General features: G+C 70.3%; 51 protein-coding genes and 1 other RNA gene (2 of these 52 only partly in view). 18 read left to right on the top strand and 34 right to left on the bottom strand.

Annotation, left to right across the window (positions count from 1 at the left end):
• A protein-coding gene (locus Acy02nite_RS10890; protein ID WP_203739827.1) for a Re/Si-specific NAD(P)(+) transhydrogenase subunit alpha crosses the window boundary here: on the bottom strand, positions 1-239 show its 5' end (the start). 1,288 nt of this gene lie to the left of the window's left edge; only the first 239 of its 1,527 coding nucleotides appear in the window; it begins with the start codon at positions 237-239; its stop codon lies off the left edge, out of view.
• Between the two features lie 427 nt (positions 240-666).
• Here Acy02nite_RS10890 and Acy02nite_RS10885 point away from each other — a divergent pair, with 427 nt between their 5' ends.
• The 3 genes from Acy02nite_RS10885 to Acy02nite_RS10875 all read left to right on the top strand — a co-directional run bounded on the left by Acy02nite_RS10885 (position 667) and on the right by Acy02nite_RS10875 (position 4,637).
• Entirely contained in the window at positions 667-879 is a 213-nt protein-coding gene (locus tag Acy02nite_RS10885; RefSeq protein WP_203739826.1) for a type II toxin-antitoxin system HicB family antitoxin, read from the top strand.
• A gap of 4 nt (positions 880-883) precedes the next feature.
• Complete coding sequence (locus Acy02nite_RS10880; protein ID WP_203739825.1) at positions 884-1,108, top strand: type II toxin-antitoxin system HicA family toxin; 225 nt, start codon at positions 884-886, stop codon at positions 1,106-1,108.
• A 679-nt stretch (positions 1,109-1,787) separates the two neighbouring features.
• Positions 1,788-4,637: a M36 family metallopeptidase gene (locus tag Acy02nite_RS10875; RefSeq protein WP_203739824.1), complete on the top strand. Its 2,850-nt coding sequence runs from the start codon at positions 1,788-1,790 to the stop codon at positions 4,635-4,637.
• 121 nt (positions 4,638-4,758) lie between these two features.
• Here Acy02nite_RS10875 and Acy02nite_RS10870 read toward each other — a convergent pair whose 3' ends face one another.
• The 9 genes from Acy02nite_RS10870 to Acy02nite_RS10830 form a co-directional block, all read right to left on the bottom strand.
• A complete protein-coding gene (locus tag Acy02nite_RS10870; protein ID WP_203739823.1) occupies positions 4,759-5,811 on the bottom strand; it encodes an NAD-dependent epimerase/dehydratase family protein in 1,053 nt (350 codons plus the stop codon).
• Between the two features lie 328 nt (positions 5,812-6,139).
• Positions 6,140-6,521: a transfer-messenger RNA gene (ssrA, locus tag Acy02nite_RS10865) on the bottom strand.
• A 30-nt stretch (positions 6,522-6,551) separates the two neighbouring features.
• Positions 6,552-7,241 carry a cellulose binding domain-containing protein gene (locus Acy02nite_RS10860; protein WP_203739822.1) on the bottom strand — a complete coding sequence of 230 codons (690 nt, stop codon included), beginning with the start codon at positions 7,239-7,241 and terminating at the stop codon, positions 6,552-6,554.
• Positions 7,242-7,338: 97 nt separating this feature from the next.
• A complete protein-coding gene (gene smpB / locus Acy02nite_RS10855) occupies positions 7,339-7,815 on the bottom strand; it encodes an SsrA-binding protein SmpB (RefSeq protein WP_203739821.1) in 477 nt (158 codons plus the stop codon).
• Positions 7,816-7,852: 37 nt separating this feature from the next.
• On the bottom strand, positions 7,853-9,100 hold the full coding sequence (locus Acy02nite_RS10850; protein ID WP_203739820.1) for a M23 family metallopeptidase: 1,248 nt from the start codon (positions 9,098-9,100) through the stop codon (positions 7,853-7,855).
• A gap of 102 nt (positions 9,101-9,202) precedes the next feature.
• Entirely contained in the window at positions 9,203-10,078 is an 876-nt protein-coding gene (gene ftsX, locus Acy02nite_RS10845; RefSeq protein WP_203739819.1) for a permease-like cell division protein FtsX, read from the bottom strand.
• Between the two features lie 66 nt (positions 10,079-10,144).
• Positions 10,145-10,825 carry a cell division ATP-binding protein FtsE gene (gene ftsE / locus Acy02nite_RS10840; protein WP_203739818.1) on the bottom strand — a complete coding sequence of 227 codons (681 nt, stop codon included), beginning with the start codon at positions 10,823-10,825 and terminating at the stop codon, positions 10,145-10,147.
• Positions 10,826-10,965: 140 nt separating this feature from the next.
• Positions 10,966-12,078: a peptide chain release factor 2 gene (gene prfB / locus Acy02nite_RS10835; protein WP_203739817.1), complete on the bottom strand. Its 1,113-nt coding sequence runs from the start codon at positions 12,076-12,078 to the stop codon at positions 10,966-10,968.
• A gap of 52 nt (positions 12,079-12,130) precedes the next feature.
• Positions 12,131-12,646 (bottom strand): PadR family transcriptional regulator, encoded by a 516-nt coding sequence (locus Acy02nite_RS10830; RefSeq protein ID WP_203739816.1) that lies wholly within the window; start codon positions 12,644-12,646, stop codon positions 12,131-12,133.
• A 310-nt stretch (positions 12,647-12,956) separates the two neighbouring features.
• Here Acy02nite_RS10830 and Acy02nite_RS10825 point away from each other — a divergent pair, with 310 nt between their 5' ends.
• On the top strand, positions 12,957-14,030 hold the full coding sequence (locus Acy02nite_RS10825) for a hypothetical protein (protein ID WP_203739815.1): 1,074 nt from the start codon (positions 12,957-12,959) through the stop codon (positions 14,028-14,030).
• Positions 14,031-14,206: 176 nt separating this feature from the next.
• On the opposite strand, the gene Acy02nite_RS10820 is transcribed toward Acy02nite_RS10825, so the two are convergent.
• Positions 14,207-14,737 (bottom strand): DUF6912 family protein, encoded by a 531-nt coding sequence (locus tag Acy02nite_RS10820; protein ID WP_203739814.1) that lies wholly within the window; start codon positions 14,735-14,737, stop codon positions 14,207-14,209.
• 138 nt (positions 14,738-14,875) lie between these two features.
• Here Acy02nite_RS10820 and Acy02nite_RS10815 point away from each other — a divergent pair, with 138 nt between their 5' ends.
• Positions 14,876-15,103, top strand: a complete 228-nt coding sequence (locus tag Acy02nite_RS10815; RefSeq protein ID WP_203739888.1) for a helix-turn-helix domain-containing protein — start codon at positions 14,876-14,878, stop codon at positions 15,101-15,103.
• Positions 15,104-15,786: 683 nt separating this feature from the next.
• Positions 15,787-16,167: an Rv3235 family protein gene (locus Acy02nite_RS47600; RefSeq protein ID WP_203739813.1), complete on the top strand. Its 381-nt coding sequence runs from the start codon at positions 15,787-15,789 to the stop codon at positions 16,165-16,167.
• A 374-nt stretch (positions 16,168-16,541) separates the two neighbouring features.
• Here Acy02nite_RS47600 and secA read toward each other — a convergent pair whose 3' ends face one another.
• Complete coding sequence (gene secA, locus Acy02nite_RS10805; protein WP_203739812.1) at positions 16,542-19,454, bottom strand: preprotein translocase subunit SecA; 2,913 nt, start codon at positions 19,452-19,454, stop codon at positions 16,542-16,544.
• Between the two features lie 184 nt (positions 19,455-19,638).
• On the opposite strand from secA, the gene Acy02nite_RS10800 reads away from it, so the two are divergent.
• Positions 19,639-20,730, top strand: a complete 1,092-nt coding sequence (locus Acy02nite_RS10800) for a GNAT family N-acetyltransferase (RefSeq protein ID WP_203739811.1) — start codon at positions 19,639-19,641, stop codon at positions 20,728-20,730.
• Here the strand turns inward: Acy02nite_RS10800 and hpf are convergent.
• The 13 genes from hpf to nfi all read right to left on the bottom strand — a co-directional run bounded on the left by hpf (position 20,714) and on the right by nfi (position 34,710).
• A complete protein-coding gene (gene hpf / locus Acy02nite_RS10795; protein ID WP_203739810.1) occupies positions 20,714-21,331 on the bottom strand; it encodes a ribosome hibernation-promoting factor, HPF/YfiA family in 618 nt (205 codons plus the stop codon). The genes Acy02nite_RS10800 and hpf overlap by 17 nt on opposite strands.
• A gap of 286 nt (positions 21,332-21,617) precedes the next feature.
• Positions 21,618-22,337, bottom strand: coding sequence for a ComF family protein (locus Acy02nite_RS10790; RefSeq protein WP_203739809.1), 720 nt, complete (start codon positions 22,335-22,337; stop codon positions 21,618-21,620).
• Entirely contained in the window at positions 22,334-24,169 is a 1,836-nt protein-coding gene (locus Acy02nite_RS10785) for an LpqB family beta-propeller domain-containing protein (RefSeq protein ID WP_203739808.1), read from the bottom strand. The genes Acy02nite_RS10790 and Acy02nite_RS10785 overlap by 4 nt, the downstream gene beginning before the upstream one ends.
• Positions 24,169-25,815 carry an MtrAB system histidine kinase MtrB gene (gene mtrB / locus Acy02nite_RS10780; RefSeq protein ID WP_203739807.1) on the bottom strand — a complete coding sequence of 549 codons (1,647 nt, stop codon included), beginning with the start codon at positions 25,813-25,815 and terminating at the stop codon, positions 24,169-24,171. The genes Acy02nite_RS10785 and mtrB overlap by 1 nt, the downstream gene beginning before the upstream one ends.
• A gap of 29 nt (positions 25,816-25,844) precedes the next feature.
• Positions 25,845-26,534, bottom strand: a complete 690-nt coding sequence (mtrA, locus tag Acy02nite_RS10775) for an MtrAB system response regulator MtrA (RefSeq protein WP_014688036.1) — start codon at positions 26,532-26,534, stop codon at positions 25,845-25,847.
• Between the two features lie 186 nt (positions 26,535-26,720).
• Positions 26,721-26,924 carry a DUF397 domain-containing protein gene (locus Acy02nite_RS10770; protein ID WP_203739806.1) on the bottom strand — a complete coding sequence of 68 codons (204 nt, stop codon included), beginning with the start codon at positions 26,922-26,924 and terminating at the stop codon, positions 26,721-26,723.
• A 53-nt stretch (positions 26,925-26,977) separates the two neighbouring features.
• Positions 26,978-27,826, bottom strand: a complete 849-nt coding sequence (locus Acy02nite_RS10765; protein ID WP_203739805.1) for a helix-turn-helix domain-containing protein — start codon at positions 27,824-27,826, stop codon at positions 26,978-26,980.
• Positions 27,827-28,912: 1,086 nt separating this feature from the next.
• Positions 28,913-30,097 carry a mannose-6-phosphate isomerase, class I gene (gene manA, locus Acy02nite_RS10760; protein WP_425548122.1) on the bottom strand — a complete coding sequence of 395 codons (1,185 nt, stop codon included), beginning with the start codon at positions 30,095-30,097 and terminating at the stop codon, positions 28,913-28,915.
• Between the two features lie 19 nt (positions 30,098-30,116).
• Positions 30,117-31,079: a cation diffusion facilitator family transporter gene (locus Acy02nite_RS10755; protein WP_203739804.1), complete on the bottom strand. Its 963-nt coding sequence runs from the start codon at positions 31,077-31,079 to the stop codon at positions 30,117-30,119.
• The gene (locus Acy02nite_RS10750) at positions 31,076-32,299 is read right to left on the bottom strand and encodes an SIS domain-containing protein (RefSeq protein ID WP_203739803.1); all 1,224 of its coding nucleotides are present in this window, start codon (positions 32,297-32,299) and stop codon (positions 31,076-31,078) included. The genes Acy02nite_RS10755 and Acy02nite_RS10750 overlap by 4 nt, the downstream gene beginning before the upstream one ends.
• Positions 32,299-32,496, bottom strand: a complete 198-nt coding sequence (locus Acy02nite_RS10745) for a Trm112 family protein (protein ID WP_203739802.1) — start codon at positions 32,494-32,496, stop codon at positions 32,299-32,301. Before Acy02nite_RS10745 ends, Acy02nite_RS10750 begins: the two co-directional genes overlap by 1 nt.
• A gap of 80 nt (positions 32,497-32,576) precedes the next feature.
• Positions 32,577-33,956 (bottom strand): phosphomannomutase/phosphoglucomutase, encoded by a 1,380-nt coding sequence (locus Acy02nite_RS10740; RefSeq protein ID WP_203739801.1) that lies wholly within the window; start codon positions 33,954-33,956, stop codon positions 32,577-32,579.
• An 88-nt stretch (positions 33,957-34,044) separates the two neighbouring features.
• Positions 34,045-34,710, bottom strand: a complete 666-nt coding sequence (nfi, locus tag Acy02nite_RS10735; protein WP_203739800.1) for a deoxyribonuclease V — start codon at positions 34,708-34,710, stop codon at positions 34,045-34,047.
• Positions 34,711-34,770: 60 nt separating this feature from the next.
• Between nfi and Acy02nite_RS10730 the strand changes: the two genes are divergently transcribed.
• The 4 genes from Acy02nite_RS10730 to Acy02nite_RS10715 all read left to right on the top strand — a co-directional run bounded on the left by Acy02nite_RS10730 (position 34,771) and on the right by Acy02nite_RS10715 (position 39,414).
• Positions 34,771-36,036 carry a GAF domain-containing protein gene (locus tag Acy02nite_RS10730; RefSeq protein WP_203739799.1) on the top strand — a complete coding sequence of 422 codons (1,266 nt, stop codon included), beginning with the start codon at positions 34,771-34,773 and terminating at the stop codon, positions 36,034-36,036.
• 32 nt (positions 36,037-36,068) lie between these two features.
• Positions 36,069-37,592, top strand: a complete 1,524-nt coding sequence (adh, locus tag Acy02nite_RS10725) for an aldehyde dehydrogenase (RefSeq protein ID WP_203739798.1) — start codon at positions 36,069-36,071, stop codon at positions 37,590-37,592.
• Positions 37,593-37,640: 48 nt separating this feature from the next.
• Positions 37,641-38,015, top strand: coding sequence for a DUF779 domain-containing protein (locus tag Acy02nite_RS10720; protein WP_203739797.1), 375 nt, complete (start codon positions 37,641-37,643; stop codon positions 38,013-38,015).
• A 535-nt stretch (positions 38,016-38,550) separates the two neighbouring features.
• Positions 38,551-39,414, top strand: a complete 864-nt coding sequence (locus Acy02nite_RS10715; protein ID WP_203739796.1) for a polysaccharide deacetylase family protein — start codon at positions 38,551-38,553, stop codon at positions 39,412-39,414.
• 212 nt (positions 39,415-39,626) lie between these two features.
• On the opposite strand, the gene Acy02nite_RS10710 is transcribed toward Acy02nite_RS10715, so the two are convergent.
• Complete coding sequence (locus Acy02nite_RS10710) at positions 39,627-39,992, bottom strand: DUF3499 domain-containing protein (protein ID WP_203739795.1); 366 nt, start codon at positions 39,990-39,992, stop codon at positions 39,627-39,629.
• A gap of 187 nt (positions 39,993-40,179) precedes the next feature.
• Here Acy02nite_RS10710 and Acy02nite_RS10705 point away from each other — a divergent pair, with 187 nt between their 5' ends.
• Positions 40,180-40,656 (top strand): metallopeptidase family protein, encoded by a 477-nt coding sequence (locus Acy02nite_RS10705; protein WP_425548121.1) that lies wholly within the window; start codon positions 40,180-40,182, stop codon positions 40,654-40,656.
• 332 nt (positions 40,657-40,988) lie between these two features.
• Here Acy02nite_RS10705 and Acy02nite_RS10700 read toward each other — a convergent pair whose 3' ends face one another.
• From Acy02nite_RS10700 to Acy02nite_RS10690, 3 genes are all read right to left on the bottom strand, one after another.
• Positions 40,989-41,246, bottom strand: a complete 258-nt coding sequence (locus Acy02nite_RS10700; protein ID WP_014688021.1) for a WhiB family transcriptional regulator — start codon at positions 41,244-41,246, stop codon at positions 40,989-40,991.
• Between the two features lie 884 nt (positions 41,247-42,130).
• Positions 42,131-44,629, bottom strand: a complete 2,499-nt coding sequence (locus Acy02nite_RS10695) for a bifunctional FO biosynthesis protein CofGH (RefSeq protein ID WP_203739794.1) — start codon at positions 44,627-44,629, stop codon at positions 42,131-42,133.
• Between the two features lie 99 nt (positions 44,630-44,728).
• Positions 44,729-45,826, bottom strand: a complete 1,098-nt coding sequence (locus Acy02nite_RS10690; RefSeq protein WP_203739793.1) for a hypothetical protein — start codon at positions 45,824-45,826, stop codon at positions 44,729-44,731.
• 93 nt (positions 45,827-45,919) lie between these two features.
• On the opposite strand from Acy02nite_RS10690, the gene cofD reads away from it, so the two are divergent.
• The 4 genes from cofD to Acy02nite_RS10670 all read left to right on the top strand — a co-directional run bounded on the left by cofD (position 45,920) and on the right by Acy02nite_RS10670 (position 49,189).
• Positions 45,920-46,870, top strand: a complete 951-nt coding sequence (gene cofD / locus Acy02nite_RS10685) for a 2-phospho-L-lactate transferase (RefSeq protein WP_203739792.1) — start codon at positions 45,920-45,922, stop codon at positions 46,868-46,870.
• On the top strand, positions 46,867-47,898 hold the full coding sequence (locus Acy02nite_RS10680; protein WP_203739791.1) for a coenzyme F420-0:L-glutamate ligase: 1,032 nt from the start codon (positions 46,867-46,869) through the stop codon (positions 47,896-47,898). The genes cofD and Acy02nite_RS10680 overlap by 4 nt, the downstream gene beginning before the upstream one ends.
• Positions 47,895-48,449, top strand: coding sequence for an NUDIX hydrolase (locus Acy02nite_RS10675; protein WP_203739790.1), 555 nt, complete (start codon positions 47,895-47,897; stop codon positions 48,447-48,449). Before Acy02nite_RS10680 ends, Acy02nite_RS10675 begins: the two co-directional genes overlap by 4 nt.
• 98 nt (positions 48,450-48,547) lie before the next feature.
• Positions 48,548-49,189, top strand: a complete 642-nt coding sequence (locus Acy02nite_RS10670; protein ID WP_203739789.1) for a DUF4232 domain-containing protein — start codon at positions 48,548-48,550, stop codon at positions 49,187-49,189.
• A 36-nt stretch (positions 49,190-49,225) separates the two neighbouring features.
• On the opposite strand, the gene Acy02nite_RS10665 is transcribed toward Acy02nite_RS10670, so the two are convergent.
• Positions 49,226-50,344, bottom strand: a complete 1,119-nt coding sequence (locus tag Acy02nite_RS10665) for a mannose-1-phosphate guanylyltransferase (RefSeq protein ID WP_203739788.1) — start codon at positions 50,342-50,344, stop codon at positions 49,226-49,228.
• 21 nt (positions 50,345-50,365) lie between these two features.
• Positions 50,366-51,511 (bottom strand): glycosyltransferase family 4 protein, encoded by a 1,146-nt coding sequence (locus Acy02nite_RS10660; RefSeq protein ID WP_203739787.1) that lies wholly within the window; start codon positions 51,509-51,511, stop codon positions 50,366-50,368.
• 203 nt (positions 51,512-51,714) lie between these two features.
• Here Acy02nite_RS10660 and Acy02nite_RS10655 point away from each other — a divergent pair, with 203 nt between their 5' ends.
• Positions 51,715-52,452 (top strand): TIGR03089 family protein, encoded by a 738-nt coding sequence (locus tag Acy02nite_RS10655; protein ID WP_203739786.1) that lies wholly within the window; start codon positions 51,715-51,717, stop codon positions 52,450-52,452.
• Here the strand turns inward: Acy02nite_RS10655 and Acy02nite_RS10650 are convergent.
• The gene (locus Acy02nite_RS10650) at positions 52,430-54,376 is read right to left on the bottom strand and encodes an acetoacetate--CoA ligase (protein ID WP_203739785.1); all 1,947 of its coding nucleotides are present in this window, start codon (positions 54,374-54,376) and stop codon (positions 52,430-52,432) included. The two genes, Acy02nite_RS10655 and Acy02nite_RS10650, sit on opposite strands and share 23 nt — an antisense overlap.
• 16 nt (positions 54,377-54,392) lie before the next feature.
• Positions 54,393-54,896: an acyl-CoA thioesterase gene (locus Acy02nite_RS10645; protein ID WP_203739784.1), complete on the bottom strand. Its 504-nt coding sequence runs from the start codon at positions 54,894-54,896 to the stop codon at positions 54,393-54,395.
• 126 nt (positions 54,897-55,022) lie between these two features.
• Between Acy02nite_RS10645 and Acy02nite_RS10640 the strand changes: the two genes are divergently transcribed.
• Positions 55,023-56,171, top strand: a complete 1,149-nt coding sequence (locus Acy02nite_RS10640) for a hypothetical protein (RefSeq protein ID WP_203739783.1) — start codon at positions 55,023-55,025, stop codon at positions 56,169-56,171.
• Between the two features lies 1 nt (position 56,172).
• Here the strand turns inward: Acy02nite_RS10640 and Acy02nite_RS10635 are convergent, their stop codons facing one another.
• Positions 56,173-57,527, bottom strand: the 3' portion of a protein-coding gene (locus tag Acy02nite_RS10635) for an aminotransferase-like domain-containing protein (protein WP_203739782.1). 136 nt of this gene lie beyond the right edge of the window; only the last 1,355 of its 1,491 coding nucleotides appear in the window; its start codon lies beyond the right edge, outside the window — the gene reads right to left on this strand; its stop codon occupies positions 56,173-56,175.

Raw genomic sequence — 57,527 nt, 5'->3', positions numbered from 1 at the left:
AGCCGGTCCAGCCGGGCCGGCTCGGGCGCGTTGATCGCAAAGACCACGTCCGCGCCGTACGGCTCACCGATCGTGGCCCCGGCCTCGGCGAACGCCTCGTCCGAGAACGACGCCTGCCGGCCCGCGCCCGGCTCGACCACCACCTCATATCCCAGCTTGAGCAACTGCCCGACGGTCGCGGGCGTCGCCGCCACGCGCCTCTCCCCCGGGCTGGACTCCCCAAGAACACCAATGATCATCAATCGACTCCCATGTAGTTCTAGCGACGTTGCCGGACCTACGGCGGAACGTGAAGGTGGGTGTCTTCACGGATGCCGACCATGAACGCGTTCAGGGCGTGAGCTTGTTACTCGCCGGTAGCCTAACGCCCTCCCATGACCGCTGTCACACTACAACTCATCACATCACTCTCAGTAACCCCAAACCCAATCGTGCACCCCAACGCCATCAACAATTGGGCGACATCGATGCGCACTGTTGTTCCGTCTGCGCATCGTTTCCGCACCCAACGCCTGGCAAGAACGCCCGGCAAGCCCGTGACGGAGTCATGGTCGCCCACTTGGACGAGCTGAGAACCCGCGGCGACTGCGGGACACGCTCGGAACGCTGGACGCCGTCGGCAGCCGCCTAGAATGAAGACCTGAGCGCACCCTGCGGGAGACCTTGATGACCCGAACGCTGACCGCCGCTGTTCACCAAGAAGAAGACTGGTTCGTTGCTCGCTGCCTGGAACTTGATGTGGCCAGCCAAGGCCAGTCACTGGACGAGGCGCTGGCAAATCTCCGTGAAGCGGTAGAGCTGTACCTGGAGCAGGTTGCTCAGCCCCAAATCGAGGCGACACCGTTCGTAACCGCGTTCCAGATCGCCTCGGCGGCATGAGTCCATGAGTCCGGCTCTGGCCGACCTCCCTCTCCGCAAGGTGCTGGACGCCCTCGACAGGGCAGGTTTCGCCCATGCTCGCACCAAGGGCAGCCACGCCGTCTATCGACATCCGAACGGCCGGGTCGTAGTCGTCCCCCTGCACCCGACAGTCAAGCGCGGAACTCTCGCGTCGATCCTCCGACAGGCCGGCCTCACCACAGCCGAATTCCAGCAGCTGTTGCGATAGCGGCTCGAAGGCCCAGCGGAGGCGCCGATCTCAAAGCCGAGGCGGGACAGCTCCGAAGCGCCTTGCCCGACTGAGGCCCGACGACCATTGGTCATCGCGCGCGATCAACTCCCCCGCGGATCAGTGGAAAACCTTGCCTTGACCGCTTGACGAAGCCATAGGGACACCCCTCCGGCGCCGGCGCGAGATGGTCGACTGCACATGGCCAGCGGCGAACGCCTGCTCGAACGTCCCCACCACCGCGTCGAACCCGCGAGCCGGTTCCGCGGCCGCTGCAACAACTTCGCCGCCTCAGGCCGCGGCAACCATGACGTACCGGCATCGAGATTCGACGACGGACGGTGCAGCTGAACAAGGCGCCGGCTCGGGGATCATCGGCGACGCGTGCGCACTGTCCGCAACGGATTACGACAGAAGCCCCGGTGAGCACACATAGATCGTGCTGACTTGAAAGGCGCGGCTGATCTGTCCGGTTTCCCCCGCGACGTGATCTCGAATTGGTAAAGATCCAAATCCAGCTCTAGTTATGTGCACCGATGGACAAAGAGCATCAGCCATCGACGGGCCACACAAGTGAGGTGCGGGCCGGCACCGGATCAACCCCGGAGTCGGTCGCAGCTTAGCCCGGTCGAGAGGGGCTGAATTGAGACCGTTATCCGTACCGTCCGCAACCCGGCGGGTGGGAGCGGCAGCCGCCGGTGTCTTTCTGCTCGCGGCGTTGCTGCCGCAGCAGGCACAGGCCGCGCCACTACCAGGCGCCGTGACGGCGGGCACCGACAGCAACTCCCAGCGGCGAGCCGACTACGACTCCCGTGAGAACCTGGTCGCCGCGGCCGAGGCACAAGCGCCGGCGGCCGCATCGAAGAGCGCCGCACTGAGCCGCGCCTTCGCCGCCGCGCCGTCGGCCTCGGCGGTGCAGGAGATGCGCAACCAGCTCGGTGTGCAGGGCATCGTCGACATCGATCGGGCTACCGGCACCCCACGCCGGGTAGCCAAGCTGGACGGCTTCCTGACCGGCCCGAGCCGCAAGAAGCCGGCCACGATCGCGCTCGATTACATCAAGGCCCATCCCGAGATCTTCGGTTTGGACGCGGCCGACCTCGCCACGCTCGAGCTGCGCCGCGACTATGTCGACGTCGCGGGCACCCACCACCTCAGCTGGGTGCAGGTGGCCGACGGCGTGCCGGTGTTCGGCAACGGCCTGAAGGCGCACGTCACCAAGGACGGCCGCCTCGTGCAGGTGGACGGGTCGCCGCTCACGTCGCTGCCCTCCGCGGCGGGCGCCGCCAGGATGACCGCTACGGACGCCCGTGCCGCGGCGGTCAAGGACGTCTTCGGCACGTCCCCCGCCAAGGTCACCAAGACCGCGGCCGGCACGACCACCTTCAGCGACAACGGCACGGCCAAGAAGGTCTGGTTCCAGACCGTCTCGGGCCCGCGCCTGGCCTGGCAGACGATCGTTGTCGACGAGGGCTACGTGCACGTGATCGACGCGGCCAACGGCGAGGTGCTCTACCGCCACAGCACGATCGCGAGCGACACCGCCGGGGTGTTCAAGAACTATCCGGGCGCGCCCAAGGGCGGCGTACAGCAGAAGGTCGACCTGACCGCCAAGGGCTGGCTGCCGGACAACGCGCGCCAGCTGTCCGGCAACGTCGCGCACGTCTACTCGGACGTGAACGACAACAACCTGGCCGACCCGGCCGAGGAGGTCGGCCCGTCCGGCGTGCGCCGGTGGGACTACCCGTTCGTCGACTTCAACGACGAGGTGGGCGGTCTCTGCTCGGACGCGTACCCCTGCTCGTGGGACCCGAAGACGGCGAACTCGTGGCAGGTCAACCGCAAGCAGAACGCGGTGCAGCTCTTCACGTTCCTCGGCACCTTCCACGACCACCTCAAGTCCTCGCCGATCGGCTTCACCCGGGCGGCGGGCAACTTCGAGGCGCAGGACGGCGACGCGGTGCAGGGCCAGGCCATGGACGGCGCCGACACCCTGAACGGTCTGCCCGACGGTGACCACACCGACAACGCCAACATGAACACCCCGCCGGACGGCATCCCGCCGGTCATGCAGATGTACCTGCTGAACCCGGCCCCGGACGCGGTCGCCGCGAACACCGGTGACGAGTCCGACGTCGTGTTCCACGAGTACACGCACGGCCTGTCGAACCGGCTCGTCGTCGACGCCGCCGGGAACTCCACCCTGAGCAACGTCCAGGGCGGCGCGATGGGCGAGGCCTGGAGCGACTGGTACGCCCAGGACTACCTGCACGCCGCGGGGCTGGAGAAGGACACCGCGAAGCCCGGTGACGTGCTGATCGGCAAGTACTGGACGGCCGGCGGCACCATCCGCACCGAGGGTCTCGACTGCACCGTCGGCATCGTCGCGGCGGCCTGTCCCGGCACCCCGGCGGCCGGCCCCGGCGGTTACACGTACGGCGACTTCGGCAAGATCTCGTCGCGTGGCGCCGAGGTGCACGCGGACGGCGAGATCTGGGCCCAGACTCTGTGGGACCTGCGCCGCGCGATCGGCAGCAAGAAGGCCGAGTCCATCGTCACCCGCGGCATGGAGCTGTCCCCGGACAACCCGTCCTACCTGGACATGCGGAACTCGATCCTCGCGGCCGACCTGGTGGTCGACCAGGGCAAGAACGCCAAGACCATCTGGAAGGTCTTCGCCGGGCGGGGCATGGGCTACTTCGCCGCCGCCATCGACGGCGACGACGCCCAGCCGGTCGAGGACTTCTCGATGCCGCCGGCCGCGAGCACCCCGCGGGGCACGCTCACCGGCAAGGTGACCGACCAGGACACCAAGGCCCCGGTGTCCGGCCTGACCATCGCCTTCGGCGGGCACGCCTCCGGCTTCGCCGGTGACTACCGCGCCACCACGGCGGCAGACGGCACCTACAAGATCTCGGGGATCATCCCGGGCACGTACGCCAAGGTGTACGCGCGGGGCGCCGGCTACGACCCGGTCGTCAAGACGGTGTCGATCAACTCGGGCACCAAGGCGGAGAACTGGGCGGTCCGCAAGGACTGGGCGGCCTCCTCCGGCGGCGCGGGCATCATCAGCGCCACCGGTCCCGACTACACGGGGTACGGCTGTGGCCCGGGTCAGCTGCTCGACCAGTCGCAGATCTCGGGCTGGGGTTCCGACGTGGCGACCGAGGGCCAGAACGCCGTGATCCGCCTGTCCGGCGCTGTCGACGTCGCGGAGCTGGTCGTCAACCCCTCGGCCACCTGTGGTGACGACGCCACGGCCTCGACCAGTGGTTACCGGATCGAGACGTCGAAGGACGGCACGACCTGGGTCGTCGCCGCGAGCGGCACGTTCCCGGCCGGCACTGTCACGCCCACCCCGGTCGCGCTGGCCGCGGGCACCGGCGACGCCATCGAGTACGTCCGGTACACGATGCTGACCACGCAGGCGCAGGATGCGGGACTCTGCGCGGCCGGCCAGCCCGGCACCGCGAACGGCTGCAGGTTCATGGACTCCACCGAGCTGGCGGTCTACGGACCAGCCGCCTGACCGGTGATGGTGCCGGTTGCCTCGTAGCGGGCAGCCGGCACCATTCCTTTCTGCCGGGAGACTGCGATTCGACCGGGTTCGTCGTCTGCCCCGACGCCGGGTAGTGGACAGGAACGGGTATCTAGATTCCCGACAGGTCTTCCAGGAGGACCGGGCGCTCGGGGTGCCAGCCGAACTCGGCTACTGCGCGGGATCCGTCGAGCCACACCGACCGGGCGAGTACCGCCAGTGCCGGAGCCGTTGCTGTCGCCTGTTCCAGGCTGACCGGAACGGCGACCGCGCCGGTCGTCGCAGCGATTGCCGCGGCCAGGTCACGCAGCCGGAAGGTGTCTGCGGCGGTGGCGTTGAAGATTCGACCCGGGCGCGGCTTCTCGACGGCGTGGACGAACAGTTCGGCGAGGTCGTCGACGTGGACCGCCGACCAGATCTGGTCCCCGTCGCCGACATAGGGAACCACTTGGCGGGCACGCCCCATCGCTGCCAGGCCTTGCAGCAGACCGGATCCGCCACGCCCGTGCACGAGCGACGCCCGCAGCACCAGTCCGTCGACGCCCGCGGCACCGAGCACGATCCGCTCGCCCGCGATCTTGTACGGCTGCGCGGCGGTGGCCTCGTCCACGGGCAGCTCCTCGGTGGCGGCGGCAGCCGTGTCGGGATACACGAGCCCCGTGCTGGTGTAGACGAACGGCTTGCCTCGCGCGCCGGCGAGCATCGCGGGAAGCCCGAGCGTTTCGAGGGCAGCCATGTCCGGGTTCTGGTAGTCGACGGCGGCGTGGACGACGGCGTCCGCCCGCTCCGCCGCGGCCCGCAGCACCTCGGTAGTCGCCAGGTCGCCGACGATCGCCGTGGCGCCCAGCGCGGTTACCCGCTCGGCCGCACGCTCGGAGCGTGCCAGCGCACGGACGTGATGACCGGCGGCGAGCAGGTGTTCGGTGATCACACCGCCGAGATAGCCACTGGCACCGGTGAGGAAGACGTCCATCTGTGCTCCCATCAGAAACGGATTACTTATCCGTTCACACGCTAGCACAATCGGATAGATCATCCGTTCCGGTGATGTCGGATCGTGCCTCCCAGTCCCCCAGCGATCCGACTCCCTGCGCCTCCGGTCGAACCTGCCAGCCGAGGCGAGCGGAACCTGCCAGCCGAGGCGAGCGCTGATGCTGCGCGACACCGGAGCGCTAACGCGCTCGACACCGACGACCGTGGCCCGGACGACCGGCCGTTCGGGAGATGACGGCTCGCCTGATGCTCTACCTCCTCGGCCTGCTCGCTGACCCGCGGGAGTTATACCGCCGGGCCGGGCAGCGCGGCCGGCGCGCACTCGACCGCGAAGATCTACTTCGACAGCGACAAGAACGGGCCGTATGTGGCCGCCGAGAAGATGTCGGACCTCGTGTTGCCGCTGGTCACCGAGGCCCGAAACGACAGCGGCGGCGCCATGGGCGCCGCCGCTGCGGGTGAACCGTCGCCCGCTCTCGCGGGGTCAAGTAAGCCTCCACTGGTGGAGGTGCCGGGAATCGAACCCGGGTCCTTCGTTGCTTTGTCAGGGCTTCTCCGAGCGCAGCTCACTACATCCCTACTCGGCCCTCCGGCTCACGTGAGCAAGTCCGGACGATGGGCCCAGTCGCAGATTGATCTCGCCGTGCGGTCCCCGCGACCGGGACCGGTTGGCCAGCCTCCTAGCTGATGCCGGCAGCTGGGACGGAGGCGCTCCCAGACCGACAGACCACGCTACTTGCCTCAGGCGGCGAGAGCGTACTGGTCAGCGTCAAACTTAGAGTTGGCGCTTATAAGTTTCCGACGACCGATTCTCGAGACGACGTCGGCTTCCTCGGCTCGCTTCCCCTGTCTCCACGTACGAAGTCGAAACCAGTCACCCCCTGGATATTGGTACAGCCCGACAATCGTAGCTCACCCTCCGACAACCGCCACCGAGCACCCGGACTGCTTCACGTTGTTGGTGCCTGAGCCCTGGAAACCGAACATGGTGCTGCTTCCAGCGGCCAGTGGCGCGTTGCCCTCGAAGCTCAGTGCGCCGCCGTTGCCGTTGGTCGTCCGGGCGTTGCTCCACGGGCCGGAGACAACCTTGGCGCTGGACGAGTACGAGACGGTCACCGTGAACCGGTGAGCCTGCGAGCCTTTGTTGGTGACCCTCACGGTGGTGATGAACCCGTTGTTCCAGGAGTTGGTGGAGCAGTTGGCGCTCAGCTCGTCCACGGGCGGTGGCGGCGGGGTGGTCTTCGTCACGGACGGCTTGGGGCTCGCGGACGACTTCGACGGTTTCGGGGAGACCGAACTCTTCGAGGGGCTGGCGGAGACCGACTTGGACGGCGAGGGCGACGCGGAAGCCGGGGCCGACGGTGAGACCGACGGGGCGGTGGTGCCCGGCGCGGACTCCGGCGGCAGCGGGACCGTGGTCGACTCGGCGGCCTGCAGGTCGGCCGAGGGCTGCACGATCGTCGGCGACTCGCCGGCCGACGCGGTGCCACCGGCACGCACGGCGATGAACACGACCAGGGCGACCAGGATCGCCCCGGCCAGGCCGAAGACTCCGCGAGCGATGAAGAACTGACGATCGCGGTGCTTGGAGTTGGCAGACAAGGGCCGGTCTCCTCGAGGAAGAGTCGAGCTGGGGCTCACCCCGCGGGGTCACCGCCGGGACAGAGTGATCAACAAGCCTGGCGGGGCAGGATAACCCCTAGGCCATGCCCTTGGCACGGCGGCCCAGGGCACGGTTGATCTCCTTCTTCGCGTCCCGGGCGGCCAGGTCCTGGCGCTTGTCGTAACTCTTCTTGCCCTTGGCGACGCCGAGCTCGACCTTCGCATACCCGTTCTGGAAGTAGACCGAGAGCGGGACCAGCGTGACGCCGTCGTCCCGCAGCTTGCCCATGATCTTGGCGATCTCGTCGCGCTTGAGCAGCAGCTTGCGGACCCGGCGGGGCTCGTGGTTGGTCCAGGTGCCCTGCGTGTACTCCGGGATGTGCATGCCGTGCAGGAAGATCTCGCCGTGGTTCTCGTGGCCGAACGCGTCGACGAGCGAGGAGCGGCCGGCGCGCAGCGACTTCACCTCGGTGCCGGTCAGGACCATGCCCGCCTCGTACGTGTCGAGGATCGCGTAGTCGTGGTACGCCTTGCGGTTGGAGGCGACGAGCTTGCGCCCCTGTTCGCGTGGCATACCTGGAACCCCCTGCTGATTGATCGGCTTGTGAACTCTAACAAAGGCAGGGCGGCAGATAATTCAGCGGATTCCGGGGCGCGCCACCGAAACGGGTCTCGAAGTGCAGGTGCGCGCCGGTGGAGGCACCGGTGCTGCCGACCAGTCCGATGATCTGGCCCTGCCGGACGTACTGCCCGACATGGACGTAGATCCGGGACTGGTGGCCGTAACAGGTGGAGAAGCTCGTCCCCATGACCCGCCCGTGGCTGACGCAGGTGTAGTTGCCGTACCCCCCGCGCCAGCCCGCCTGGATCACCCGGCCGGGCGCCGCGACCCGGATGGGCGTTCCCGAACCGGCCGCGAAGTCGGTTCCGGCGTGCAGTTGCCAGACGCGGTAGTACGGGTCGTAACGGTTGCCGTAATCGCTGCTCTTCCATCCGTGTACGGGCATCAGCAGCCGTCCGTGATACTGCCGCCGGTACCCGGAGCGGGTCTCCCAGCCGCGCATGCTGGATCGGGTCTTCCGCTCGGCCAGGACCGCCGCCCGGTACTGCACGAGCACTGTCGCGCGCTGGGCGTTCGCCGCGGCCAGCGCCGTCCGCCGGGCCAGCACGAGCTGGTAGACGTCGCGCCGGGCGCGGACCGCCTCGGCCTGCGCGGTCTGCGCGGCGTGCAGTTTCGCGGCCGCCTCGGCCTCGGCGAGCTCGGCGGCGCGTTTCGCCGCGCCGGCCCGGTCCTGTGCGGCACGTGCCTCGCGCCGCGCGCCGATCAGGCGGCGCACCTCGGCGTTCTCGTTGCGGACCAGCGTGTCGACCAGGCTCATCCGGTCCATCAGGTCGGCCGGGCCGGTGGCCGAGACGAGCAGGTTGAAGCGGGTGATCGAGCCGCTGCCCATGTAGCTTTCCCGGGCGATCTGCGTGACCCGGTCGCGCGCGCCGGCGACCCGCTCCTGGGCGGCCGTCCACTCCGCGGTGACCTGCTGGTAATCCTGCCGGGCGGCGTCCGCGCGGGTGCGGGCGGTGGCGGCCTGGACCCGGGTGGCGACGACGACGCCGCGGGCCGCTGCCACCCGGTGCTGGGCTGCCGGGAGCGCGGCGGAGGCGACGGCGAGGCGGCGGGCGGCTGCCCGGGCGGCGGCTCCGGCGTTCTCCAGAAGAGCTTCGGCGCGACGTACGGCCTGGGCCGCCTTGGAGGCGTCGTCGCGGTCGGCCATCGCGGGCACGGGCAGGGCCACGCTGGGTCCGACGGCGCTGATCAGGCAGAGGACGAGGGTCAGCAGGGGATTCGGACGGCGGTACCTCACCGGAGTCACCGTACTCCGACTAATCGCCCGGATGCCTCTAAACCGCCCGAAGGCCGCGACCCTGTCGGGTCGCGGCCTTCGGCACAGAAGTCCCTCTCGGGGTCAGACCTTGAGGTAGAACCGGAGCGTGATCCATGCGGTCGCGGCGCTCAGCAGCGCGCCGACACCCACCAGCAGCGGCAACATCAGCCAGACGTTGCCGTTCGGCACCGGGGTCAGGATCGCGGTGAGAGCCTGCAGCTTGTTGTCCAGCAGGACGACCTTGCCGATGAACAGCCCGACGAAGCCGAGGATCGCGCCGATCGCGCCGGCCACCACCGCCTCGAGGACGAACGGGGCCTGGACGAACCAGTTGGACGCGCCGACCAACTTCATGACCGCGACTTCTCGCCGTTTGCTGTACGCGGCGACCTGGATGGTGTTACCCACCAGGAGCACGGCGGCCGCGGCCATCACTATCGCGAACACCAGTGACATCAGCTGAACCGAGTTGAAGATGTTGAACACCTTCTCCAGCAGCTCTTTCTGATCGATGATGCGCTGGACTCCGGTGGCGCCCTTGAACTCCTCGTTGAACTTGTCGTAGTCCTCGGGGTTCTTCAGCTTCACCCGGAAGGACTGCGGCAGGCTGTCGGCGTTCACGGCGCTCACGAAGTCGGGCGTGTCGGCGTAGAGGACCTGGAAGCGCTTGAGCGCGTCTTCCTTGCTCTCGTAGGTGGCCGACTTGACCAGAGGGTTCGCGTCGATCTGCTGCTTGAGCGCCTGGACCTGTGCATCCTCGACGTTGTCCGCGAGGAAGACCGAGACCTCGATCTCGCCGTAGTAGAAGTCCTTCATACGGTCGACCTGCAAGTACATCAGCACGCTGGCGCCCAGCATGCCCAACGAGACCGTAATGGTGATGATCATGGCGATCGTCATGGTGACGTTACGCCACAGGCCCACCAGGACCTCGTTGAGGACGTATCTCACGCGCATCGGGGGGATCCTTCCAGGACTCCGCGTGTTACTGCTTCAGCATTGAACATGGGGGCGGAGCCGGTCTCAGCCGTAAACACCGCGGGCCTGGTCACGAACGATCCGTCCGCTCTCGATCTCGATGACCCGGCGACGCATCTGGTTGACGATGTTGGAGTCGTGCGTGACCATCACGACGGTCGTGCCGGTCCGGTTGATCCGGTCGAGCAGTCGCATGATCTCGATCGACGTGTCCGGGTCGAGGTTACCGGTGGGCTCGTCGGCGAGCAGGATCAGCGGCCGGTTCACGAAGGCCCGGGCCACCGCGACACGCTGCTGCTCACCACCGGAGAGCTCGTGGGGGTAGCGGTGCTCCTTACCGCCGAGACCGACCAGCTCGAGCACCTCGGGAACGACGCGCCGGGCGACGGCCTTGGTCTTGCCGATCACCTCGAGAGCGAACGCGACGTTCTCATACGCGGTGCGGTTGGGAAGCAGGCGGAAATCCTGGAAGACGCAACCGATCGAGCGGCGGAAGTGCGGGACCTTCCAGGAGCGTAGCGAAGTGACGTCCTTGGCGTTCACGACAACCTTGCCGCGCGTCGCCTGGACCTCCTTCAGCAACAGCTTGATGATCGTCGACTTACCGGAACCTGAAGGGCCGATGAAGAAGACGAACTCACCCTTCTCGATCCCGACGTTGACATTGTCCAACGACGGCCGAGACGCCTTCGGATACGTCTTCGTCACGTTCTCGAGCTGAATCACGGGAGTGGAGTCTACGCGGTGTAACGAATTCGCCAAGTCCGCCGGGGTCGGGAATCTTCGCCACCTGCGGCAACAACAAAACTGAGCCGACCTCACCTGACCGAGCGTTCAGATAAGGTCGCTCAACGTCACGGGAGCGCCTAGGCGGCGATCTCGTTCTGCTTGCGCCACCGGATACCCGCCTCGATGAAACCGTCCACGTCGCCGTCGAAGACCGACGAGGGGTTGCCGGTCTCGTACTCGGTGCGCAGATCCTTCACCATTTGGTACGGGTGCAGGACGTACGAACGCATCTGGTCGCCCCACGAACCGGTGGTGTCGTGCTTCAGATCGGCCATCTTGGCCCGCTCCTCCTGGCGGATGCGCTCCAGCAGACGGGCCTGGAGGACACGCAAAGCGGACGCCTTGTTCTGCAGCTGTGACTTCTCGTTCTGGCACGTGACGACGATGCCGGTCGGAATGTGCGTCAGCCGCACCGCCGAGTCGGTCGTGTTGACGCTCTGCCCGCCCGGACCGGACGACCGGTAGACGTCGACCTTCAGCTCGTTCTCCGGGATGTCGATGTGGTCGGTCTGCTCGACGACCGGCATCACCTCGACACCGGCGAAGCTGGTCTGCCGGCGGCCCTGGTTGTCGAACGGGCTGATCCGGACGAGCCGGTGGGTGCCCGACTCGACGCTCAGCGTCCCGTAGGCATAAGGAACCTTGACCGTGAAGGTGGCCGACTTGAGGCCGGCCTCCTCCGCGTACGACGTCTCGTAGACCTCGGTGGGGTAACCGTGCCGCTCCGCCCAGCGCAGGTACATCCGCATCAGCATCTCGGCGAAGTCGGCGGCGTCCACGCCTCCGGCCCCGGCACGGATGGCGACCAGTGCCTCGCGGGAGTCGTACTCCCCGGAGAGGAGGGTGCGGACCTCCATCTCGTCGATCGCCTTGGTCAGCGTGGCGATCTCGGCACCGACCTCCTCGACCGAGCCGGCGTCACTCTCCGCCTCGGCCATCTCCAGCAGCAGGCCGGCGTCGTCGAGACGACCGCGCAGCCGCTCCAGCTTGGAGATCTCCCCGGCGACGTACGACAGACGGCTGTTGACCTCCTGCGCCCGCGCCTGGTCGTCCCAGAGATCGGGCGCGGAAGCCTGCTCCTCGAGATCCGCCTTGTCACGGCGCAACTTGTCGACGTCCAGGACATTCTCGATGTTGCGGAGGGTGGCGTCGAGTGCTTTGAGTTGCTCGGGGAAGTCGGCAGCGGTCACGACACTCAAGTTTACGCCGCCCGGCCAGCTGACTGGCCGGGGCGTCCTCAACTCATTCGGACGGAACGGTCTTGAGCCAGGTGAGCGCTGCCTTGTGATAGGCGACGGCGAACTCCAGCGCGGCCGCGCCGTACGAGTCGTCGTTCTTCTTCGCCTCCTTGGCCTGCTCCTTCGCCATCGCCAACGCCTCGGAGTGGTACTGGTTGGCGGTGGTGTAAAGCGTCTGCAGCTGCTCGGTGCTGTGTTGCTGACCGAAAGCGACTCGCAGCGCGACCGGGTTGCGCAGCGCGTCCCGGCCGGGCGACTCGGTGAGCCAGCGCCCGAAGGCGCGCTTCCCGGAGGCGGTGATCGCATAGGGCTGACTGGAACGTGGACCCGGCTTGCCGAGGCGGACATACCCCATTTCGGCCAGTACGGGCAATTCGCGGTAAACCTGGCTCCGCGTCATCGACCAGTAGGGCCCGAGGCGGCGTTCGGCAGCCGCCATGAGCTGTCCGCCGGTCATCGGCCCCTCGTGAAGCAGGCCGAGCAAGGCGGCAGCCGTGGGATTGATCTGGAAGTCGGGCATGCCTTCTAAGCTGCCACTTTGTCGCTCCGGCGTCCAGGATTTCGCACGATCCGTCCAGTTTGCGCCTCCACAAACGACTGTCCCGCACAGACAGTCCGACAACGAGCGCCCAGACCGGGCGTTTCGCGCCCCATCACGTAGTTGACCAGCTAAAATGGAGCACCTATTCGGTCAGACAGGCAGGGCGAGGCAGGAAAGCCCTAAATCTGGGCGAGTCGCCATGCACATTCGGACATTCAACGCATGTGGGAGCAGTCGCTCCGGCGATGGCCGGTCAGGGGCCCGCAGGTTCGCCTATTACCCTGGCCCCATGACCCACCCCGAGCCTCAGTCCGCCCCGGAGACCCGCGAGGTCCCGCGCCTCACCGCGATCCTCCTGGCGGTTGCCGCGCTCGCCTGGGCCGCCGGGATGCTGATCTCGGCCCGCGCCAAGATCACCAGCTGGGCGGACGCGGCGATGGAGGTCACCTCGACGGCGTATGCACTGCCCGGCGCGGTCTCGGCGGCCATCGTGGCCGGCGCCGCCGTCGCCCTGCTCGTGATCACCCTGGTCAGCACGCGCCGCCGGCTCGGCGCCACCACCCGGTTCGCCGTCGGCACCGCCACCGGCCTGCTCGTCGGTGTGCTCTGCGCGCTGGTCCTCTTCACGATCAACACCGAGGGCACGATGTACGCCGCGGTCGGCGGGACGGTCGCCGCCGCCGCCACGATCGGCGGGGCCTTCGCCGGCCTGCGCATCCCGCCGGTGATCGCGGCCACCGGGTGGGGCGCGCTCGGCGTCTTCCTGGTCGGCCTGATCCTCAACGACAACTTCGTGCAGGGGCCGGTGCTGAACCTGCTCGGCAACGACTCCACCGAGGCCGCCGCCGATGCCAACCAGTACTTCTCGTACGGGCAGTCGGTGCTCAGCGGTCTCGCCGCCGGCCTGATCGCCTTCGTCGTGCTGCGGCGCGCCGGCCGCCGAGCCGGAGCCGACCTGCGCTGGCCGTTCTTCCTGGTCGCGGGCGGCGGCGCGGGCCTGCTCACGGTGATCTCCGAGGTCCTGACGCGGACGGCGGGCGCGCAGGTGCTCGACCTGGCCGGCAAGGTCAGCGAGCTGGAGACGTCGGTGCAGCAGATCCTCAGCACGAACAGGCTGAACAGCGCGCTGATCGTGCTCTTCGTCGGGGCGTTCACCGCCATGGTCGCTGTCGGACGGACGCTGTCGCCGGCCGGCGACGAGGACGAGGACGGCTTCGAGGAGGCGCCGGCGGTCAGCCGGGCTGCCGCCGGGGACGCTCCGATCGAGCCCAAGACCCCGGCCGAGCCGGCCGGTGAAGCACCGGCCGCGCCCAGGACCCCGGCGAAGACCGCTGCCTCCTCGGAGGACGCGGAGCAGGCCTGAGGGGTTTCCGGGGTAACCGCGCCCCGCCACGGACGTCGCCCTTGCGGGCTGAGCGTTCAGGGCGCGCCGGCGCCCTGCTCAGACCGGAAGGGTCCCCGCGGGAGCGACGGTCTGTACCCCGGCGGACCGGGGCAATGAAGACCTTGATCTTGGATTCGGGTCTTCCGGACCGCCGGTCAGAGCAGCTCGTCGAGTTCGGAGACGGCGTACCACTCCAGCTCGTGGTCCTCGGCGCCGTCGACGGTGAACTGCGCGTCGGGATCGCCGGCCAGCGCCTCGGTCACCACGTCCGCGGCGGCGGCGACTGCCTCGGCCGCCTCGGCGCCGTCCACGTGAATGCTCGCCACCTGCGCCAACTGGATCGGCTCGGGCAGCCGGACGGTGCTCGAGCCCAGCTCGACGTCCTCCCGGACCAGCGCCGCCGCCGGCACGTCAGCGGAGACGACCACGCGGCGGCGAGGAGCGGCGGCGTCGTGGCGGAGCAGCTCCAGGGCACCCTGCGCGGCTCGGGTGAAGGCCACGTACTCCAACTCCTCCTCGTCGCCCTCCGCATACCACTCGCGGAGCGCGGGGGTGACCGCGTGCGCCTCCGTCGCCCCGTCGCCGAGCCGGCCCTCCGCCCGCAGGGCCGCCAGCATCGGCACGGTGGCCGGCACGTAAACCCGGATCAGCTCGGTGATCGGCACGTTCTCCTCCAGCTTCGACATCCCGGTCAGTACACCGCCGCGGCGGGCCGGGAGAGGCCCATTCCACCAGGCGTCTCCGGATCGGGGTCACCCGGGATGATGTCGACGGTAAACGGTGGCAAACTGCAGCTGCCGTAACGAACGAGAGTGGGGGCCAGCGTGGAGGGCCGATTCCTGTTGTTGTCCGACGTGGCGGCCGAGCTGAACGTCTCGGACTCGCAGGTCTATCACATGGTGCGCAGCGGCGAGCTGCCCGCCATCAAGATCGGTGGCCGCGGTCAGTGGCGGGTCGAGCGGGCCAAGCTGGAGGAATACATCCAGGGGAAGTACGCGGAGACCGCCGTCTGGGTCCGGGAGAACCCGATGTCCGAGCGCGAGCCGGACTGATCCCGTAAGGCGGCTTTTGCGCCTCTTCCCGGATATCCGGCCCGGCGTTGACGGTCACTTGTGGACGCGAGCAGACTGAGGCAGTCACAAGCAAACGGAGGCAAACGCAAGGATCGGTGGTCTAAGTGCGGTCGTCGACCGACATCGCGCCTGCCGGGTCCCGCACGGCGATTCGCCTGCGCCCCGTCCCGCGGTATGAACCCCCGTTCGACGACGAGCTGGCGCCTCAGCTCTGGTCGTCGGCACAGCAGCTGGCCCTCGACTGGTCGCAGCCGCCACCTTCCGGTGAGGTGGGTGGTCGAGGCGGGTCTGATCCGGCCAGTGGGCTGGGTGCCGCCGGGTCGGCCGGGGCCCACGCCGGGCCGACCGGGCCGGCCGGGGCCCACGCCGGGCCGACTCGCCACGGCAAGCCGGACCCGCACGACGGGCTGGATTCCCGCGATAGCGGCGCTCGCCACGGTGGGTCGCCTTCCCGGAGCGGGGTTCTCGCCCGGGACGGATCCGCTCCGCCGGGCCGGCGTGCCGCAGGCGAAACTCGCGCGGCCGGGACCGGTGTGGGCCGGACCGGCGCGGGCGGGAGCGGCCCGGGCGGTAAAGCGTGCCGGGGAGGGCCGGGCTGCCGGAAGAGGAGCGACGGCGCGGCCTGTGAGGCATGCGGGAGCGGCCCGGGAACGGCGGCGCCGGTGGTGGTGGCCGGGGCTTCCGGGGACGCCCGGCTGGCCGTGAAGCGGTTCGTGCAGATCTGCGTCGAGGTGCTCAACGGGCATCGGCCGGCGACTCACCTGCGGCGGCTGTCGATGCCCGCGGAGGCCGCCGAGGTCGTCGCGCAGGGTCTCGCCGGCGCTCGGCGAGTCGCTGACATGCGACGTCCGCGCCGGCCCGGGGAGCGGCGTCATCAGCGTCCCGGGCCGGTGGCGGTGCTCCGGGTCCGTCTCTGCGAGCCACGGCCCGGTGCGGTCGAGGTCGCGGTCGCCCTGATCACCGGGGAGCGGACGTGGGCCATGGCCTTGCGACTCGAGCTGCACAACCAGGCGTGGGCCGCCACGACTCTCCGCCTTCTCTGATCCGGCGCGCGCTCCGCCGGCGACCAGCACCCGCCGGCTCCCCCGATCCCAAGCCACGCGCGGCTGCGGGACGGCACAGCAGGCGCCGCAGCGGCAGTTCGGGAGCGGGAGCGGCAGAGCAGGCGTGGTCCGGCAGCGACGAGCATGCGCCGGCTCAGCAGCGGCAGAGCACGCACGCTCCGGCAACGGCAGCGCACACGCGGCTGAACAGCGGCACAGCACGCACGGCTCAGCGGCGGCGGACGGAGGGGCAGGGCAGGCCCCGGGGCGCCCGGTGAGCGACACGGGCGGCGGGCGTTCCGGGTTCCATCACGGGAACGGCCCGGGCGCCGGCAAGAAGCCGGCACCCGGGCCGTGTCGTCGGACGCCTGGGATCAGGCGGCGCCGCCGGGGGCGCCGTGGCAGCGCTTGTACTTCTTGCCGGAGCCGCAGTAGCACGGCGCGTTGCGGGACGGCCCGTTCGACTCGGACTCCTTCGCCGCGTGACGGCCGGCGCTGGTGTGGGCCGGGTTGGCCGGGATCGGCGAGCTGCCCGGGACGAACGCGGACGGCACCTCCGGCTGCTGGTTGATCACCGGGCTGCCGGCGCCGGCCTCACCGTCGATCGCGGGCGCGGTGTACTGCAGGTTCTGCGGGCGGTTGCCGCCGCCGAGCCCCTTGGCGCGCACCTCGACGTGCTCGTGCGGTTCCCCGACCGGCTCGTCGTCCGGCACCTCGCCGACCTTGGGCAGCTCGAACGCCTGTGACGGGTCGAGCGTGAGAGCGGGCTGCTGCTCCTCGACCTGGACCTCCAGGTTGAAGACGAAGCCGACCGCCTCCTCCTTGATGCCCTCCATCATCGCGTTGAACATGTCGAAGCCCTCGCGCATGTACTCGACCACCGGGTCGCGCTGCGCGTACGCCCGCAGGCTGATGCCTTCCTGCAGGTAGTCCATCTCGTAGAGGTGCTCGCGCCACTTGCGGTCGATCACCGCGAGCAGCACCTGCCGCTCCAGCTCACGGACCGCCTCGGAGCCGAGCTCCTCCTCACGGGCCGCGTACGCCGCCTGGGCGTCCTGCTTGAGCTGCTCGATCAGGAACTCCTGGTCGATCGAGTTGCGCTCGCCGCCGGACTGCTCGATCACGTCCTCGATGGTGAGGGTGACCGGGAAGAGGCGGCGCAGGTTGGTCCAGAGCTGCTCGAGGTCCCAGTCCTCCGCGTAGCCGTCGGAGGTGGCAACCGTGACGACGTCCGTGATGACGTCGCCGATCATGTGAGTGACCTGGTCGTGCATGTCCTCGCCGTCGAGCACGCGCTTGCGCTCGGCGTAGACGACCTGGCGCTGCTTGTTCATGACCTCGTCGTACTTCAGCACGTTCTTGCGGATCTCGGCGTTCTGCGCCTCGATCTGGGTCTGCGCGCTGCGGATCTGCCGGGTCACCATCTTGGACTCGATCGGCACGTCCTCGGGGATGTTGAACCGCTCCATGACGGCCTCGACCGCGCCGGCCCGGAACCGCTTCATCAGGTCGTCCTGCAGCGACAGGTAGAACCGGGACTCGCCCGGGTCGCCCTGCCGGCCGGAGCGGCCGCGGAGCTGGTTGTCGATGCGCCGGGAGTCGTGCCGCTCGGTGCCCAGGACGTAGAGACCGCCGGCGGCCTGGACCTCGGCCTGCTCGGCGTCGCAGGCCTCCTTGACGATCGGGAGCACCTCCTCGAGGGCCTTCGCGTACTCCTCCGGGTTCTCCGCCGGGTCGAGCCCGCGCTGGGCCAGCTCCTGCGCGGCGAGGAAGTCCGGGTTGCCGCCGAGCAGGATGTCGGTGCCACGGCCGGCCATGTTGGTGGCGACCGTGACCGCGCCCTTGCGGCCGGCCTGCGCGATGATCGTGGCCTCCTGCGCGTGGAACTTCGCGTTCAGCACGCTGTGCGGGATGCCGCGGCGGCGCAGCAGGGTGGAGAGAATCTCCGAGTTCTCCACCGAGACGGTGCCGACCAGGACGGGCTGGCCGATGGCGTGCCGCTCGGCGATGTCCTCGATGACCGCGTTGAACTTGGCCTTCTCGGTCTTGTAGATGACGTCCGGCCGGTCGAGGCGGATCATCGGGCGGTGCGTCGGGATGGACACGACGCCGACCTTGTAGACGCTGTTGAACTCGCCGGCCTCGGTCTGCGCCGTACCGGTCATGCCGCCCAGCTTGTTGTAGAGCCGGAAGTAGTTCTGCAGGGTGACGGTCGCCAGGGTCTGGTTCTCCTGCTTGACCTCCACCCCCTCCTTCGCCTCGATGGCCTGGTGCATGCCCTCGTTGTAGCGGCGGCCGTGCAGGATGCGGCCGGTGAACTCGTCGACGATCAGGACCTCGCCCTCGGGGCTGACGATGTAGTCCTTGTCGCGCCGGTACAGCTCCTTGGCCTTGATGGCGTTGTTCAGGTACCCGACGAGCGGGGTGTTCACCGACTCGTACAGGTTGTCGATGCCGAGCCGGTCCTCGACCTTGGCGACGCCGCGCTCGGTGACCGCGACGGTGCGCTTGGCCTCGTCGACCTCGTAGTCGCCGGCGCCGTCCTTGCCCTTCTCCAGCCGCTTGACGATGGCGGCGAACTCCCCGTACCACCTCTGGGAGTGCTCGGCGGGGCCGGAGATGATCAGCGGGGTGCGCGCCTCGTCGATGAGGATCGAGTCCACCTCGTCGACGATCGCGAAGTTGTGACCGCGCTGCACCAGCTCGTCCTTCGACCACGCCATGTTGTCGCGCAGGTAGTCGAAGCCGAACTCGTTGTTCGTCCCGTAGGTGATGTCGCACTGGTAGGCGGCGCGGTGCTCGGCGGCCGGCCGGTTCGGCAGGATCACGCCGACGGTCAGGCCGAGGAAGACGTGCACCCGGCCGACCCACTCGGCGTCACGCTGGGCCAGGTAGTCGTTGACGGTGATGATGTGCACGCCCTCGCCGCTCAGGGCGTTGAGATAGGCGGGGAACACACCGGTCAGGGTCTTGCCCTCACCGGTCTTCATCTCCGGGATGTTGCCGAAGTGCAGCGCGGCGCCGCCCATCAGCTGAACGTCGTACGCCCGCTGGCCGAGCACCCGCTTGGCGCCCTCACGGGCCACGGCGAACGCCTCCGGCAGCAGCGAGTCGAGCGACTCGCCGTCCTGATACCGCTGCTTGAACTGCTCGGTGCACTCCCGCAGCTCGTCATCGGTGAGGTCGACGTAGTCATCCTCGATCGAGTTGACCGCGTCCGCGATCGCCTTGAGCCGGCGTACCATGCGGCCTTCGCCGGCACGGAGGATCTTTTCCAATATCGACACGGGTCAGCGCTCCCCTAGACAGTCTGCCGAACCATCGTAGGCACCTTCTCCGGAAGCCTGTGACCCGAGCCTCCCAGCAACCTCACAAAAAGGAGTAAACGGGGCAGGAAGTTCGCTGACAGCGCAGTTGACGACCGTTTGCAACCTGTTTGGCGGCCGGGCGAGTCTGAGACAGGATGGCCCGGTGGATCAGCACAACGGGGTTGGGCTGCGAGCCTTCGGCCCGCAGGACGAGGCGGCTTTCGCCGCGACACGCGACGACCGCCAGGGCCGCCGGTTCCTTCCGCTCATCCCGGGCACGACCAGCGATTACACGTACGCCATAACGGCCGCCGGCGCGGACCACCCGGCCGGCGGCATCGAGCTGAGCCACCTCCTGCCCGGGCGAGGCGCGGCCGAGGCCCGGTTCTGGGTCGGGCCGCACGCGCGTCGGCGCGGCATCGCGACCGCCGCCCTGCGGACCCTCAGTGAGCGTGTCTTCAGCGGCGCGCCGGGGATGCCCCGCCTGCAGCGGGTGGAACTTCTCGTCCATCAGGACAATCCGGTCGCCCAGCGGGTCGCGCTGGCGGCCGGTTACACACGCGAGGGCGAGCGGCGTGGCGTGCTGCCGGCAGCGGGCGGCGGCCTCGTCGACGCGCTGGTCTACGCCCGGCTGGCCGGTGACTCCGGCGAGCCGGCCGAGCGGCTGCTGCCCGACCTGCCCGGCGGTGAGCTGACCGACGGCGTGGTGACGCTGCGCCCGCTCGGTGAGGACGACCTGGCGTTCTACACCGAGTTGCACCATCAGCCGGACGTGGTGGCGACCAGCGTGCCACCGGCACCGATGCCGCTGGAGAGACTCCGGCAGCGGTGCGCCCACGCCGCCGCGGCCTGGCTCGCCGGCACCCGGGCCGACCTGGTGATCGTCGACACCGCGACGGGCGTCCGGGCCGGCGAGATCGGGCTGTATTACCAGGAGCCGCCGACCGGCCAGGCGATGATCGGGTACAGCATGCTGCCGGCTTTCCGCGGGCGCGGCCTCACCACTCGCGCCGCGCAGTTGCTGGCGCTGTGGGTCTTCGCCGAGACCGGTGTCGCGCGCCTGATCGCCGGCACGCTGCCGGAGAACGTGGGGTCGCAGCGGGTGCTGGAGAAAGCCGGATTCCGGCGGGAGGCATACCTGCGCTCCCGGCTGCCCGGCATGGCCGGCACCCGCAACGACGACGTCCAGTTCGTGTTGCTCGCCGAAGACCTGCTCGCGCAGGCCTCCGGCGGGAAACTCACCCAGCCAGGCTGAGGATTCCGTAGTCGTAGCCACGACGGCGATAGACGACGCTGGGGCGGCCGCTCTCCTTGTCGTGGAACAGGTAGAAGTCGTGGCCCACGAGTTCCATCTGGAAGAGCGCGTCGTCGACGGTCATCGGCTCGCCGGAGTGCTCTTTCTCGCGCACGATGCGCCATGGCTGGCCGTCCTCGTGCTCGACCAGTTCCTCGGCCTCTGGCTCGGCGGTCAGCGTGGCGGCGCCACCCCTGGTCAGGTCGGTGGGGAGGTTCGCGGTGGCGGCGGCGACCGAAACTGGCGCGTGCCGTCCGCGGTGGACGCGGCGCCGGTCGGCGGAGCGGCGCAACCGGGCGTCCAGTTTGCTGAAGGCGCAGTCCAGAGCTGCGTAGAAATCCTGTGCCTGAGCCTCGGCGCGAACCACCGGACCCTTGGTCAGGACGGTGATCTCGACACGCTGACAGGTGTCGGACTGGCGCGGATTGCGCTCGTGGAACAACTCGACGTCGACTCGGATCAGCTTCTGGTCGTAACGCTCGACCTTGCTCAGCTTCTCGGCGACATGCTCTCGGTAGTGGTCGGGAACCTCTACGTTGCGGCCCTTGACGACAATGTCCACTCGTGACCTCCCCCAACGTTGATCTTTGGGGCGCCGGATGCGGCGCATCGTGATGCTTGAGAAGGACGCCGCGCACCTGGAAGAGACACGGAAGAGGCGCGGCAGACGTGGGTGAGACGACTCCTTTCCGGTACGGCGGAAAGCGCTGTTCCCGGTGGTGGGTAAGTTGATGAACCCTACCCTCGTCACCTAGACGCTAACCTGCCGATCCCTGCGAGTCACCCCTCGTTGGGGATACCGGATGGCTGACGTTCGCCTCTATCGGCGCACGCAGGCTTGACTGCAGTCAAATTCCCGGGCGGTTTCGGCGAAGTTGTGTCGCTGCCAGTACCGCGGCGCCCGTGACCTGCATGTCCGCCTCCTCTAGACGACGTACCGCGGCGGCCAGCGTGGCCCCGGTGGTGACGATGTCGTCCGCTATCACCAGCGTGCCTCGCATCGCGTCGCCGCGCCGCGGATTGCCGATTCGGGCCGGATTGATTCGCAGGGAATTGACAGCCGCTGTCGACCTTGCGGCAGCGTCCAGTGACGTCGAGTCAGGCTTGGCCAGGGCCCGCAGCGGATGCCCGACCCGGGCCGTCCAGCCGGCGGCACGCAGCCGGTGCGCGGCGTGCGTGCTCAGGCGCGTCATGTGGTCGCCGTAGCGCTCCCGCCGGGCCGCCCTGGTGGACGGGATCGGGACGATCAGCACCGGGCGGTCACGGGGCACGATCGCCGCCACGGCGCCGGCGAGCAGCGCGCCGAGCGGTCCGGCGAGACGATGACGGCCCTTCTCCTTGTACGCCAGCAGGGCCCCGCGCAGCGCGCCCGCATACGGCCCGACCGCCACGCAGGGCGGGAAGCCCCGCGGCGGTGGGCTCGGCGACGACCAGGCCGGTCGCAGCCCCTCCAGCTCGGCCACGCAGGCCGGGCAGGCGCCGTGCCGCAGCCGGGTCCGCTCGGCGCCGCAGCCCGCGCAGGCACTCGGCAGCACCAGGTCGGCGAGTTCCCCGAAAAGGTCCGTCATTCCAGATAGAAGGGTGCCGTGGGCACGAGGTTGCCGGGCGCCTGCGACGCGGTCACGCCGGCCAGCTTGTCCGGGCTGATCTCCTGCGCCGTGGAGAGCATCTGCCACGCTTTGCCCGTGTAGAGGTAGGAGACGGCCACCGCGGTCCGGCTCGGCCGCAGCGGGTTCGCCGGGTAGGAGGCCAGCGACTCGACCGGCTTGTCACCGAGGTCGCCCAGCCGCACGTTCTGCAGCGCGCCGTCGATCGACACGTCCAGGATCGTGGTCCGGTTGTCCGCGGCCCGGATGCCACCCACGATCAGCGAGTCCTCGCTGTTGAAGCTCACCGCGGTCACCGTCAGCAGCCCGGCCGGCCGCAACTGCTGCGGAGCGCCGAGCGCCGGCGTGTCCCCGTTCATGGTCAGCGACGCGCGGAACAGCCTGCCGTCCACCACCAGGACCACCCGCCGGCCGTCCGGCGCCACCGCGATCGCGCTGATCCTCGCGCCGGGGCCGCTCCACGGGATCGGCTGGGCGCGGCTCTCCGCCGGGGCGAACGAGAACAGCTTGCCGTCCGCCGTGATCAGGCCGACCGCGCCATCGAGCTTGTTCGGGTCCATGATCGCCCAGGTGGGCGTGCCGAGGGTGCCGGACAGCCCGCTGATCGGCTGCAGCTGGGCGAGCGCGTCGGTGCCGGCGGCGGCCACCTTCAGCACGTCGGCCGACTTGCCGCTGCCGGTCACCACTGCCGCGTAGGTGTTCACGGCCGAGGAGGCCATCGCGGCCCGGCGGATGTCCTTGTTCTGCTCCGGCACGAGCACCGGAGGCTGGGCGGTCGCCTTGGCCGACTCGGAGATCCGCCGGATCCGGCTGTCGTAGATCGCGAACGCCTCGGGATCGGTGGTGAGCCGGGACGCCAGGTTGCTCGTGTGGTAGTCGTCACCGGAGTACGACCCGGCTTCCTGGTGGCCGAACTTCAGATCCAGCTGGGTGCTCCCGGACAGGAACGGCCGCAGTGACCACTGCAGTTGCCGGCGCAGCCGGTCCAGTGCCAGGGCGGTGTCCGTCGCCGGCAGCCCCTGCGTGTTCAGCGTGATCGAGAGCTTGCCCTCCCTGATCTCGGGCACCTTGCCGATCAGCGTGGTGCCGTCGGCCAAGTCGGCGGCCGAGAGCCACGGCGCCGGGCCGTTCACCAGCCAGTTCATCACCGTGGTGGGCCGCTGCTCGGCCGGGGTCCGATCCGGCATGTAGCGGACGTCCGGCACCAGACTGGTGTAGTCGGTGTTCCAGAAGTAGATCGTGTGTTCCTGGTAGTAGTTCCGCAGCGCGTCGACACTGATCAGCAGCACCGGCGGCGCGTCGGCGACGAAGTAGCCGGACTGGCCCGCCACCTGGACGACCCTGATGTCGTACGTGCCCGGCCGGGCCTCGCTGGCCGGCTCCAGCAGGCCGAACTTGTCCAGCGTGCCGACCTGCTCGTAGGAGAGCTGCACGACGTCGCTGCCCTGGTTCCACAACGGTGGGGCGGTCAGGCGGATCACCGCCAGGTCAGCGCCCTTGGGCTCGAACCGATGCTTTGCGCCGTCGGTCATGAACGTGCGCATCCGGTCGGCCGCCGAGTCCAGGTCACCGGCCGCGACCTTCAGATAGTTCTCCACGAAGGCCACCCGCTCGGAGGCGGCGTCCCGGGAGATCTCGCCCGGATCGTGCTCGACGCCCGAGGTGATCCCGGGTGAGGGGCCGGCGCCGACCACTGTCACCCCGGACTCGTCGGGAATCCCGCAGGCGCCGGTCACCAGCGCCAGCAGCGCGACGACGGCCGGCAGGGCAATCGGCCGGGCGTGACGGATCATCAGCTCACCTCCGCTGTCCGGTCCCGGGGGATCAGCGGCAGCGGGGCGGCGACCAGCCGGTCCCCGGCCCGGATCGGCAGCGTCAGCCGGAACTGGGCACCCTCACCGGGCGCGCCCCACGCCTCCAGCCAGCCGCCGTGCAACCGGGCATCCTCCGCGCTGATCGACAGGCCCAGCCCGGTGCCGCCGGTCTGCCGGGCCCGGGACGGATCGGCCCGCCAGAAGCGGTTGAAGACCAGGCGTTCCTCACCGGGCTTGAGACCGATGCCGTGGTCGCGCACGGTGATCGCGACCGCCGCGTCGTCGGCCGCCATGGTGATCTGCACCGGCCTCGCCTCGCCGTGCTCGACCGCGTTGCCGACCAGGTTCCGCACCACCCGCTCGACCCGGCGCGCGTCGACCTCGGCGATCACCGGGCTCTCCGGGAGGTGCAGCTCCAGCTCGACGCCCACCCGCTCGGCCAGGCCGGTGAGCCGTTCCGCGACCCGCTCCACGACGGGGACCAGGTCGGTGTGCTCGGAATCCAGCGCGGCGAACCCGGCGTCGAACCGGCTGATCTCCAGCAGGTCGGTGAGCAGGCCCTCGAACCGGTCCAGCTCGGCCTGCAGCAGCTCGGCGCTGCGCGCCACGGCCGGGTCGAACTCCTCGCGCTCCGAGAAGATCAGGTCGGCGGCCATCCGTACCGTGGTCAGCGGGGTGCGCAGCTCGTGCGACACGTCAGAGGTGAAGCGCCGCTGCAGGCGGGACATCTCCTCCAGCCGGACGATCTGCCGCTGCAGGTTCGCCGCCATCTGGTTGAACGCGGCCGCGAGCAGGGCCAGGTCGTCCTCGCCGTCCACCTTCATCCGCTGGTCCAGCAGACCCGCCGAGAGGCGCTGGGCGGTCCGCGCGGCCACCCGCACCGGGGTCACCACCAACCGGGTGACCAGGCCGGCCACCACGCCCAGCAGGACCACCAGGGCCAGACCGGTGACCAGCACGGTGGTACGGATCTGGTTGGCGGCGCGGTCCTCGGTGGTCAGCGGGACGGCGTAGTAGAGCTCGACGTGGCCGAACTTGGTCTGCACGGGCGACCCGTACACCAGGTATTTCGTCGCGTGGCCGTTGACGTGGACGGTGCGGATCTGCCGGGCCACCCGGGCGTCGGACGCCACCGTGCCGATCATCGACTTGGTGATCAGGTCGTCGGTGCCGACCGGCCCCACGGTCGTCGGACGGATCTCCGGGAACTGCTCCGCGCGCAGCGACACCACGGTGTCGCTGTCGCCGGCCTGATCACCGTCGGAGAGCTCGTTGACCGTCTCGAGGATCGTGGCGGAGATCTCCGGATCGTAAGCCTGCGGATGCACCCCGAGCTGATCGGAGGCCCAGAGCACCTTGCGTTGCAGGGATGCGGAGACCTCGTCCTGCGCACGGTCCAGCAGGATATTGGCGCTGCGGTCGGCGATGAACCAGCCGAACGTGCCCACCAGCAGGCTCGACGCGACCAGGGTCAGCGTGACGACGCGGACCTGGAGCGAGCGCCGCCAGGAACGGCGCACCGGCGCGCTGTAACGCTCCAGCCGGTGCGCGACCACGCGCCAGCCACGCCGCACCACCCGGAGGACGCGGCGCACAGGTTCGGGAAGCCAGGCCGGAGCGCGCATAACGCGGCAACATTAGCCGCTCGCGGCGATCAGCCGGTGCCCGCCTTGTAGCCGACACCACGGACCGTCAGGATGATCTCCGGTCGCTCCGGGTCGGGTTCGATCTTCGCCCGCAGTCGCTGAACGTGCACGTTGACCAGCCGGGTGTCGGCCGCGTGCCGGTAACCCCAGACCTGCTCGAGCAGCACCTCGCGGGTGAACACCTGGCGCGGCTTGCGGGCCAGGGCCACCAGCAGGTCGAACTCGAGCGGGGTGAGCTTGACCTCTTCGCCGTCCCGCGACACGGTGTGCGCCGGCACGTCGATGGTGATCTGGTTGCCGGGCGGGCCGATGGTGAGCATCTCCGGCGCGGCGTCCTCGCCCCGGCGCAGGCGTGCCCGCATCCGGGCGACCAGCTCCTTGGGCTTGAACGGCTTCACCACGTAGTCGTCGGCGCCGGACTCCAGGCCGAGCACCACGTCGACGGTGTCGCTCTTCGCGGTGAGCATCACGATCGGGATGCCGGACTCGGCACGGATCGCACGCGCGACGTCGATGCCGCTCATCCCGGGCAGCATCAGGTCCAGCAGAACGATGTCCGGGCGATTCTCCCGGAAAGCGGCGAGCGCGCGTTCGCCGTCCGCCACGAACGAGGGCAGGAATCCCTCACTGCGCAGGACGATGCCGAGCATCTCGGCCAACGCGGGATCGTCGTCGACGACCAGTACCCGGGCTCTCATGCGGTCCAATATTGCACTGTCCTCCCGGCCCCCGCGCTACCCGGGGGGGCGATCTTGCCCGGCAGCCTACGCGAAAGGACACCTCTCCCAGAAGGCCGTGAACGCCCGGAAGCGCTGGGTGAGGACATGAAAACGGGCGGTCCCGGACCGGGACCGCCCGTGGCGCGCACCAGCGGGATACGGCTGTTACGCGCCGGGCCGGTCGAACTCGCCCGCACGGACTCCGCTGAGGAATCCGGTCCAGTCCTGCGTGCCGAAGCTCAGCACCGGGCCGGTGGCGTCCTTGGAGTCGCGCACCAGAACCGCTGCCGAAGTGTTGGCCACCTCGACACAATGCCCAGCAGCGCCACTCCGGCTGCTCTTACGCCAAGTGGTCGTGGCGTCCTGCATGGTTTCTCCCCTTCCAATGGAAATGCAGCTCCATTGGACCTCACCGTGAGGCCTCACCGAGTCAAACGATCCCTCGTCTCAGCGATGACCGTTCGGCTCTCTTCTTTCGACAAAGCGCGTTCGCGCAGGTCATCAAAGGCGTCTCGGTACACCTCGATGTCCTCCGGCTTCACCCGGAAGTGACCGCCTGTCAACCCTTCGGAGTGCACGACCGGGTTACGTGTCCCGTCCGGGAACTCGAGCACCAGGAACGACTCGGTCAGGCCGGCGTGCGCCCCGGACGCGAACGGCAGGATCTGAACCTCGACGCCGGGCTGGACGGTGGCGTCGTACAGCCGGGTCAGCTGCCGGGCCAGCACCTCCCGGCCACCCACGGCACGCAGCAGCACGCCCTCGTCCAGGACGACCCGCAGCGTCGCCGGTGGTTCCCGGGTGAAGACGCGCTGGCGGTCCATCCGCACGTTGACCCGGCGCTCGACCACCTCGTCGTCACCGATCCCGGCGCCGGTCTCGATCACGGCGCGCGCGTACTCACCGGTCTGCAGCAGGCCCGGCATGACCTGCGCCTCCCACTGCGAGATCGAGATCGCCTCACCTTCGAGGGCGAGGTACTCGTCGTACGGATCGGTGACGAACGACCGGTACTGCGTCCACCAGGCCCGGGCACGGCCGCGTTTGGCCAGGTCGCGGAGGCGCCCGCGATCCTCGACGCGCACGCCGTAGAGGGTGAGCAGACGGTCCAGGTCCGTCTCGGTGATCCCGGTGTGCGCCGTCTCGATCCGGCTCAGCTTCGACTCCGACCAGCCCAGCGCGGTAGCCACGTCCACCGCCCGGCGCTCGCCACGGAGCCGGCGCAATTCGCCGCCGAGGTCCCGGCGCGCTGTCGATGTCGGCCTCGCCACGCAGCCACCATATCGGCGTATCAATGGCCGATTGCAACTTGCAGTGCGACTCCGTATGGAAAGCGTGCGGCTTGTCGGTTCCCGCACTTCGCTGTCGCCGCGCGATTCCGCACCGATGACGGCGGTCGTCCCGCGTGGCAGAAACCCGGTTTCCGCAATCGGTGCGCAGGTGAGGGGCTTGATACGTGCCCAGTCGCCCTTCTCATGACCCAATCACGGCGCTGCGATCGGGCTCGACGGGCGGACGGGTCACGTGACGGGATCGTCATCCGTACAGGTGACCAGTCGGCTCGGGCGCGTCGCCGGGGCATGACGGCACAGAGACGAGATTCGTCATACTTGGTCCTTGGAAAGCACCTTTATCCGCATTCGGTGCCGCCGGAGCCGGTAAACGCGCCCGGGGCAGGCGCCGTGATGCGTGCCGACGGGTGGTGCCGCCGGAGCGGCGCCCCTCGCAGATCCGCCGGCCGCCGTCCGCAATGACGCGGATCCGGCCTCGGGAACACGCTGACGGCCGGAACCGGAAGGGAGACACGACGAGCTGCCGAACGGCACGGAGCCTATTCGGGAACGAACTCCGAAAGGTCGGCGATGAAGAGGCGTGCGGACGCGCACCGGCTCGGTTCAACCCGATTCTCGACCCGCCTGGAAACGGGCCACGAAATCGCACATCGAGCACTGAAGCGCCCATTCGGCGACGGCCGGTCACGGTGGCGGGCCGCAGGGGGCCGGAATAGCGAACGGGGCGACAGGTCGAAACCCGCCGCCCCGTTCATCCCCCCGGTTTGGTACCGCGCGCGCCCGTGGGACCCCCCGATCACCAATGACGCTGCGTGGTTATAGATTCACACTCCGCACATGCCATGTCAAGTTATTTCCAGAAATTTCGGGCACGGCGCGTCCGGATTCGCTCACCCAGCGCGACAAACCTCGAACACCGCCCCGCCGACGGCGCAGCTCTCCGTCAGACGATCACTGCCGGGCGGACGACCCGGCCGGGCCCACGCGAGGCCTTGGGGCGGCTTGTGCCCGGCCCCGACAGCCATGGCCGGGCACCGTGGCCAGGCACCCGTGGCCGGGCAGAGGTCAAGCCGGGACAGCGGCGACGAAGAGCGTCCCCAGCCCCGCGGCGGTCAGCACCCCGGCCTCCGCCGGCGCGTACGCCGCCGTCCCCGGCCCGAGCGAGACCGGAGTCCCGTGGTCCTCACCGAGGTGCACGTCCCCGGCGGCGGCGAGCAGGATCCGCGGCCCGCTCCCCGGGAGCCGCACCGGCGGCCGGTTCTCGACGAGCTCGACCCGGTACAGCTCGAAGTCCCGCACCGGCACCCGCCACGAGGTCACCCCGGGCGCGATCTCGGCCCCGTGCAGCAGCGGATCGTCGAGCGTCTCGAAGCGCAGCACGTTGAGCAGCTCGTCCACGTCCACCCGCTTGGGCGTGAGGCCGCCGCGGAGCACGTTGTCGCTGGCCGCCATCAGCTCGACGCCGAGCCCGTGCAGGTAGGCGTGCAGGTTTCCGGCCGGCATCCAGATGGCCTCGCCGGGCGCCAGGTGCACCAGGTTGAGCAGCAGCGCCACCAGGACGCCGGGGTCGCCGGGGTAATGCCCGGCCAGGTCGATCGCCAGCCGGAACGACTCGGTGTGCGGGTGCGTGTCCCCGGCCCGGGACGCCGCGGCCACCACGGCGTCGATCAGCGCCGGGCGGTCGTCGGCGGGCCAGCTGAGCAGCAGGCGGACGGCCTCGGCCAGGTCACCGCCGCGCAGGGCGGTCACCACCGGCGCGAGCTGGGGCAGGTCGAGCTCGGCGAGGACCAGGGCGGACACCTCGGCCGGCCGGAAGCCGCAGAGCGCGTCGAACGGGGTGAGCGCGACGAGCATCTCCGGCTTGTGGTTCGCGTCGGTGTAGTTCTTCGGCAGGGACGGGTCGGCCTCCTGCCGGGCGAACGCCTCGGCGGCGTACTTCAGATCCGGATGTGCCTGCAAGGAGAGCGGCGCTCCAGCGGCGAGGACCTTCATCAGGTACGGCAGGCGGGCGCCGAATCGTTCGGCCACGCCGGAACCGAGCTGCCCGCCCGGGTCGCCGTCGATGAGGGTGGTCAGGGAGACCGGCCCGTCCGGGCCCGGAACTGTGGACGGGTCACCCGGGTGCGCGCCGAGCCACAGTTCCGCCTCCGGCCCCTCGGTGGGGGCGGGACGTCCCTGCAGCTCGGCGATCGCGGTCCGGGATCCCCAGGCATACGGCCGGATCACTCCGGTCAGCGGGTACACGGTCATACCCGGCAAATTAGCAGTGTCAGGCGATGGCGGGTGGCGCGGAGGGCACCGTCTCGTCGGCGGCCTCACGAGCACGGTAGATGTCCGGCTCGATGTAGATCACCCGGGCGATCGGGACCGCCTCGCGGATCCGCGACTCGGTCTCGTCGATGTGGTTGGCGACCTCGGCCGCGGTCTCCGACTTCGGCACCGCGATCTTCAGCCCGACCAGCAACTCCTCGGGGCCCAGGTGCAGCGTCTTCATGTGGATGATCCGCTCGATGCCCGCACCGGCGAGCACGGCCTGCTCGATCTTGGCCACCGTGTCCGGGTTGGCACCCTCGCCGAGCAGCAGGCTCTTGGTCTCCACCGCCAGGACGGCCGCGATCGCCACCAGCAGGATCCCGATCGCCGCCGTGCCGATGCCGTCCCACACACCGTCACCGGTGATCAGGGTCAGGCTCACGCCGAAGAGCGCGAGCACCAGGCCGACCAGGGCCCCGGCGTCCTCCAGGAGGACCACCGGCAGCTCGGGCGCCTTGGCCCGGCGCACGAAGTCCACCCACGAGGTCTTGCCACGGGTGTGGTTGGACTCGGTGATCGCGGTGTAGAACGAGTAGGACTCCAGGCCGATCGCCACGACCAGGACGGCGACCGGCACCCACTTCCACTCCGTGATCGGCTCGGGGTGCTGGATCTTGTGCCACGCCTCGTAGAGGGCGAACAGACCGCCGACACTGAACAGCACGATCGAGACGATGAACGCGTAGATGTAACGCTCACGCCCGTACCCGAAAGGGTGTTCGGGTGTCGCCTTCTTCTTCGCCTGCTTGCCGCCGACCAGCAGCAACAACTGGTTGCCGGAGTCGGCCACCGAGTGGATCGCCTCGGCCAGCATCGACGACGAGCCGGTCAGGAACCAGGCGCCGAACTTGGTTGCCGCAATTCCCAGGTTGGCGCTCAGCGCCGCGATGATCGCCTTGGTGCCGCCGCCGGCGCTCACTGCAGTCCCTCTGGCATCGGGTTGGACAGCTCCTTCATCTCACTGATGGCGGGCACGGCCATCGGGTCCAAGCCGTGCGCCAGGGCCAGGTACAACGACGCGAAGTCGGGCACCGCCACGAGGGAGGCGAGCCGCTCCAGCGCCGAACCGCCTTCGGCGGTAAGCACGTCGCAGCGTACGCCACGGCGATCGGCGAGGGTCTGGATGGCATCCGCCCGGCGCTCCTCGACCGCGACCGGCTCGTCGGCGTCGTCCTCCGGGTTGAGACCGCCGTCGCGCAGCACCACCAGGCGCAGCCGGGTGACCGCCTCGTCCTCGGAGTCCGGGTCGGCGAAGATGTCGCGGGAGCCCTCGGCCAGACCGCCGAAGACGCCGTCGAGCAGGCCCACCCGGCCGCGGCCGGCCTCGCCGAGCGCACCGGCCATCACCGGGTACCGGGCGTTCGCGGCGAGGGTGTCGCCGAAGCGGCGGGCCGCCACGGTGGCCAGCGGGGACGAACCCCAGACGATCGGCACCGAGCCGGCCAGGCCGAGCGCGAGCGACTTGGCCGGGTTGACGAACGAGTCGGCGCCGGGGCGGCAGCGCTCGGCGTCCGCGTCCAGCCGGGTCGCGGTCTCGGCGATGTCCGCCTCGGTGACCTTCACCAGGCCCAGCGCGCGGCCGGCGAACAGGACCGGCACGACCAGGCCCCAGAGGGTGGCACGGGCCGGGGCACGGCGCGGCACGCCGATGAACGGCGCACGGGCCCGCTCGGCCATGGCCTCGAGCTCGGAGTCCGGATTGCCGATGGCGACCAGGCGGGCGCCGCGCCGCGCCGCGGCCTCGGCGGCGGCCAGCGCCTCGGGGCTGCGGCCGGAGGCGGACACCGCGATCACCACGTCGGCCGCGCCCACCCAGCCGGGGATGCCGGCGCTGCGGTGCCCGATGATCGGGACCGGGCAGCGCGGGCCGGCGACGGTGGACAGGATGTTGCCGGTCAGGCCGGCGGTGCCGATGCCGGCGACCACGACGGCACGCGGGCGGCCCTCGTCGGCGAGCATGCTCAGGTCGACCTCGGCGGCCAGGGCCGCGGCCTCACGGACCTGGGCGCCGGCCGAGGCGGTGGCTCGCAGCATGCCGCCCGGGTCGTTGGCGAGCATCGACTTCTCGTCGTTGAGCAGCGACTCGTCGGCGACGCGGTGGCCGTTGACCCCGGACGCGCCCTCCAAGGGGTTCACCATCAGTTCTTCTCCTCCCCCGCGGCCTGCTGCGGCAAGCGCGCCTCGTCGAGGAGGAGGATCGGGATGTCGTCCCTGATCTCGAAGATCCGGCCGCACTCCGTGCACGTCAGCGTCTGGCCGCCGGCGTCGTAGTCGAGGGGCGCGTGATGGGTGTCCGGGCAGGCCAGGATATCCAGCAGCTGTGGATCGAGCGCCACCTTGTCTACTCCTTCGCCGAAACGGATGCAACGGACAACTCGCGCGGGCGGGAGCCCGCGCGAGCATGTCCCCGGCGATCCTATCCGCGAACGATGGCGAGCACGTCGTCCCTGAGCGAGGCCATCCGCGCGGCGTCCGGAGCCTCCACGTTCAGCCGCAGCAGCGGCTCGGTGTTGGACGCGCGCAGGTTGAACCAGGCCCCGTCCTCGAACGAGAAGGTCAGACCGTCCAGATCGTCCACCTGGGCGTCCGGGAACGCGGCCCGGACCTCGCGGCTCTTCTCGGCGGCGTCGGCCACCGTGGAGTTGATCTCACCCGAGGCGACGTACCGCTCGTACTCCGCGGCGAACTCGGAGAGCGGCAGCTCCTGCCCGCCGAGCGCGGCGAGCACGTGCATCGCGGCGAGCATGCCGGTGTCGGCGAACCAGAAGTCGCGGAAGTAGTAGTGCGCCGAGTGCTCGCCGCCGAAGACCGCGTTGCTCTGCGCCATCTCGGCCTTGATGAACGAGTGGCCGACGCGGCTGCGGATCGGCTTGCCGCCGTTCTCCAGGATGATCTCCGGGACCGCGGACGACGTGATCAGGTTGTGGATGATCGTGCTGCCCGGGAACTTGGCCAGCTCGCGGGCGGCGACCAGCGCGGTGACCGCGGACGGCGAGACCGGGTCGCCCTTCTCGTCGATCACGAAGCAGCGGTCCGCGTCGCCGTCGAAGGCCAGGCCGATGTCGGCGCCCTGCTCGCGCACCGCGTTCTGCAGGTCGACCAGGTTCTTCGGGTCCAGCGGGTTGGCCTCGTGGTTCGGGAACGAGCCGTCCAGCTCGAAGAAGAGCGGCACGATGGTCAGCGGCAGCGCGGTGAGGACCTGGTCGCCGAGCACGGCCGGGACGGTGTAGCCGCCCATGCCGTTGCCGGCGTCCACGATGACCTTGAGCGGGCGGATGCCACTGAGGTCGACCAGCGAGCGCAGGTGCGCGGCGTAATCGCCGAGCAGGTCCCGCTCCTCCACCCGGGACGGGCCGTCGGCCTCCGCGTTCAGGTCGCGCAGCAGCTGCTGCGCGCGCTGGCGGACCACCGCGAGACCGCTGTCCTGCCCGACCGGGCGGGCGCCGGAGCGGCACAGCTTGATCCCGTTGTACTGCGCCGGGTTGTGACTGGCGGTGAACATCGCGCCGGGCAGGCCCAGCGACCCGGAGGCGTAGTAGAGCTGGTCCGTCGAGGCCAGTCCGATGTTGATCACGGCCGCCCCGGCCGCGTTGACGCCGCGGGCGAACGCTGCGGCCAGGCCCGGGCCCGACTCGCGCATGTCGTGCGCGACGACGATCTGGTCGGGCTGATCGCCGGACTCGCGCAACATCTCGATGAACGCCGTGCCGATCGCCCGGGCCACCGGCTCGTTGAACTGGTCCGGGACCACCCCCCGGACGTCGTACGCCTTGATGATCTGGGACAGATCGAGCACCAGCTCACTCCTAATCGAATAAACCCCGTTTCGGCTGAGGCTATCGGAGCGTGGGGACCGGCAAGCTTTTATCCCCACCACCGCGCCCTCAGCGCAGAAGATCACGGCAGATCCGGTCCGCCGCACGGGTGGTCTCCGGCAGGCGGAACCGCCGTGCCAGTCGCAGTGTCAGCGCGCACGCGCCGTCCAGGTCGATCCGGTGCCCGGCCGAGACGAAGACCGGTTTCACGCCGTCCTGCGTGCGCAGCACCGCGCCGATCGTCTCGCCGGCGTCGACCAGCGCCGAGCGGCTCCCGCGCGCCTCGCCGACCGGCTCCCACTCCCCGATCAGCCGGGTCTTGCCGACCCCGAAGGACGGGAGATCGGTCAGCACGCCCAGGTGCGAGGCGAGCCCGAAGCGCCGTGGATGCGCCAGCCCGTGTCCGTCGCAGATCAGCACGTCCGGCCGCACGGTGAGCTTCTCCAGCGCCGCCATCAGCGCCGGGACTTCGCGGAAGGCGAACAGCCCCGGCACGTACGGGAAAGCGGGTCTGCCTTTGATCACCGCCGTGTCCCGCACCGAGAGGTCGGTGGCGTCCAGCACGACGACGGCCGCACCCAGCCGGTCGCCGGAGTCGTCGTAGGCCACGTCCAGCCCCGCCACCGTCGCCGGGGACGCCGGTCCGGGCTCGGTCACCACGCGGGCGCGCAGCCGGTCCTGCTCGGCAAGAGCCTCTTCTTCGGTACGCGGCCACGGCTGCACGGCCGTGAGCATAGAGGCTGTTGTCTCGATGCGTGACGCGCGTCACGATGGGTGGGTCTGGAGGTGCTGCCCGTGAATCCGTGGCTTGCCCTGACCCCCGGTGCCGATCCCGCCGAGCGGATCCGTCAGGTCGGACGCGCCCATGAACAGTTCTTGAACGAGCACAGTCTGGCGGGCGGCCTCCCCCCGGAGCGGATCCGCACGGTCGTCGCCGAGTCGTGGGCGCGGTCCGCGCGGTCGATCGGCGCCGACGCCACCGCCCCGATCGACCTCTGCGACGACGAGCTGGAGGCATACCGGCCGACGCACCCCCTGGCGCGGGTCATGCCGCTCTTCCGGGATCTGCTCGGCGGGCTGGCCGACGACGGCGATCACATCCTGGCGGTCTGCGACGCGCACGGGCGGCTGCTCTGGGTCGAGGGCCACGCGGGCACGCTGCGCGGGGCGGCGTCGATGAACTTCGTGCCCGGCGCCCGCTGGGACGAGGCGCACGCCGGCACGAACGCGCCGGGCACCGCGCTCGCCGTCGACCACGCGCTGCAGATCTTCGCGACCGAGCATTTCAGCCGCCCGGTGCAGCGGTGGACGTGCACCGCCGCCCCGATCCACGACCCGGCCGGACGGCTGCTCGGCGCGATCGACGTGACCGGTGGTGATCACCTGGCCAACCCGCACAGTCTGGCGCTCGTCCGGGCCACCGCGCTGGCCGCCGAGACGTACCTCCGCGGGCTCGAACCTCGCCGGGACTCCCCGGCGGTCACGGCGCTCGGCCGGGACGAGGCCTTTCTCGCCTCCGGAGAGGTCCGCAGGAGTCTCAAGAGACGCCACTCGGAACTGCTCGTCCTGCTCACGACGCACCCCGAGGGCCGGACAGGTGATCAACTGGGCTTCGACCTCTACGGCGACGACGTGAGCCCGGTGACCGTCCGGGCGGAGCTGTCCCGGCTGCGCAGGATCCTCGGCCCCGAGCTGCTCGAGTCGCGTCCCTATCGGCTGCGCACCCAGCCGACGACGGACTTCGGAACGCTGACGAGTGCCCTGGAGAACGGACAGGTCGCGTCGGCTCTCGCCGCCTACCCCGGCCCGCTGCTGCCGGCGAGTGACGCGCCCGGCATCGTCCGGCTCCGGCGCATGATCGACGACCGCCTGCGCGCCGCGATCCTGGGCACCGGTGACCGGCGCCTGTTGCAGACCTGGCTGAACTCCCCGTGGGGCGCCGAGGACCTGGAGATCTGGGAGGCCTACGCGCTGCTCGCCCCGAACGATCTGGTCGCCGCCCGCCGCGTCGCCGACCTGGCCGCCGAGTACGCGTGCAACGTCCATGCAACGTCGATGTAACTAACGTCCGCCTCAAACGAGGAGGCGAGACCGTGACCATCTACACCCCGCCCGGTTCCGACGGCGCCATCGTCAGCTACCAGTCCCGCTACGACCACTACATCGGCGGCGAGTACGTCCCGCCGGCCCGGGGGCAGTACTTCGAGAACCCCAGCCCGGTCAACGGTCAGGCCTTCACCGAGGTCGCCAGGGGCACCGAGGCCGACGTGGAGCGGGCGCTCGATGCGGCGCACGGCGCGGCCGGCGCCTGGGGCCGCACCTCCCCGGCCGAACGCGCCACCGTCCTCAACCGGATCGCCGACCGGATGGAGCAGAACCTGGAGAAGCTGGCCCTCGCCGAGGCCTGGGAGAACGGCAAGCCGATCCGGGAGACGCTCGCCGCCGACCTCCCGCTCGCGATCGATCACTTCCGCTACTTCGCGGGCTGTATCAGGGCCCAGGAGGGCAGCGCGGGCCAGATCGACGAGGACACCGTCGCCTACCACTTCCACGAGCCGCTCGGCGTGGTCGGCCAGATCATCCCGTGGAACTTCCCGATCCTGATGGCGGTCTGGAAGCTCGCGCCCGCCCTGGCCGCCGGCAACGCCGTCGTGCTCAAGCCGGCCGAGCAGACCCCGGCCTCGATCCACTACCTGTTCTCGCTGATCGGCGACCTGCTCCCGGCCGGCGTGGTGAACATCGTGAACGGCTTCGGCGTCGAGGCCGGCAAGCCGCTCGCTTCCTCGAACCGGGTCGCCAAGATCGCGTTCACCGGCGAGACCACGACCGGGCGGCTGATCATGCAGTACGCCTCGGAGAACCTGATCCCGGTCACGCTGGAGCTCGGCGGCAAGAGCCCGAACATCTTCTTCGACGACGTCAGCGGCGCCGACGACGACTTCTACGACAAGGCGCTCGAGGGCTTCTCGATGTTCGCGCTCAACCAGGGCGAGGTCTGCACCTGCCCGAGTCGTGCGCTGATCCAGCAGAGCCACTACCAGGACTTCCTGGCCGCGGGCGTGAAGCGGGTGGAGAACCTCAAGCAGGGCAACCCGCTGGACACCGACACGCAGGTCGGGGCGCAGGCCTCCAACGACCAGCTGGAGAAGATCCTGTCGTACCTGGACATCGGCCGGCAGGAGGGCGCGAAGGCGCTGACCGGCGGCGGGCGCGCGGACCTCGGCGGAGACCTCAACGGCGGCTACTACGTGCAGCCGACGATCTTCGAGGGCCGCAACGCGATGCGGATCTTCCAGGAGGAGATCTTCGGGCCGGTCGTCTCGGTCACCCCGTTCGCCGACTTCGACGACGCCATCAAGATCGCCAACGACTCGCTCTACGGCCTCGGGGCCGGAGTGTGGACGCGCGACATCAACAAGGCGTACCGGGCCGGACGCGCGATCAAGGCCGGACGCGTCTGGACCAACTGCTACCACCTGTACCCGGCGCACGCCGCGTTCGGCGGTTACAAGCAGTCCGGCATCGGCCGGGAGAACCACCGGATGATGCTCGACCACTACCAGCAGACGAAGAACCTGCTGGTCAGCTACTCCCCCAAGGCCATGGGGTTCTTCTAGAGATGGCCACGCTCCCCCGCGCCTCGCTCCGCCACGATGCGGCCGATCATGGCCACCAGGGTTGACGTGACTCCCGCGGCCGCCGGCCTCCTGCGGCGGCTCCGGGAGCAACACGGGCCGTTGATGTTCCACCAGTCCGGCGGCTGCTGCGACGGCAGCTCGCCGATGTGCTTCCCGGAGGGCGAGTTCCGCACCGGCCGCTCCGACGTGCTGCTCGAGTCCCTGGCCGTCGAGGGGGTGCCGGAGCCCGTCACGTTCTGGATGTCGGCCGCGCAGTTCGAGCTCTGGAAGCACACCCATCTGACCGTCGACGTCGTGCCCGGCCGCGGCGCCGGGTTCTCGCTGGAGGCGCCGGAGGGGGTGCGGTTCCTGATCCGCTCACGGTTGCTGACGGAGGAGGAGCTCGCTTCGCTTCGCCATTGACCCCCTTTGCCGTACGTCGTGACGACGCCCGTCACGACGTAAGGCCCTGTGCGTGTCCCCGCGCCGTCTCCCCGCCATCGGCTCCCGGCCGCGCCGCACGGCCCCGGCTGGTGCACACGGGTGCTTCGCGGGCCGGGAAACAACCCTGAGCACCAGCTCGAGCGGTCGGGCTGGTGCTCACGGCTGCGTCCGGCTCGGTGCTCATCTCGTACGGGCAAGGGGTGGATCTTCGATCCGTCGACCGCTTGCGAGACACGTGTCACACGACCGGCGAAGGATGGCACGCCCGCGCGGGTGAGCGGTGGAGTCGCGCGGCGGTTGCGGGCCGATACTCGGAGTGAAGACCGGTCGCACGCGCATTGCCATCAATTCGGGACATTTACGGTCATGCGTGCGGGGTGGCGCGAGTGTTGGAGGATACGACGACCGAAGCGAACATGTAGCGAAATCAGCGCGAAGGATGCTCATGGGACTTGGCGGACTGCCGATTCCCCAGGCATCCTCGTCAGTCGCCGATGATCTGGGGAGGTAATCGATGCGGCTGTCCCACACCCGGAAGGCCCTGTTGATCAGTATGTCGCTGGTCATGGCGGGACTTCTCGGCCAGGCGGCTGCCGCCCAGTCGTCCCACTCCGAGGCGGCCCCACCGGCAGCGATCGCACCCAGCACTGCCCCGGCCGCGAGCACGGCCCCGGCCCCGTCCGCCCCGGCGCCGACGACGCCGTCCGCACCACGCACCGAGAAGACCACCGTCCCCGGCAAGAGCAAGCCGAAGAAGCCCGCCGCGCGCACCGGCCCGGCCGGCAGCCTGCTCACCACCGGCGGCAAGGGCGTCGCGCTCACCTTCGACGACGGCCCCGACCCGGCCAACACCCCGGCGTTGCTCAACATGCTCGCCAAGCAGCACGTCAAGGCGACGTTCTGCCTGGTCGGCGAGAACGTGAAGAGCCACCCCGACCTGGTCCGCAAGATCGTGGCCGGTGGGCACGCCCTGTGCAACCACACCTGGAACCACGACCTGAAGCTCGGCAAGAAGAAGACCGCCGAGATCCGCGCCGACATGAAGCGGACGAACGACGCCATCCAGGCCGCCGTTCCCGGGGCGCAGATCAAGTACTTCCGTGCGCCCGGCGGCAACTTCACGCCGGACGTCGTGAAGGTCGCCAAGGAACTCGGCATGAAGTCGATCTACTGGAAGGTCGACCCGCGGGACTGGGAGCACGGGCGCGAGGAGTCCGACGGGGCGCACACCTCCCGGGTGATCAACTCGGTGAAGAAGCGGACCCACGCCGGGGCGATCGTGCTGTCGCACGACTATGCGCAGCCGGACACGATCAAGGCGTATGGGGTGCTGCTCCCGTGGCTGAAGAGCCGCTTCAAGCTGATCGCGCTGCCGTGACCGGCTCCGGGCCCATCCGGCGCTGACAGCGGCGCCACTCCCGGCCGGCTCTCCGGTGCGCCTTGTGAGTTGAGGCACACTCGGGGCGCCGGCCGTGTCGTTCCGGCGAACGCTGCCCGCGTCGCTTGGGCAGGCGCTGCCCGCGTCATTCGGGCGGGCGCGTTTGCCGCGTCGTTCCGGCGGGCGTCTTGCCGCGTCGTTCCGGCGGGTCGCTAGTGAGAGGGCGGGATGACGCGCAGGTGGCCGCGGCGGCCGGTCTGGTGGCCGGGCTGCTGGTCCTGGGTGTCCGGGCGCTGGGGCGGCGCCGGACGGGCCGCCTCACGGACGGCCTCGGCCAGGGCGACCAGGTCGTCGGTGGTGGGGGGCGGCGGCGCGAAGTCGCCGTCGTGGCGGACCAGCTCCCAGCCTCGGGGGGCGGTGAGGCTGCGGGCGTGCGGCTCGCAGAGGTCGTACGTATGGGGTTCGGCGAACGCCGCGAGCGGACCGACGACAGCGGTCGAATCGCTGTAGACGTAGGTCAGGGTGGCGACCGCCTGTCGGGGACAGCCGTTCCGGGAGCAGCGCCGTGGTGACCTCACGGCGGCACGTTATCTCTCCGCCGGGCCTTCTGGGGAGCGTTACCCCGCGACACGCCGACCCGTGATGCATCACGATTCGGCCATGGTGCCCCGACACGCCGTCTCGATGGGACGAATTAACGCCCGGGACACACGGTGAGGAACGGGCTGACCACGGATGTCGCCCGGGTGGGGATACGCTCACGAGGTGACCACCAGCCCCGAACGCCGTCGCACCGATCCCAAGGCGGCGCGCACCTCCGGCCCGGGTCATCCGGCGCGGCGCGATCGGCACGGCCGTGGCCTGCGGGGCCGCCTGGTGCCGGCGACCGTGCCCCTGGCCCGCACCAAGGCGGAGATCTTCGACGACCTGGTGCTGGACACCGTCGAGAGCTTGGAACGCCGCTATGCGAAGGAGCTCGCGGGCGTCGAGTTCGCGGTCGAGGACGTGCCGCCCGAGCTCAACGTCTACGACTCGGACGTGCTCGAGGACGGCGAGGTGCCCCTGGCCCGGCTGCTGCCCGGCCGCCCGGGGCGACACGAGCTGCCGCCACGGATCGTGCTGTACCGGCGCCCGCTGGAGTTCCGGGCGATGGACCGGGAGGACCTCGCCGACCTCGTCCACGACGTGATCATCGAGCAGGTTGCCAACCTGCTCGGCGTCGACCCGGACGAGCTGGCCTGACGCCTCCGGCACGGTCGGCCGTGCCCCGTGTTCGCCCGGCGGCCGGTTCGGCGGCTGCCGACAATCCGCTCCGGGCCGCTCCCGGTCTGCGGTTCCCTCCGGTGAAAGCCGGGCCGGCCCTGCGGTGCAACGGTTCTTGCGGCCGACGCGTTCCGCCTCAGCACGGTCACTGCTGTGGTACGGCCGCGCGATCCTTGCCGCGGCACGGCCGCGCGATCACCTGCTGTGGTACGGCCGCGCGATCACCTGCTGTGGTACGGCCGCAGCCCACGTGCTGCCGCACCCGTCCGGACTGCCGTGCCCCCTCGCGCGAACTGCCGGACCTGCCGCGATCAGGCGACGCGGCGCTTCAACTTGCGACGTTCACGTTCGGACAGTCCACCCCAGATCCCGAAACGCTCGTCATGACCGAGTGCATACTCCAGACATTCGGCCTTGACCTCACAGCGGCCGCAGATGCGCTTGGCCTCGCGCGTCGATCCGCCCTTCTCCGGGAAGAAGGCCTCCGGATCGGTCTGTGAACACAGCGCCCGCTCCTGCCACTCGGGCGCGTCCCCGAGCAGGTCTACCCCTTCAACCTGCGCTTCCATCGGCGTGCCTCCAAATTTCTGCGCCGGCAGCGATGCCGGCACTGACCCCCCACGCACGCGGCGTGTTTCTGTGGGTTCGACGCAAAAGTCGCACATCGTCCCCACAACCCCACCAAAATTACACGCGTGTAAGACGTGCGTCGTCAAGCCGAACCTGATAAATGGGCCCGTTTCCCCTCGGCGCCACGGCGCGTCGAGGTCCCGTTCCTGCCCTATCTCCCGGAGCCACCGGGAGGTAACGCGAGCGTCTACCTACGCGTCCAATTTAACCCGTTTTGTTACCTGACCAGAAGGGGGGTCATGCGACCGCGTCCCCACCACCACCGATTCCCGTCCCGAACAGGTCGGACGCTTGTCCCGCAGGGCTCCTTCTACTCACCGGTAACGCGGTCGCGGAGGGTCCGCGCGCCACCCGGGACAGTCCGCCCGCGACCGGCGTGATGAGACGGTCCAAACGGTCCCGGACGGTCCGGTCGGGGCGCCGAATCCCCACCTGTCCCGAAATCGAAACCTTCAACTTCCGTGTCAATCCCCACCCGCCCGGCACGGCCCTGTCGCTCTGTCGGCTGGCGGTGAGGGGTGCTTCAGCGCCACGAAGGACACCGGAGAACCAGCCGGGAGCGCGACAGCAGCGGGAGCAACACCACCCAGCTCGGACAAGCCGAGCCGGGCAGCAGCGATCGCCACGCGGCGGCTGAACATGCCGCACAGGCGCGCGGACCCGGCTGAACACGCCGCACGGGCGCGCGGTCCCGGCTCAACATCGCGCACAGGCGTGCGGTCTCAGCTGAACACCGCGCGCGGGCGTGCGGTCCCGGCTGGGCTCCAGGGGTCTTTGAGCCCTCGGAAAGACCCCTGGGAGCCAGCCCCGGGACGGTGACGGGTCAGCGGCGGCCGTAGACCGTCGTCCGCTCGACAGCGGGCCGGCCCGCGGCTGCCGCCAATTCTTTGAGCTCGACGACGGTCCGCGCCGAGCCGTGCTCCGAGCCGGCCATCCGGGAGATCGTCTCCTCCATCAGCGTCCCGCCCAGGTCGTTGCAGCCGCCGTTGAGCATCACCCGGGTGCCCTCGTCGCCCAGCTTCACCCAGGAGCACTGGATGTTGTCGATGCGCCCGTGCAGCAAGATCCTCGCCATCGCGTGGACGACCCGGTTCTCCCGCCAGGTCGGGCCGGGCCGGGCGATCCCGGCCAGGTAGATCGGGGCGTTCGTGTGGATGAACGGCAACGCCACGAACTCGGTGAAGCCGCCGGTCACGTCCTGGATCCCGGCGAGCACCCGGAAGTGGCCGAGCCACTGCCGCGGGTGGTCGACGTGCCCATACATCATCGTGGAGCTGGACCGGATGCCGACCTGGTGGGCCGTGGTGACCACGTCGATCCAGGTGGCGGCGGGCAGCTTGCCCTTGGTCAGCACCCAGCGCACGTCGTCGTCGAGGATCTCGGCCGCGGTGCCCGGAATGGTGCCGAGCCCGGCGTCGCGCAGCTCGGTGAGCCACTCCTTGAGCGACACCCCGGCCTTGGACGCGGCGGTGACGATCTCCATCGGCGAGTACGCGTGGACGTGCATCCCCGGGACGCGCTTCTTCACGGCACGGACCAGGTCCGCATACGCCGTGACGGGCATCTTCGGATCGATGCCGCCCTGCATGCACACCTCGGACGCACCGTCCCGCCACGCCTCCTCGGCCCGGTCGGCGACCTGCTCGACGGAGAGCCGGTACGCGTCGGCGTCCTTCTCCCGCTGGGCGAACGCGCAGAACCGGCAACCCACGTAGCAGACGTTCGAAAAGTTGATGTTGCGGTTCACGACGTACGTGATGTCGTCGCCGTTGACCTCTTTCCGCAGGTCATCAGCGATGCGGGCGAGCTCGTCGAGCGCGCCCGCGTCCGCACCGAACAGCGCCATCGCCTTGTCCTCGTGCTCCGGCAGCAGCAGCGCCGCGGGATCGGTCGAGGCGAGTTTCAACCCGGCCAGCACGTCCGTCGGCACGGTCTGCGGGGCGCTCTTGACGTGCGCGGCGACCTCGTCCCAGTCCCCGTAGACGAAGTCGAAGTCGGAGCGCCGGTCCCCCGTGCGGCCCTCGGTGTCGACGGCCGTGTGCAGGTCGGTGCGGCCGGTGCCGAACGTCTCCTCCGGCTCCTGCCAGGGGCGGCCGACCGGGATCGCCTCCTCCCGGGCCAGGCCGTCAGGACCGGCGAGGGCTGCCACGTGAGCAGCGAGGCGCGGGTCGAGCCAGCCCTCGTCGCTGCGCCGCACATACTCCGGGTAGATCGTGAGGCGCTCGCGCAGGGTGAAGCCGCTCTCGGCCGACCTGGCGGCGAGCACCTCGATCTGCGGCCACGGGCGCTCCGGGTTGACGTGGTCGGGCGTCACCGGCGAGACCCCGCCCCAGTCGTCGATGCCGGCCCGCAAGAGCAGGGAGAACTCGGCGTCGATCAGATTCGGCGGGGCCTGGATGCGGGCCCGGGGGCCCATGATGACCCGGCCGACGGCGACCGTGGCGGCCAGCTCTCGCAGCTCCGCGTCGGGCATCCCGCGCATCGCCGTGTCCGGCTTGGCGCGGAAGTTCTGGATGATGATCTCCTGGATGTGGCCGAACTCGCGGGCCACCCGGCGCATCGCGAACAGCGCGTCGACCCGCTCGGCCGGGGTCTCGCCGATGCCGATCAGGATGCCGGTGGTGAACGGCACGCCGACCCGGCCGGAGTCCTCGAGGACCCGGAGGCGGACGGCGGGCTCCTTGTCGGGTGAGCCGTAGTGCGGGCCGCCGGGCTCGGACCAGAGCCGGGTGGCGGTGGTCTCCAGCATCATGCCCATGCTCGGCGCGACCGGCTTGAGCCGCTGCAGCTCGGCCCAGCTCATCACGCCCGGGTTGAGGTGCGGCAGCAGGCCGGTCTCCTCCAGCACCGCGATGGCGCAGGCCCGCACGTAGTCGAGGGTGGAGTCGTAACCCCGCTCGTCCAGCCACTGGCGGGCGGCCGGCCAGCGCTCCTCGGGACGGTCGCCGAGCGTGAACAGGGCCTCCTTGCAGCCCCGCGCGGCACCCTGCCGGGCGATCTCCAGCACCTCGTCGCGCTCCAGGAACGCGGCGGGCAGGCGATGCGGCACGGTGGCGAACGTGCAGTAGTGACATCGGTCCTGGCAGAGGCGGGTGAGCGGGATGAAGACCTTCTTCGAGAAGGTCACCACGCCCGGCCGCCCGGCCTCGCGCAGCCCGGCGTCGCGGATGCCGCCGGCGATCGCCAGCAACTCGTCGAACTGGTCGCCGGTCGCCGCGAGCAGCGCGGTCGCCTCGTCGACGTCGATCGCTTTACCGTCGGCGGCGCGGCGCAACGCGCGCCGGATGCTCGCCTCGGTCGGTGCCTGGTTGACCTCTACCACGGAAACAACCTAGACCGGAATCGTCTCGACTGCCGCCGCCGTCCACAGGCCCGCCGAGTGTCGTGAAACACCACACCGAGCCTGTGGACAACGGGAATATCAGTGGCGGGGCGGATCCGAGTCGGCGGGACCGAAGCCGGGACGATCATCCGGCAGCTTGGCGGTCCGGTCGATGGGGGCCGGTTCGTCCCGCGGCACGACCTGGGTGGGCTCGGCGAACGGCGCTGGCTGTGCCGGGAACGCGGCCGGCGCGGGCGGCGCCGAAGCGGGCGGCGCCGAGGCCGGCGGCGCGGAGGCCGGCGGCGCGGAGGCCGGCGGCGCGGAGGCCGGCGGCGCGGAGGCGGGCGGCGCGGAGGCGGGCGGCGCGGAGGCGGGCGGCGCGGAGGCGGGCGGCGCGGAGAACGGCGGAGCGGACGCGGGCGGGGCGGACGACGGCGGCGTGGTCAGCGGCGGCGTCGGGACCAGCGGCTGGTTCCAGGCCGGCTGCGCGGGCGTCTGGACGGGCGGCTGAACCGGCGGGACGGGCTGCACCGGCGGCTGGCCGTAGGTGCCCGGCGGGTAGGACGGCGCGGGCGCGGCGGCCGGCTGCCCGTACGTCCCCGGCTGCGGCTGCCCCGGGAACGGCGGCTGACCCGGGAACGGCGGCTGACCATACGGCTGTCCGTAGGGCTGCTGGCCGAACGGCGGCTGCGGCTGCCCGTAAACCCCGGGCGGCGCCTTCGGCTTCGGCACCATGTAGATGCCGCGCCAGATCTGGAACAGCGCGTACGCCGCCAGCCCGTACACCGCCAGCCACGCGACCCGCACGAGCAGCGCCTCGAACGCCTCACCGGCGTCGTACGAGGCAATCTTGATCACACCGAAGAGCAGGCCGAAGATGACGGCGAAGAAGCCCATCACCGCATACTCGATCAGCGCGGCCAGCGTGATCAGCCGGGCCCGCGGGTGCGTCGGCTTCAGACCGTGTGCCAGCAGCACCGCGGCCAGCGGCATGAGAATCGTCTCCAGGCCGATGAAGTTGCCGAAGCTGGCCGTGGCACGGTTGCCGAAGTTGTCGCCGAACAGGTTGATCACGGCGACGAACACGAACACGGCCGGCGCGCCGACCAGAACGTACGCGGCGAGGTCGCGCAGCGGCGCCAGGTACTGACTGATCGGCTTGTTCCCGGCCGGCGTGGGCGGCGGTGGACTGGTCACGATTACTCCCGGTCGTGCGGTGATCGAGGTCCGCCCAGAGTAAACCGCCACCCGGCAACCGGCCCGGCGACGCGGGTGGGAGAGGATGGGCTGATGCGGATCGTGGTCCTCACCGGGGGTATCGGCGGCGCCCGGTTCCTCGTCGGCGTGCGCGCGCACGCCCGTGCCATCGGCGCCGAGGTCACAGCGGTGGTGAACGTCGGCGACGACGTACGGATGCACGGGTTGCAGATCTGCCCGGATCTGGACAGCGTGATGTACACGCTGGGCGGGGCGGCCGACCCGGGGCGTGGCTGGGGGCGGGTCGGCGAGAGCTGGGTCGTCAAGGAGGAGCTGGCGAAGTACGGTGTCGAGCCGTCCTGGTTCGGCCTCGGCGACAAGGACACCGCCACCCACCTGGTGCGCACCACCATGCTCAACGCGGGCTACCCGCTGTCGCAGGTCACCGCCGCGCTGTGCGAGCGCTGGCAGCCCGGCGTCACGATGCTCCCGGCCACCGACGACCGGCTGGAGACGCACGTCGTGGTCGACGTCGACGGCGAGCGCAAGGCGATCCACTTCCAGGAGTGGTGGGTGCGCTACCGCGGTGACGTGCCGACGCACCGGTTCGTCTTCCGCGGCGCGGAGAACGCCAAGCCGGCCGCCGGGGTGCTCGACGCGCTCGGGCAGGCCGACGTGGTCCTGATCGCCCCGAGCAACCCGGTCGTCAGCATCGCGCCGATCCTGGCGGTGCCGGAGATTCGGGACGCGGTCGCCAACGGCAGGGCCCCGGTGGTCGGGGTCTCCCCGATCATCGGAGGTTCACCCGTGCGGGGCATGGCCGACAAGTGCCTGGCCACGCTCGAGGTGGAGGTCAGCGCGGCCGGCGTCGGCCGGATGTACGGGCCGCGCGCCGAGGGCGGCCTGCTCGACGGCTGGCTGGTCGACACGTCCGACGCCGGCGTCGAGATCCCCGGGGTGACCACCCGCGCGGTGCCGCTCTGGATGAAGGACGAGACGCTGACCACCAGGATGGTCGCCGACGCGCTGGAGCTGGCCCGATGAGGCTGGAGATTCTGCCGGTCGAGGGCATCGGGGACGTCACCCCGGGCGACGATCTAGCCGAGCTGATCACCGGCGCCGCGCCGTGGCTGCGGGACGACGACGTGCTGGTGGTGACCAGCAAGATCGTGTCGAAGGCGGAGGGTCGCCTGGTCGAGGTGCCGGCCGACGGCCCGGAACGCGACGAGGCCCGGGTGCGGGCGCTGGAGTCCGAGACCGCCCGGGTGGTGGCCCGCCGCGGCCCGACCACGATCGTGCAGACCCACCACGGGTTCGTGATGGCGGCCGCCGGGATCGACGCGTCGAACGTGGACAAGACGCACCTGGTGCTGCTGCCGGCCGATTCGGACGCGTCCGCGCGCCGGCTGCGGGCCGACCTCGCGGCGCGCGGGCTGGACGTGGCCGTGATCGTCTCCGACACGATGGGCCGGGCCTGGCGGAACGGGCTGACCGACGTGGCGCTCGGCGCGTCCGGCATCGACGCGCTTCTCGACCATCGGGGCGAGATCGATCCGTACGGCAATGAGCTGAGTTTGACCCAGATGGCCGTCGTCGACGAGCTGTCCGCGGCGGCGGAATTGGTCAAGGGCAAGTGTGACCAGGTGCCGGTCGCGGTCGTGCGCGGCTATCCGCGCCGGGTGAGTGACGCCGACGCGGGCGTGCGGGTCCTGATCCGGGACGCCGAGAGCGACATGTTCGGTCTGGGCACCGCCGAGGCCCACGCGCAGGGCCTGCGCGACGCCGCGGTCATCACGGACGCCGCGCAGGTCGGGGACTTCGCCGACCCGGAGGCCGGCATGGCCGCCGCGCAGCGGGCGCTGGAGCTGGTCGGCGACGTGGCGACGCCCGGCACCCAGATCGTGGGGAGCTTCGACCACATGCGCCTCACTCCGGGCGGGGACGAGCCGGCCGGCCTGATCCGGCTGGGCGTCATCGCGCATCGCCTTCGCGCGGCTCTCGCCGCCGAGGGCTTTGCCACGCGTCTGGAGATCGACGACCAGGGCGCGACGCTGAGATTCGGAGAAGCATGAGTTTGTACGAGGACGCCGTCCGGGTCCTGACCACCTGGAACGCCACGTCCGACGCCGCCGAGCTGAACCGCAAACGCACGCTCGGCCTGCTCGCCGACGGGCCGGACGCGATGACCCGCGCGCACCGCGCCGGTCACGTCACCGCCAGTTCGCTGATCGTCGACGACGCCGGCCGGATCCTGCTCTGCCTGCACGGGCGGCTGGGGCTGTGGATGCAGCTCGGCGGTCACTGCGAGGCGAGCGACGAGACGCTGGCCGCCGCGGCGCTGCGCGAGGCGACCGAGGAGTCGGGCATCGACGGGCTGGTCCTCGATCCGGAGCCGATCGACATCGACATCCACGAGGTGCGCTGCGGCGCGTCCGAGGGTGCTCCCGCGTCCGATTCAGTTCATTTCGACGTACGTTTCCTGCTCCGCGCCCCGGCCGGCGCCGTCGAGCAGATCAGCGAGGAGTCCTCGGAGCTGGCCTGGTTCGCCACCGACGCGCTGCCCAGCCCGCTCGCGAGCGGCGTGGTGCAGCAGATCGCCCCGGCGCACGCCCGTCTGGGCTGAATCTCCCGCCTTCGTGCCGTCGGGGTGGATCGTCCGCTCCGGCGGCCCGCCCAGCCGACATGCTCGTCCTCAGTTGATCCACGACCGGAGGACAGGAAATGCGTATCCGGACCCTGATGATCGCCGTCCCGGCTCTGCTCGTGCTCGGCGTGGCGGCCGGCTGCGACGACAGCGAAGCGCCGGCCGCAGCCCCGGCCACCACGGCTCCCGCCGATGCCGTCACCTCGGCGCCCGCGACACCGGCCAAGGCCACTGCGACGACCAAGCCCACCACGAAGTCCGGTTCCCCGAGCGTGGCCGCCTGCCGCAGCGCGGACCTGAAGACCACGGTCACCCTGCAGCCCGACGGCACCAGGACCACCCTGACGGGCCTGGTCACCTTGACCAATGGCGGCAAGAGCAGCTGCACCCTCGACGGGTGGGTGGCGATCTCGCTGGTCAACGCTGCCGACGAGGTGGTGAAGGTGCCGACGAGGAAGGTGAACGAGCCCGGTCCGGCCGAGACGTTCACCGTCAAGCCCGGCACCTCGGCCTTCGCCGGCATCAAATGGGCCACCTGCGGCAAGGCCGACGAGACCTGCGGAGTCGGAAACACCCTGCGGTACAACCTGGAGGCGTCCACCGACGGGCCGGTGGCCGTCCTGGAAGGCTTCCCTAACCCGGAACGCAGTGACATCACGATGAAGTCGCTGCAGATCGGCACACTGCAGCCGAGCAACCAGGGCGTCGTCGCCTGGTGAAAAGGGGTTCAGGGCCGCCGCGGCGGCCCTGAACCATCAGATGTAGCCGAGCTGGCCCCGCGCCTTGAGCTGGTCGACCAGGCTCTTGACCTCCTGCGCGCGCTCGCGCGGGCAGATCAGCACCGCGTCGGCGGTGTCCACGATGACCAGGTCGCGGACGCCCATCGCGGCGACCAGGCGGCCGGATCCGGGCACGACGACCAGGTTCTCCGTGTCGCGCAGCAGCACGGTGGGCCGCTCGACCCCGGTCTCGTGGCCGACGACCACGTTGCCGGCCGGGTCGGCGGTGAGGACCTCGCCGAGGGTGTGGAAGTCGCCGACGTCGTTCCAGCCGAAGTCGCCCGGCACGGTGGCGACCCGGCCGACGGCGGCCGCGCCCTCCATCACCGCGTAGTCCACCGAGATGCGGGGCAGGGTCGGCCAGACCTCGCCGAGCACCTCCTCCTGCTCGGTGGTGCCCCACGCCGAGGCGATCCGGCTGACGCCGGCGGTCAGCTGCGGCTGCTGCCGGGCCAGCTCGGCGAGGAACACGTCGACGCGCCAGACGAACATGCCCGCGTTCCACAGGTAGTTGCCGGATTTCACGTACGACTCGGCGACGTCGTACGACGGCTTCTCCTTAAACTCCTCGACCTGCAGCACCGGTCCCTCGTGCAGCTCACCGCCGCACTGCAGGTACCCGTAGCCGGTCTCGGGGCGGGTCGGCGTGATGCCGAGGGTCATCAGCAGACCCTCTTTGGCGCCGACCATGGCGCGGCGGATGACGTTCGCGAACTCGGGCTTGTCGGCGATCAGGTGGTCCGAGGCGAACGAGCCCATGATCGCTTCCGGATCACGGCGCGCGATCACCGCCGCGGCCAGCGCGATCGCCGCACAGGAGTCCCGCGGCGACGGCTCGACCAGGACGTTCTCGTCCGGCATCGAGGTGAGCTGGCGGGAGACCGCCGCGGCGTGCGCCACGCCGGTCACCACGAAGACCCGATCGGGGGTGGTAAGTGTGTCCAACCGGTCCACCGTGGCCTGCAGAAGGGAGGCTTCGGTCCCGGTCAGCGGGTGCAGGAACTTGGGATGACCGGCGCGGGACAGTGGCCACAGGCGTGTTCCGGTGCCACCTGCCAGAACCACTCCGTACAGCGCACTCTGTTCGTCGCTCATGGGCGGGAGTTTAGTAGAGGGTCAGTTGGCGACCCGATTCCACGTGGCCACATGGACTTCCGCGCTGGATGCCCAGGTGAACTCCTTCGCCCGATCGAAGCCTGCCTTTGCCAGGGTCTGCCGCCGCTGCTCGTCGTGCAGCAGGTCGGCGAGGTCCTCGGCGATCCGCTCGGGGGCCTCCGTCGTGTACGCCACCGCATCCCCGCCCACCTCGGGCAGCGAGAGCCGGGGCGTGGTGAGCACCGGGGTGCCGCACGCCATCGCCTCCAGGATCGGCAGGCCGAAGCCCTCGCCGAAGGACGGGTAGCAGGCGACGAGCGAGCCGCCGAGGAAGCCGGGCAGGTCGGCGTAGCGCAGATAGCCCGGGCGCAGCAGCCGCAGGTGCGACGGCACCTCGGAGACCGCCCGGTCGATGTCGTCGTCGTGCCCCTGCCCACCGGCGATCACCAGGGCCGGCGGGTGCGGCCAGTCGGCCACCGCGCGAGCCCAGCCGCGAATCAGGTTCGGCACGTTCTTCCGCGGCTCCTTGGCGCCGAGGAACGCCACGTAACCCGAGTCGCCGAGGCCGAGGCGGGCGCGGACGCGGGCCTTCTCCTCCTCGGTCGGCATGTGGAAGGCCGCCTGGTCGACGCCGTGGTACGCCACGTCGATCTTGGTGGGGTCGGCGTCGAGGAGGCGGATCAGCTCGTCGCGGGTGGCCTTGCTGGGCACGATCACCCGGGCCGCGCGGCGCAGTGACGTCTTGATCGCGCTGCGGAAGAACGTCCGCTTGGTGTTGTCGTAATGCTCCGGCTCGGTGAAGAACGTCGCGTCGTGCACGGTCACCGTGACCGGGACGCTCGACCGCAGCGGGCAGGTGTAGAACGGCGAGTGCAGCACCTGCGCCCCGACCTGCTGGACGAGCAGCGGCAGGCCGGTCTGCTCCCAGGCCAGCCGGGCCGGGCGGTGCGCGACAGCCGCCGGGCCGGGCAGCACCTCGGCGTCGGGAAGCATCCGGCGGTAACGCTCCGCATCCGAACGCTGGGCGACGACGGCCAGGTCCACTCGATCCGTGCCCAGCTGCCCGAGGGCGCCGAGCAATCCGTCGACATATCTGCCGACACCACCTCTGTCCGCGGGGACACTAGTGGCGTCGACCAGCACTCGCGGGGGGCGACCGGGGGTCACGAGGCATCTCCTTGGCGTCTCTGACGTACCGATGCAGCGATGGAACACGGGCGCCGTGGATACCCGGCGTCCACCCCGAGCGTACGCCCGGAACGCTTCGGGGAAGTGTCCGCGACGCCGGTGGTTGCCGCACGTTGCCGTAATCGATGCCGTTCTGACGCACCCGACCGAACACGGAGAGTAACCCCCTAGGCTGAGAGTCAATGACTATCACCATTCCGCAGGTCTTCGCGGCAGCGGTCGGACGCGACCCGGCCGCACCTCTGCTCACCTGGTATGACGACGCCACCGGCGATCGTGCCGAGCTCTCCGGCGCGACCCTTGACAACTGGGTGTCCAAGACGGCGAACCTGCTCGTCGACGGCGTCGGGCTGGGGCACGGCGACGCCGTCGCGCTGCTGCTGCCGCCGCACTGGCAGACCGCCGCGATCCTGCTCGGCGTGTCGGCCGCCGGCCTGGCCGCCGATCTGGCCGATCTGGGCGGTGACCCGCAGCCCGTCGAGGCGCTGTTCACCACCCCGGAACGGGTCGAGCGGGCGGCCACCTGGGCCACCACCGACCGGTACGCGACCGGCCTGCTCCCGCTGGCCATGCCGCTGCGCGAGGTCCCGGCGGGTTACGCAGACTTCGTGACCGAGGTGCGCAACCACGGCGACCACTTCCGGGGTCAGCCGGTCGCGCCGGCCGACCGGGCGTTCGCCGGGCCGATCGAGCTCAGCCACGCCGACGCGCTGGCCGCCGCGGAGGACCGGGCGAGCCAGCTCGGCTTCGGCGCCGGCGACCGGGTGCTGATCGACGTCACGATCCACCCGGACCCGGTGGACTGGCTGCTCGCGCCGCTGGTGGCGGGCGCTTCCGCGGTGCTCTGCGCGAACCTGGACGAGACCAAGCTGGACGCCCGGGCGAACGCCGAGAAGGTCAGTCTCGTCCTGGCCGGGTGAGCCGCGTCCTCGCCAGCTCGGCGAAGGCGTTGAGTGACTCCGGGTTCGCCAGCGCGCCCTTCGCCGCGGCGGACTCGACCGGGGTGCCGGTGAGGATCCGCTTGACCGGCACCTCGAGCTTCTTCGCCGACAGCGTGCGCGGCACCGCCCGTACCCCATGGATCGCGTCCGGGACGTGCCTCGGGGAGAGGGCGCCGCGCAGCTCCCGGGCGATCTTGGCGCGCAGCGCGTCGTCGACCTCGGCGCCCTCCGCGGGAACGACGAAGAGCAGCAGCTCGCCGTTCGGGTCGTCGGCCCGCTCCAGGTGCACCACCAGGCAGTCGGCGACCTCGGGCAGGCTCTCGACGACCGAGTAGAACTCCGACGTGCCCAGCCGCACGCCGCCCCGGTTCAGCGTGGCGTCGGAGCGACCGGTGATCACGCAGCTGCCGTCCGCGGCGATGGTGATCCAGTCGCCGTGCCGCCAGACCCCGGGGAAGACGTCGAAGTACGCCTCCCGGTAGCGCGAACCGTCGGCGTCGTTCCAGAACCCGACCGGCATGCTCGGCATCGGCGCCGTGATCACCAGCTCGCCCAGCTCCCCGACGACCGGCTTGCCCTCCGGGTCGTAGGCCTCGACGCGCGCGCCCAGACTCCGGCCGGAGATCACCCCGGCGCGGACCGGGAGCAGCGGGGAGCCACCGACGAAGCCGGTGCAGACGTCGGTGCCGCCGGAGAGCGAGAGCAGTTGCAGGTCACGGCCGACCGATTCGTACACCCAGGCGAAGCCCTCGGGAGGCAGCGGCGCGCCCGTCGAACCGAGGCCCTTGAGCCGTTTGCGCGGGGTCAGCCCGGCCTTGCGGCAGGCCATCAGGAAGGGAGCTGACGTGCCGAAGTACGTGATCCCGGCCTCGTCGACCAGATCCCAGAGCGCGCTCAGCGAGGGCCAGCCCGGGTTGCCGTCGAAGAGGACGATCGCGGAACCGACGGCCGGGCCACTGACCAGGTAGTTCCACATCATCCAACCGGTGGTGGTGAACCAGAAGAAGCGGTCGGACGGGCCCAGGTCGTGATGCAGCGCGAGGATCTTCAGATGCTCCAGCAGAATGCCGCCGTGTCCGTGAACGATCGGCTTGGGCAGGCCGGTGGTGCCGGAGCTGTAGAGCACGTAGAGCGGGTGGTCGAACGGGACCGGCTCGAAGGCGAGCTCGTCGTCGCCGGTCAACTCCGCCCAGTCGCCGCCGCCGTTGAGGTATCCGATCGTGATGACGTGGTCGAGGGACGGGAGCGCCGCGGTGATGGCCTCCACCTCGGCCCGGCGATCGACTGACTTGTCGCCATATCTGTAGCCGTCGACCGCCACCAGGACCGTCGGCTCGATCTGACTCCACCGGTCGATCACGCTGCGCGAGCCGAACTCCGGCGCACACGACGAGAAGATCGCGCCGAGGCTCGCCGTGGCCAGCATCAACACGTACGTCTCGGGGATGTTCGGCGCGTAGGCGGCGACCCTGTCCCCCTTGCCGACGCCGCGGGCCCTCAGCCCGGCACGCACCCGGCGCACCTGCTCGCGTAACTGCCGTGCGGTCCAGACGACCGGGTCGCGACTCTGCGAGTACGCCATGACGACCGGCTCGTCCGCACCGATGCCGGGCATGCGCAGCACGTTCTCGGCGTAGTTCAGCGTCGCGCCGGGGAACCACGTCGCCCCGGGCATCGCGGCGCCCGCCAGCACGGCGCTGGGCGGATCGTGGGCCACGACGTCGAAGTAGTCCCAGATCGATCCCCAGAACCCGGACAGATCGGTGACCGACCACTCCCACAGCGCCGCGTAATCCGCGAAGGCCAGCCCCCGCTCGCGCTCCAGCCAGGCCAGATAATCGCCGATCCGCGAGGTCTGCCGGACATCTGCCGGCGGCTCCCAGAGGACTGCGCCCGTCGTCATGCACCCACCTTAACGTTCACTCAGCCCGCGCCTTCTGAATGGCGGCGCGGCGAGCCAGCCGATGGTCACGGCGGATCAATGCTTCCTTGAATCGACGGTGGTCGTCTACGTCGGAAGGCACCACAGGCGGAACCGGACGGGGTGAGCCGGCCACATCGACGGCGACGAAGACCAGATACGCGGTCCCGACCCGGATGGCCGGCCCGACCGCGTCCCAGCGCTCGGCGACCAGCTTCACGCCGACCTCCATCGAGCTGGTGCCGGTCCAGTTCACCTGCGCGTACGCGTGCACGAGATCGCCCACCCGGACGGGCTCCAGGAACAGGATCTCGTCGATCGCGGCGGTGACCGCGGTGCCCCCGCTGTGCCGCGCGGCGGCGGCGCCCGCCACGTCGTCGAGGAACTTCATCAGCACGCCGCCGTGCACCGTGCCGTAGAGGTTCACGTCCACCGCGGTCATGATCTTGCTGAGCGTGACGCGGCCGTGTGCGGTGGGTCGCCCCGGGAGCTCTTCATCCATATCCGCACCTTACGGCGCGCTCGGCGGGCTCCTGGCGGGCTCCCGGGGCAGCTCTCGGCGGGCTCTCGGACAGCTCCCGGCGGGCTCTCGGGAAGCTCTTGGCGGAGCGAGGTAGCCTGCCGGATCATGCGCCACCTCCGGTCGATCCTCTACGCCCTCGTGCTCGCTCCCGCCGTCTGGGTCCTCGCCGGCGTCGGCTTCACGCACGACCTCACCAGCCGCGGGCGGGACTTCTTCACCGCCGAGTCGCTGAGCGGCCTGCTCCTGCTGATCTTCTCCGGCATCCTGTTCGCGATCATGGCGTTCTCGCCGATCTCGCCACTCGGCCCGACGCTCGCCGGGGCCACGTTCCTCGGGGTGACGTACTGGGCGTGGAGCAACCCGGAGTCGTACGCCGGAGTGTGGTCGCCCGAAGTTGTCAAGGACGGCTTCGACCTCAGCCGCCCGGGATACGGACTGGCCGCGCTGCTCGCCGTGCCCCTGCTCTGCACCGCGCTGAGCGCCCGCCGGTGGGCGCGCTACGAGCCGCCGGTGCTGCCGATCATCGGTGAGATCGGGCGGTTCCGCGGCTCGGCCAAGGTGGCCGCCGGCGCGAACGTCGCGGCCGTGGAGACGACCGTGTTCCGCACCGCGCAGCAGGCCGACAGGACCCAGGTCCTGCCTACGCCTGCGGCCGCCGCGTCCCAGGCTTCGGCCATGTCCCGTACGGCCGCGGCGGACCGGACGGTGGCCCTCGCCCCGGCGGCGGATGCCACGGTGGCCTTCCCCGCGGCGACCTCGGCGACGCCCGCGACCCCGGCGACGCCCGCGACCCCGGCCGGGCCGAAGGTCACCGCAGCCGGCGACGACACCACCACGGTCTTCGCCGTCACGAAGCCGGCCGCGGAGGCGACCCCGAAGCCGATCCCGGAGCAGGGCATCGTGAAGCCCGCCGCGCAGCCCCCCGTTACGACACCGGCCGGAGCGCAGCCTGCGGGCGCGGCGGCGGCCCGGGGCGCCGTTCCCGCGACTTCCGAAGCACCGAAAACTAATAAGTCCGGCATTATCGCTAATTCAGCTATTGCCGCCGAGGCCGGAAAAGCAGCGGCCGCGGACGACAAGACCACGGTGATCCCCGCTCAGCCGGCGGCGAAGGACAAGAACGACGAGGCAACCGCCGTCCTGTCCGCATCCGATCCGGCCACCTCGAAGAATGACCCCGCGGACAAGAAGGAAGAATCCAGCGGGCCGGAGGGCGGCGACCGCACCGAGCCGCTGAAGCTCCCCGCGTCCTGACTCAGACCGCGATCGCCGGCAGGGGCGGCAGACTTCCCGTCGCCCGGCCGGCGAATCCGTGCCACGCGCCGGCCATCGACCGCACGACAGCGCTCAGCACCTCGGGCTCCGCGACGAACGGGATGCGCAGGTGGTCGAGGCTCGCGCCGGACGGGTCGAGTGATCCCCCGGCCAGCACCGCGACCCCGTGGCGCAGCGCCGCCTGCGCATACGAGGCGGCGTCCCCGTGCGGCAGCCGAACCCACAGCGTCTGCCCGCCGTCAGCCCGCTCGAACCGCCACTCCGGCAGGTGTTCCCGCAGCTCAGCACAGAGATGATCGTGCCGGGCGGCGAGCAGCCGGGACCGTTCGCCGATCAGCTCGTCGAGGCGGTCGATCAACTCCACGGCGGCGAGCTGGTCGAGGACGCCGCTGCCCAGGTCGATCACCGCTTTGAGCCGCGCGAGCCGACTGATCAGCGCCGGTTGCGCCCGCACCCATCCGATCCGCAGGCCACCCCAGACCAGTTTGCTGAGCGAACCCACGGTGATCAGCTCGTCCGCCTCGGGTGCCAGCGCGGCCATCGGCACGGCGGCGGGCACGGCAGGCACGGCGGACGCGGCAGGCACGGCGGACATGGCAGGCGCGGCGGGCGCGGGGAAACTCAGGTCGGCCAGCACGTCGTCGACGACCAGCGGAACCTCTGCTCGCAGCGCCGCGTCGACGACCTCCTGCCGCTCGGCGGGCGGCATCGTCCGGCCGGTCGGGTTGTGGCACAGCGCGATCAGGTAGGCGAGGGCCGGGCGGCGGGCGAGGCCATCGCCGTACGCGCGGGTCCCGATTCTGATCGGCAGCAGAGCCGCAGCCGATTCGCGGAAGATCTCCAGCGCCCCGGGGTAGGTCGGCGCCTGCACGAGCACCTCGGCGCCGGGCGCGATCAACGCCCGCGCCAGCAGGGCGAGTCCCTGCTGCCCGCCCGTGGTGACCAGGATCTGCGACGCCGTCGTGGGCACACCCAGCGCGGAGTAGCGGGCTGCCAGCGCGGCCCGCAGCAGCGGATGCCCGGCCGGGTGATATCCCAGGTCGGGCCCGCCCAGCGAACCCAGCGCCGTCCGGTAGGCCGCGATCACCGCGGGCGGCGCCCCGGTCGGCCCCGCGCAGGCGAACTGCGCCACATGGTCCGGCGGGTCGAGCAGGTTCAGGAAGACCGGGTTGACCGTCGGCTCGGCGGTGCTCACCGAGGGCGGCCCGGCCGGCGCGCCCGCCACCCACGTCCCGCTCCCCTGCCGCCGGACCAGCCGCCCTTCCTGGCGCAGCAGGTCGTAGGCGGCGACCACGGTCGTCCGCCCCGCGGCCAGCCCGGCGGCGAGCGCACGGT

This window comes from Actinoplanes cyaneus (assembly GCF_016862095.1).
Lineage (GTDB): Bacteria > Actinomycetota > Actinomycetes > Mycobacteriales > Micromonosporaceae > Actinoplanes > Actinoplanes cyaneus.
The sequence above is the reverse complement of the archived record's forward strand: the minus strand, read 5'-3'. Positions and strand labels throughout refer to the sequence as shown.

Excerpts from the sequence above, each read along its gene's own strand:
- Acy02nite_RS10885 (WP_203739826.1), top strand. The coding sequence starts at position 667 with ATGACCCGAACGCTGACCGCCGCTGTTCACCAAGAAGAAGACTGGTTC.
- Acy02nite_RS10880 (WP_203739825.1), top strand. The coding sequence starts at position 884 with ATGAGTCCGGCTCTGGCCGACCTCCCTCTCCGCAAGGTGCTGGACGCC.
- smpB (WP_203739821.1), bottom strand. The coding sequence starts at position 7,815 with ATGCCACGCGAACAGGGGCGCAAGCTCGTCGCCTCCAACCGCAAGGCG.
- ftsX (WP_203739819.1), bottom strand. The coding sequence starts at position 10,078 with ATGCGCGTGAGATACGTCCTCAACGAGGTCCTGGTGGGCCTGTGGCGT.
- Acy02nite_RS10830 (WP_203739816.1), bottom strand. The coding sequence starts at position 12,646 with ATGCCCGACTTCCAGATCAATCCCACGGCTGCCGCCTTGCTCGGCCTG.
- Acy02nite_RS10825 (WP_203739815.1), top strand. The coding sequence starts at position 12,957 with ATGACCCACCCCGAGCCTCAGTCCGCCCCGGAGACCCGCGAGGTCCCG.
- Acy02nite_RS10820 (WP_203739814.1), bottom strand. The coding sequence starts at position 14,737 with ATGTCGAAGCTGGAGGAGAACGTGCCGATCACCGAGCTGATCCGGGTT.
- Acy02nite_RS10790 (WP_203739809.1), bottom strand. The coding sequence starts at position 22,337 with ATGACGGACCTTTTCGGGGAACTCGCCGACCTGGTGCTGCCGAGTGCC.
- Acy02nite_RS10785 (WP_203739808.1), bottom strand. The coding sequence starts at position 24,169 with ATGATCCGTCACGCCCGGCCGATTGCCCTGCCGGCCGTCGTCGCGCTG.
- mtrB (WP_203739807.1), bottom strand. The coding sequence starts at position 25,815 with ATGCGCGCTCCGGCCTGGCTTCCCGAACCTGTGCGCCGCGTCCTCCGG.
- mtrA (WP_014688036.1), bottom strand. The coding sequence starts at position 26,534 with ATGAGAGCCCGGGTACTGGTCGTCGACGACGATCCCGCGTTGGCCGAG.
- Acy02nite_RS10770 (WP_203739806.1), bottom strand. The coding sequence starts at position 26,924 with ATGCAGGACGCCACGACCACTTGGCGTAAGAGCAGCCGGAGTGGCGCT.
- manA (WP_425548122.1), bottom strand. The coding sequence starts at position 30,097 with ATGACCGTGTACCCGCTGACCGGAGTGATCCGGCCGTATGCCTGGGGA.
- Acy02nite_RS10750 (WP_203739803.1), bottom strand. The coding sequence starts at position 32,299 with ATGGTGAACCCCTTGGAGGGCGCGTCCGGGGTCAACGGCCACCGCGTC.
- nfi (WP_203739800.1), bottom strand. The coding sequence starts at position 34,710 with ATGCTCACGGCCGTGCAGCCGTGGCCGCGTACCGAAGAAGAGGCTCTT.
- Acy02nite_RS10720 (WP_203739797.1), top strand. The coding sequence starts at position 37,641 with ATGGCCACCAGGGTTGACGTGACTCCCGCGGCCGCCGGCCTCCTGCGG.
- Acy02nite_RS10715 (WP_203739796.1), top strand. The coding sequence starts at position 38,551 with ATGCGGCTGTCCCACACCCGGAAGGCCCTGTTGATCAGTATGTCGCTG.
- Acy02nite_RS10700 (WP_014688021.1), bottom strand. The coding sequence starts at position 41,246 with ATGGAAGCGCAGGTTGAAGGGGTAGACCTGCTCGGGGACGCGCCCGAG.
- cofD (WP_203739792.1), top strand. The coding sequence starts at position 45,920 with ATGCGGATCGTGGTCCTCACCGGGGGTATCGGCGGCGCCCGGTTCCTC.
- Acy02nite_RS10680 (WP_203739791.1), top strand. The coding sequence starts at position 46,867 with ATGAGGCTGGAGATTCTGCCGGTCGAGGGCATCGGGGACGTCACCCCG.
- Acy02nite_RS10675 (WP_203739790.1), top strand. The coding sequence starts at position 47,895 with ATGAGTTTGTACGAGGACGCCGTCCGGGTCCTGACCACCTGGAACGCC.
- Acy02nite_RS10670 (WP_203739789.1), top strand. The coding sequence starts at position 48,548 with ATGCGTATCCGGACCCTGATGATCGCCGTCCCGGCTCTGCTCGTGCTC.
- Acy02nite_RS10665 (WP_203739788.1), bottom strand. The coding sequence starts at position 50,344 with ATGAGCGACGAACAGAGTGCGCTGTACGGAGTGGTTCTGGCAGGTGGC.
- Acy02nite_RS10655 (WP_203739786.1), top strand. The coding sequence starts at position 51,715 with ATGACTATCACCATTCCGCAGGTCTTCGCGGCAGCGGTCGGACGCGAC.
- Acy02nite_RS10650 (WP_203739785.1), bottom strand. The coding sequence starts at position 54,376 with ATGACGACGGGCGCAGTCCTCTGGGAGCCGCCGGCAGATGTCCGGCAG.
- Acy02nite_RS10645 (WP_203739784.1), bottom strand. The coding sequence starts at position 54,896 with ATGGATGAAGAGCTCCCGGGGCGACCCACCGCACACGGCCGCGTCACG.
- Acy02nite_RS10640 (WP_203739783.1), top strand. The coding sequence starts at position 55,023 with ATGCGCCACCTCCGGTCGATCCTCTACGCCCTCGTGCTCGCTCCCGCC.